The sequence below is a fragment of the Enterococcus sp. DIV0574 genome (assembly GCF_051711125.1).
Taxonomy (GTDB): Bacteria; Bacillota; Bacilli; order Lactobacillales; family Enterococcaceae; genus Enterococcus_D; species Enterococcus_D gallinarum.
In genome coordinates this window covers 2,169,216-2,226,886 of record NZ_JBIOMA010000001.1, presented here as the reverse complement: position 1 = coordinate 2,226,886, position 57,671 = coordinate 2,169,216, and the positions used below count along the sequence as shown (strand labels likewise).

52 protein-coding genes (2 of these 52 cut by a window edge) are annotated in these 57,671 nt (G+C 41.5%); 39 read left to right on the top strand and 13 right to left on the bottom strand.

Features of this window, described 5'->3' with window-relative positions; genetic code table 11:
- From IGJ45_RS10755 to IGJ45_RS10685, 15 genes are all read left to right on the top strand, one after another.
- A protein-coding gene (locus IGJ45_RS10755; protein WP_349703844.1) for a D-isomer specific 2-hydroxyacid dehydrogenase family protein crosses the window boundary here: on the top strand, nt 1-276 show its 3' portion. It extends 714 nt beyond the left edge of the window; the window shows 276 of its 990 coding nt (coding positions 715-990); its start codon lies off the left edge, out of view; it ends in the stop codon at nt 274-276.
- Nucleotides 273-674, top strand: coding sequence for a PTS sugar transporter subunit IIA (locus IGJ45_RS10750; RefSeq protein WP_349703843.1), 402 nt, complete (start codon nt 273-275; stop codon nt 672-674). Before IGJ45_RS10755 ends, IGJ45_RS10750 begins: the two co-directional genes overlap by 4 nt.
- A gap of 19 nt (nt 675-693) precedes the next feature.
- Nucleotides 694-966, top strand: coding sequence for a UxaA family hydrolase (locus tag IGJ45_RS10745; protein WP_034706817.1), 273 nt, complete (start codon nt 694-696; stop codon nt 964-966).
- Nucleotides 966-2,141 (top strand): UxaA family hydrolase, encoded by a 1,176-nt coding sequence (locus IGJ45_RS10740; protein ID WP_113849521.1) that lies wholly within the window; start codon nt 966-968, stop codon nt 2,139-2,141. Before IGJ45_RS10745 ends, IGJ45_RS10740 begins: the two co-directional genes overlap by 1 nt.
- Nucleotides 2,142-2,639: 498 nt before the next feature.
- Nucleotides 2,640-3,482, top strand: coding sequence for an acyltransferase domain-containing protein (locus tag IGJ45_RS10735; RefSeq protein WP_349703842.1), 843 nt, complete (start codon nt 2,640-2,642; stop codon nt 3,480-3,482).
- A 315-nt stretch (nt 3,483-3,797) separates the two neighbouring features.
- A complete protein-coding gene (locus tag IGJ45_RS10730) occupies nt 3,798-4,259 on the top strand; it encodes a hypothetical protein (protein ID WP_034704255.1) in 462 nt (153 codons plus the stop codon).
- Between the two features lie 4 nt (nt 4,260-4,263).
- A complete protein-coding gene (locus tag IGJ45_RS10725) occupies nt 4,264-4,980 on the top strand; it encodes a GntR family transcriptional regulator (protein WP_034704258.1) in 717 nt (238 codons plus the stop codon).
- Between the two features lie 134 nt (nt 4,981-5,114).
- Nucleotides 5,115-5,534 (top strand): PTS sugar transporter subunit IIA, encoded by a 420-nt coding sequence (locus IGJ45_RS10720; protein ID WP_349703841.1) that lies wholly within the window; start codon nt 5,115-5,117, stop codon nt 5,532-5,534.
- Between the two features lie 14 nt (nt 5,535-5,548).
- Entirely contained in the window at nt 5,549-6,019 is a 471-nt protein-coding gene (locus tag IGJ45_RS10715) for a PTS sugar transporter subunit IIB (RefSeq protein ID WP_002343746.1), read from the top strand.
- A gap of 18 nt (nt 6,020-6,037) precedes the next feature.
- Nucleotides 6,038-6,820, top strand: a complete 783-nt coding sequence (locus tag IGJ45_RS10710) for a PTS mannose/fructose/sorbose/N-acetylgalactosamine transporter subunit IIC (protein WP_034704263.1) — start codon at nt 6,038-6,040, stop codon at nt 6,818-6,820.
- Entirely contained in the window at nt 6,810-7,619 is an 810-nt protein-coding gene (locus tag IGJ45_RS10705) for a PTS system mannose/fructose/sorbose family transporter subunit IID (RefSeq protein WP_003126076.1), read from the top strand. The genes IGJ45_RS10710 and IGJ45_RS10705 overlap by 11 nt, the downstream gene beginning before the upstream one ends.
- A gap of 16 nt (nt 7,620-7,635) precedes the next feature.
- Nucleotides 7,636-8,637: an SIS domain-containing protein gene (locus IGJ45_RS10700; protein ID WP_195957065.1), complete on the top strand. Its 1,002-nt coding sequence runs from the start codon at nt 7,636-7,638 to the stop codon at nt 8,635-8,637.
- 2 nt (nt 8,638-8,639) lie between these two features.
- Nucleotides 8,640-9,368 carry a hypothetical protein gene (locus IGJ45_RS10695; protein ID WP_081132231.1) on the top strand — a complete coding sequence of 243 codons (729 nt, stop codon included), beginning with the start codon at nt 8,640-8,642 and terminating at the stop codon, nt 9,366-9,368.
- A gap of 45 nt (nt 9,369-9,413) precedes the next feature.
- Nucleotides 9,414-10,055: an HAD family hydrolase gene (locus IGJ45_RS10690; protein ID WP_257602213.1), complete on the top strand. Its 642-nt coding sequence runs from the start codon at nt 9,414-9,416 to the stop codon at nt 10,053-10,055.
- Nucleotides 10,056-10,327: 272 nt separating this feature from the next.
- Nucleotides 10,328-11,692, top strand: a complete 1,365-nt coding sequence (locus IGJ45_RS10685; RefSeq protein WP_279282138.1) for a peptidoglycan DD-metalloendopeptidase family protein — start codon at nt 10,328-10,330, stop codon at nt 11,690-11,692.
- Between the two features lie 219 nt (nt 11,693-11,911).
- Here the strand turns inward: IGJ45_RS10685 and IGJ45_RS10680 are convergent, their stop codons facing one another.
- The gene (locus IGJ45_RS10680; RefSeq protein ID WP_005471013.1) at nt 11,912-12,043 is read right to left on the bottom strand and encodes a hypothetical protein; all 132 of its coding nucleotides are present in this window, start codon (nt 12,041-12,043) and stop codon (nt 11,912-11,914) included.
- A gap of 248 nt (nt 12,044-12,291) precedes the next feature.
- Nucleotides 12,292-13,068 (bottom strand): hypothetical protein, encoded by a 777-nt coding sequence (locus tag IGJ45_RS10675; protein WP_081132229.1) that lies wholly within the window; start codon nt 13,066-13,068, stop codon nt 12,292-12,294.
- 168 nt (nt 13,069-13,236) lie between these two features.
- Between IGJ45_RS10675 and IGJ45_RS10670 the strand changes: the two genes are divergently transcribed.
- The 3 genes from IGJ45_RS10670 (at nt 13,237) to IGJ45_RS10660 (ending at nt 15,884) form a co-directional block, all read left to right on the top strand.
- Nucleotides 13,237-13,722 carry a sigma-70 family RNA polymerase sigma factor gene (locus IGJ45_RS10670; protein ID WP_021150014.1) on the top strand — a complete coding sequence of 162 codons (486 nt, stop codon included), beginning with the start codon at nt 13,237-13,239 and terminating at the stop codon, nt 13,720-13,722.
- Between the two features lie 546 nt (nt 13,723-14,268).
- Nucleotides 14,269-15,090 (top strand): ABC transporter ATP-binding protein, encoded by an 822-nt coding sequence (locus IGJ45_RS10665; protein WP_081132227.1) that lies wholly within the window; start codon nt 14,269-14,271, stop codon nt 15,088-15,090.
- On the top strand, nt 15,087-15,884 hold the full coding sequence (locus tag IGJ45_RS10660) for an ABC transporter permease subunit (protein WP_003126093.1): 798 nt from the start codon (nt 15,087-15,089) through the stop codon (nt 15,882-15,884). Before IGJ45_RS10665 ends, IGJ45_RS10660 begins: the two co-directional genes overlap by 4 nt.
- Nucleotides 15,885-15,973: 89 nt before the next feature.
- On the opposite strand, the gene add is transcribed toward IGJ45_RS10660, so the two are convergent.
- Complete coding sequence (gene add, locus IGJ45_RS10655) at nt 15,974-16,996, bottom strand: adenosine deaminase (RefSeq protein WP_423121552.1); 1,023 nt, start codon at nt 16,994-16,996, stop codon at nt 15,974-15,976.
- A 360-nt stretch (nt 16,997-17,356) separates the two neighbouring features.
- On the opposite strand from add, the gene IGJ45_RS10650 reads away from it, so the two are divergent.
- The 5 genes from IGJ45_RS10650 (at nt 17,357) to IGJ45_RS10630 (ending at nt 28,069) form a co-directional block, all read left to right on the top strand.
- Nucleotides 17,357-17,863 carry a hypothetical protein gene (locus tag IGJ45_RS10650; protein WP_103299582.1) on the top strand — a complete coding sequence of 169 codons (507 nt, stop codon included), beginning with the start codon at nt 17,357-17,359 and terminating at the stop codon, nt 17,861-17,863.
- Nucleotides 17,847-19,193 carry a PTS cellobiose transporter subunit IIC gene (gene celB, locus IGJ45_RS10645; RefSeq protein ID WP_349703839.1) on the top strand — a complete coding sequence of 449 codons (1,347 nt, stop codon included), beginning with the start codon at nt 17,847-17,849 and terminating at the stop codon, nt 19,191-19,193. The genes IGJ45_RS10650 and celB overlap by 17 nt, the downstream gene beginning before the upstream one ends.
- Nucleotides 19,194-19,343: 150 nt before the next feature.
- Nucleotides 19,344-20,075, top strand: a complete 732-nt coding sequence (locus tag IGJ45_RS10640) for a GntR family transcriptional regulator (RefSeq protein ID WP_231437812.1) — start codon at nt 19,344-19,346, stop codon at nt 20,073-20,075.
- Nucleotides 20,076-20,775: 700 nt separating this feature from the next.
- Entirely contained in the window at nt 20,776-27,024 is a 6,249-nt protein-coding gene (locus IGJ45_RS10635) for an Ig-like domain-containing protein (RefSeq protein WP_438768678.1), read from the top strand.
- 331 nt (nt 27,025-27,355) lie between these two features.
- Complete coding sequence (locus tag IGJ45_RS10630) at nt 27,356-28,069, top strand: demethylmenaquinone methyltransferase (RefSeq protein ID WP_081131681.1); 714 nt, start codon at nt 27,356-27,358, stop codon at nt 28,067-28,069.
- 174 nt (nt 28,070-28,243) lie between these two features.
- On the opposite strand, the gene IGJ45_RS10625 is transcribed toward IGJ45_RS10630, so the two are convergent.
- The 5 genes from IGJ45_RS10625 to IGJ45_RS10605 all read right to left on the bottom strand — a co-directional run bounded on the left by IGJ45_RS10625 (nt 28,244) and on the right by IGJ45_RS10605 (nt 33,078).
- On the bottom strand, nt 28,244-30,052 hold the full coding sequence (locus tag IGJ45_RS10625) for an FtsX-like permease family protein (protein WP_208774107.1): 1,809 nt from the start codon (nt 30,050-30,052) through the stop codon (nt 28,244-28,246).
- Nucleotides 30,053-30,064: 12 nt separating this feature from the next.
- Nucleotides 30,065-30,817: an ABC transporter ATP-binding protein gene (locus IGJ45_RS10620; protein ID WP_349703837.1), complete on the bottom strand. Its 753-nt coding sequence runs from the start codon at nt 30,815-30,817 to the stop codon at nt 30,065-30,067.
- A 7-nt stretch (nt 30,818-30,824) separates the two neighbouring features.
- The gene (locus tag IGJ45_RS10615) at nt 30,825-31,190 is read right to left on the bottom strand and encodes a YxeA family protein (protein ID WP_003126104.1); all 366 of its coding nucleotides are present in this window, start codon (nt 31,188-31,190) and stop codon (nt 30,825-30,827) included.
- Nucleotides 31,191-31,432: 242 nt separating this feature from the next.
- Nucleotides 31,433-31,780: a hypothetical protein gene (locus tag IGJ45_RS10610; RefSeq protein ID WP_005471043.1), complete on the bottom strand. Its 348-nt coding sequence runs from the start codon at nt 31,778-31,780 to the stop codon at nt 31,433-31,435.
- Nucleotides 31,777-33,078 (bottom strand): DUF1576 domain-containing protein, encoded by a 1,302-nt coding sequence (locus IGJ45_RS10605; RefSeq protein ID WP_349703836.1) that lies wholly within the window; start codon nt 33,076-33,078, stop codon nt 31,777-31,779. Before IGJ45_RS10605 ends, IGJ45_RS10610 begins: the two co-directional genes overlap by 4 nt.
- A 505-nt stretch (nt 33,079-33,583) precedes the next feature.
- Here IGJ45_RS10605 and IGJ45_RS10600 point away from each other — a divergent pair.
- Nucleotides 33,584-35,371: an oligopeptide ABC transporter substrate-binding protein gene (locus tag IGJ45_RS10600; protein WP_081131676.1), complete on the top strand. Its 1,788-nt coding sequence runs from the start codon at nt 33,584-33,586 to the stop codon at nt 35,369-35,371.
- 257 nt (nt 35,372-35,628) lie between these two features.
- Here the strand turns inward: IGJ45_RS10600 and IGJ45_RS10595 are convergent, their stop codons facing one another.
- Nucleotides 35,629-36,804: an AraC family transcriptional regulator gene (locus IGJ45_RS10595; RefSeq protein ID WP_103299593.1), complete on the bottom strand. Its 1,176-nt coding sequence runs from the start codon at nt 36,802-36,804 to the stop codon at nt 35,629-35,631.
- 176 nt (nt 36,805-36,980) lie between these two features.
- Here IGJ45_RS10595 and IGJ45_RS10590 point away from each other — a divergent pair, with 176 nt between their 5' ends.
- The 7 genes from IGJ45_RS10590 (at nt 36,981) to IGJ45_RS10560 (ending at nt 46,584) form a co-directional block, all read left to right on the top strand.
- Nucleotides 36,981-39,182: a glycoside hydrolase family 3 N-terminal domain-containing protein gene (locus IGJ45_RS10590; RefSeq protein WP_423121553.1), complete on the top strand. Its 2,202-nt coding sequence runs from the start codon at nt 36,981-36,983 to the stop codon at nt 39,180-39,182.
- 20 nt (nt 39,183-39,202) lie between these two features.
- Complete coding sequence (locus IGJ45_RS10585) at nt 39,203-40,549, top strand: PTS sugar transporter subunit IIC (protein ID WP_171917364.1); 1,347 nt, start codon at nt 39,203-39,205, stop codon at nt 40,547-40,549.
- 38 nt (nt 40,550-40,587) lie between these two features.
- Nucleotides 40,588-41,469 carry an ROK family protein gene (locus tag IGJ45_RS10580; protein WP_349703834.1) on the top strand — a complete coding sequence of 294 codons (882 nt, stop codon included), beginning with the start codon at nt 40,588-40,590 and terminating at the stop codon, nt 41,467-41,469.
- Between the two features lie 4 nt (nt 41,470-41,473).
- Nucleotides 41,474-42,838 carry a glycoside hydrolase family 1 protein gene (locus tag IGJ45_RS10575; RefSeq protein WP_349703833.1) on the top strand — a complete coding sequence of 455 codons (1,365 nt, stop codon included), beginning with the start codon at nt 41,474-41,476 and terminating at the stop codon, nt 42,836-42,838.
- Between the two features lie 3 nt (nt 42,839-42,841).
- Nucleotides 42,842-43,822, top strand: coding sequence for an alpha/beta hydrolase (locus tag IGJ45_RS10570; protein WP_349703832.1), 981 nt, complete (start codon nt 42,842-42,844; stop codon nt 43,820-43,822).
- Nucleotides 43,819-45,519 carry a DUF4091 domain-containing protein gene (locus IGJ45_RS10565; RefSeq protein ID WP_195452412.1) on the top strand — a complete coding sequence of 567 codons (1,701 nt, stop codon included), beginning with the start codon at nt 43,819-43,821 and terminating at the stop codon, nt 45,517-45,519. The genes IGJ45_RS10570 and IGJ45_RS10565 overlap by 4 nt, the downstream gene beginning before the upstream one ends.
- A 177-nt stretch (nt 45,520-45,696) precedes the next feature.
- Nucleotides 45,697-46,584 (top strand): SDR family oxidoreductase, encoded by an 888-nt coding sequence (locus tag IGJ45_RS10560; RefSeq protein ID WP_003126107.1) that lies wholly within the window; start codon nt 45,697-45,699, stop codon nt 46,582-46,584.
- A gap of 136 nt (nt 46,585-46,720) precedes the next feature.
- Here IGJ45_RS10560 and IGJ45_RS10555 read toward each other — a convergent pair whose 3' ends face one another.
- Nucleotides 46,721-48,241: a helix-turn-helix domain-containing protein gene (locus IGJ45_RS10555; protein WP_195452410.1), complete on the bottom strand. Its 1,521-nt coding sequence runs from the start codon at nt 48,239-48,241 to the stop codon at nt 46,721-46,723.
- Between the two features lie 216 nt (nt 48,242-48,457).
- On the opposite strand from IGJ45_RS10555, the gene IGJ45_RS10550 reads away from it, so the two are divergent.
- From IGJ45_RS10550 to IGJ45_RS10540, 3 genes are read left to right on the top strand one after another with little or no spacing between them, the layout of a single operon-like run.
- Entirely contained in the window at nt 48,458-49,033 is a 576-nt protein-coding gene (locus tag IGJ45_RS10550) for a WxL domain-containing protein (RefSeq protein WP_349703831.1), read from the top strand.
- A gap of 14 nt (nt 49,034-49,047) precedes the next feature.
- On the top strand, nt 49,048-50,070 hold the full coding sequence (locus IGJ45_RS10545) for a DUF916 and DUF3324 domain-containing protein (protein ID WP_438768677.1): 1,023 nt from the start codon (nt 49,048-49,050) through the stop codon (nt 50,068-50,070).
- 5 nt (nt 50,071-50,075) lie between these two features.
- Complete coding sequence (locus IGJ45_RS10540; protein ID WP_349703829.1) at nt 50,076-52,238, top strand: L-type lectin-domain containing protein; 2,163 nt, start codon at nt 50,076-50,078, stop codon at nt 52,236-52,238.
- A 71-nt stretch (nt 52,239-52,309) separates the two neighbouring features.
- Here the strand turns inward: IGJ45_RS10540 and IGJ45_RS10535 are convergent, their stop codons facing one another.
- A complete protein-coding gene (locus IGJ45_RS10535; RefSeq protein ID WP_005471055.1) occupies nt 52,310-52,486 on the bottom strand; it encodes a hypothetical protein in 177 nt (58 codons plus the stop codon).
- A 333-nt stretch (nt 52,487-52,819) separates the two neighbouring features.
- Between IGJ45_RS10535 and IGJ45_RS10530 the strand changes: the two genes are divergently transcribed.
- The 3 genes from IGJ45_RS10530 (at nt 52,820) to IGJ45_RS10520 (ending at nt 56,025) form a co-directional block, all read left to right on the top strand.
- Nucleotides 52,820-54,652, top strand: coding sequence for a heavy metal translocating P-type ATPase (locus IGJ45_RS10530; RefSeq protein ID WP_005471057.1), 1,833 nt, complete (start codon nt 52,820-52,822; stop codon nt 54,650-54,652).
- Between the two features lie 356 nt (nt 54,653-55,008).
- Complete coding sequence (locus tag IGJ45_RS10525; RefSeq protein ID WP_003126117.1) at nt 55,009-55,398, top strand: DUF7006 family protein; 390 nt, start codon at nt 55,009-55,011, stop codon at nt 55,396-55,398.
- 249 nt (nt 55,399-55,647) lie between these two features.
- Nucleotides 55,648-56,025, top strand: a complete 378-nt coding sequence (locus tag IGJ45_RS10520) for a hypothetical protein (RefSeq protein WP_195957077.1) — start codon at nt 55,648-55,650, stop codon at nt 56,023-56,025.
- 109 nt (nt 56,026-56,134) lie between these two features.
- Here IGJ45_RS10520 and IGJ45_RS10515 read toward each other — a convergent pair whose 3' ends face one another.
- Nucleotides 56,135-56,566 (bottom strand): MarR family winged helix-turn-helix transcriptional regulator, encoded by a 432-nt coding sequence (locus IGJ45_RS10515; RefSeq protein WP_003126119.1) that lies wholly within the window; start codon nt 56,564-56,566, stop codon nt 56,135-56,137.
- A gap of 57 nt (nt 56,567-56,623) precedes the next feature.
- Nucleotides 56,624-57,034: an organic hydroperoxide resistance protein gene (locus IGJ45_RS10510; RefSeq protein WP_349703828.1), complete on the bottom strand. Its 411-nt coding sequence runs from the start codon at nt 57,032-57,034 to the stop codon at nt 56,624-56,626.
- Nucleotides 57,035-57,268: 234 nt separating this feature from the next.
- On the opposite strand from IGJ45_RS10510, the gene IGJ45_RS10505 reads away from it, so the two are divergent.
- Nucleotides 57,269-57,481: a hypothetical protein gene (locus tag IGJ45_RS10505; protein ID WP_060814083.1), complete on the top strand. Its 213-nt coding sequence runs from the start codon at nt 57,269-57,271 to the stop codon at nt 57,479-57,481.
- Nucleotides 57,478-57,671, top strand: partial view of an SPFH domain-containing protein gene (locus tag IGJ45_RS10500; RefSeq protein WP_005471067.1) — the beginning only. The gene runs 763 nt beyond the window's last position; the window shows 194 of its 957 coding nt (coding positions 1-194); it begins with the start codon at nt 57,478-57,480; its stop codon lies beyond the right edge, outside the window. Before IGJ45_RS10505 ends, IGJ45_RS10500 begins: the two co-directional genes overlap by 4 nt.

The window sequence follows — 57,671 nt, the reverse complement described above, 5'->3', positions numbered from 1 at the left end:
ACTGCACGTGGGGAATTGGTGGATGAAGCAGCTTTGATCCGTGCGTTGGCTAGAAAAGAAATTTCCGGTTATGCTGCCGATGTCTTTTGTCAGGAACCGTTAGAGCCTACGCATCCATTACTGGCTTTTGAAAATGTCACATTGACCCCTCATATCGGTGCGTATACTTCTGAAAGCTTAGCCGGAATGGGAGATCATGTAGTGACGAATATTGAGCGCTTTTTTGCGCAACTAGAACCCTTTGATCTGGTGAATGAAAGGAGTTGGTCGGTATGATTGGTATGCAAATTATTTCTCATGGCGAACTCAGCCAAGGGATCGTTCATTCGTTACAAATGATCAATGGTGAGACACAGCAGATGGCGTTCGACACACTTGCTGAAAATGAAGAGGTCGACAGTTTCCGTCAAAAAATTTTAGATCAAAGCCGCAAGCTGGATAGGGGGCATGGGGTCTTGGTATTTGTCGATATGTTTGGAGCAACGCCTTACAACTGTGCTTATTATAATTCACAATTTTTTGACCCTAACCACTATCAGATCGTTGCCGGGTTCAATCTGCCGTTAGTGATTGAAGCAATCATGCAACGTGAACAGATGTCTTTGTCACAATTAGTCGCACATTTGCGTCAGGCAGCGATCGACACGATTGTCTTTCAAGACAAATATGAGTGAAGAGAAAGTGAGGCAGTCTATGTATACGGCATTAATGATGCGTCCCGAGGACAATGTTGCCATGGTTTTGCAACCAACGCCGGCGGAATCATCCGTGAAGATTGTTAATCAAGCGACCTTAAATGAATTCCTGATTGTCCAGTCTATTGACAGCTACCATAAATTTTCTGTAAAAGATATTGAATCTGGCGAAGAGATTATCAAATATGGCGAAGTGATAGGGATTGCTACAGCAGCGATTACCAAAGGTGAACATGTGCATACACATAATGTGAGGAGCATCAGAGTCTAATGAAACCAATAATGGGTTATAAACGATCCGATGGGCAATATGGGATCCGCAACAAAATTTTAGTCATTGCGACAGTGGGCTGTGCCAATGAAACTGCACGCCGTCTGGCTGAACGAATTGCCGGCACGGTCTTTATCCCAGCTGGAAAAGGCTGTGGCCAAATTGGAGATGCAGTAGAAATCACCAAACGAACGTTGACGGGATTTGTCTTAAATCCCAATGTCTATGGGGCAGTCTTTGTCGGGTTAGGCTGTGAGACGATTCAGCCTCACGAAATGGTGGCTCGGGTTCAGAAGGTATCAGACAAACCGGTCTACTCTTTTAGCATCCAGGAAGAAGGCGGGACAACAAAAACAATCGCGACAGTCGTTCCTTTATTAGAAAGACTGGTAGGCGCGGCTGCCCGGATTGTGAGGGAACCCGTTGAACTATCTGCTCTTACTTTAGCGACCAATTGTGGCGGCAGTGATGCAACCAGTGGGTTATCCGTCAATCCTGCTTTGGGAGTTGCGACAGAACTTTTGGTAGCTGCAGGCGGTCGATCGATCCTAGGAGAAACGACAGAATTGATCGGTACAGAGCATATCTTGATCCGTCGTGCCAAAAACCAACAAGTCAAACGGGATATTCAGACTATCATTGGCGGTCTCGAAAAACAATTTGAACGTCTCCAAGTAGATATTCGAGGAGCAAATCCTTCACCTGGTAATCAAAAAGGTGGTTTGACGACACTTGAAGAAAAATCGTTAGGCGCAATCATGAAAGCAGGACACGCCACGATCAATCAAGTCGTCAAATATGGAGAGATCGCCACTGAAAAAGGGGTGATCATCATGGACACTCCAGGATACGATATTGAATCTGTAACGGGGATGGTGGCTGGCGGCGCCCAGATCTGTGTCTTTACAACGGGGAGAGGCACGCCCATTGGAAATCCCATCGTACCAATGATCAAGATTACCGGTAATCATGAGACGTATCAACGAATGACTGAACATATGGATCTTGAGTTATCTGCGATCATTACCGGCGAAATGTCCATCAAGGAAGGTGGCGAAAGAATCCTTTCTGAGATGATCGCAGTGGCAAATGGAAAACGAACTGCAGCGGAGAAATTAGGCTTTCAGGAGCTAGCGATTTATCGCAACAATGAAGTCTGGGGCTGTGATTTATAAAACAGCCCCAACTAAATACTGCTAAACATCCTATCTAGGTGATTTAGCAGTTGCTATTAAGCCGATCGTACTTTTGAAAAACTGTCACTTTTAGCAATTGCCATTACTGTAATAAAAAAGAAATATCAAGAAAGTACAATCAAGAAAGTACAATCAAGAAAGAACTGTTATCGAAAAACGATGTAGCGCCCTCCAGAAGTTAGCTGTTTCAGCTATCCTATAGAGGGCGCTCTCTTACGAATAGATTCTTGAAGAAACGTGTGAGAGTGCTTTTTCGGATAGAGGACGGATTTCTTCGTGAAAAAATTGTCTAGAGAGGCGACCCAAATGAGTCTATCTTCTTTGAAGCAATAAATGGGTTAGGATTTTAGTATAAACCGGTATATTTTAGTATCATTTAAGCCCTAAACTTTTTATAATTGGATGAAGCGGTTACAAGGAAGCTTTGATGTCATTGATCAATAAGAAAGATTCCACGTTGATAATAGGAGGAATAACATGTTAGCTAACAGTGAGCCATTACAGCAATTGATGGATTTAATTGAAATCCCCGTTTTAATCCAAGAGAAAGTGAACGCAGCCATAGAGGAGCTGCAAGAACAAGAGATGATTACTAGTGTACATAAATTGCTCGATCCAGTAACAGCTTCAGCAGAAGCCAAGTGGTTATCCCAACTGTACAAAGAGGTGTCGATGAAGGAATTGGCGATCCATTTGTATGCAGCGACCATCAGCTGGAAACATATTTATCAACCGCTGCAAATTCCTCATGAGATTTATTTGGCTACGATGAGGGCATTTACTCGATTCTTAAAAGAAACGAAACAAGTCGGTAATCAGGATGTGTTTGATCGTGGATTTTGGACATGGCGGTATTTGTGCGGATTAGAATTTAGGATCGATCAGCTAGAATTTGAAATGATCGCCGCTGATCATAAGAGCAAAGCACCACAACTTGAAGGTCAAGCCTATCTTTCTCTTCACATCCCTTCAGATGCGAAACTGGTTCATGAGCAAGTCCAAGAAAATTATCAGTCAGCCAGAATGTTTTTTGAAACCTACTTTCCTGCATACGCTTCAGCACCAATTGTGACGGATACTTGGCTGCTTTCGCCCAAGTTGAAAGAATGGCTGCCAGCAACTTCCAACCTCGTTTTGTTTGGAAATGACTACGAATTGCTGTTGACAGAACCAGAAAAAAATGACGGCGTACTCTGGCTCTTCAATACTATTTCTAACGATGTCAGCAAGTATCCCGAAAACACCACCTTACAAAAAGCAGCGAAGGCATGGCTGTTAGCAGGGAATGCGATTGGATCGGCGGTAGGACGATTGAAATAGTTTTTTCGAAGCAGAAGGACGGCGATTATCGCTAAAGTGGATACGAGTGTTACAGAGAAACTGAGTATGATCGTGTTCGTTTGATAGTTGCAGTGAAAGAAGAGACATAACAGGAGTCTCCTGAAGAACTAAAAAAGCAAAGACCTGGAAATCAGAAAGAGATTCCAGGTCTTTTCTGCTAAGTAAAGGTATACCAGACACATTTATTCTGTGTCGGAATGGCGTCAGTAGAAGACTATCTTTTAAAAAAAATAATTATTCAGTATAATAGAACCGAAGTACGTAGCACTAATGCGTAAGGAAAAGGGAAAGTCAATGAGAATAAAGAAAAAAATCAGAGAATATCATACACCGTTCGCAAGAGTCGCCGATAAAAGACTGGAATTAACGCTATCATCAGAGACGATTGCAGAAAAGAAAAATTTTTATAATGTATTGTTTAACGACGACCGTATCGGCGACGTTATGCAGCGGGAGTTTCTTTTGCAGGAAGGCAAGAAACCTGTTGCTTTGCTGAAATCGTGGATACCAGTCGATTATTTGGTAGAAAGAAAAAATGCTGATGTAGAATTATTAGTAGACCAGTCAAAAGGGGTATCTAGTATTAGAAAAGAGATTGCCCTGTCATGGCCGAATGAAATCGAGGCACAGCAACTGCAGATCATTGGAGACAGTCAAGTGCTGATTGAAAAAACCTTTTTTTTGGATCAAGATAAAACGATCATCCGCTACGAAGAAGAAATCTCTGATCCAGATGCGTATTTGTTTGAGGAGTGAGACAATGGGAAAGTTTTTGTACTTAGAAGCCAAAAGAAAAATTGTTGAGATGATTCAAGGCGGCGACTTTGGTTCAAATGATAAGATCCTGAGTGAGCGTGAATTGGCAGATATCTTAGGGTATAGTCGGATGACAGTTAAAAAAGCCATTGGTTCCCTGGTAGAAGATGGCGTTCTTTATAAAAAGCGGGGCGCGGGAACTTTTCTGTCCAATGAGGGACATTCCAATCGTTTTGAGGTTGGAGACGAGTCGCCGCTATCTTTGACACAGGGGATTCGAATCAAAGGAATGGAGTCTAGCAGTTTTGTTGAATCCTTCAAACTGGTTTACGATGATCCGGAGTTGATGGCTGTCTTTCCAGAATACTTTGAGTTTTTTGAATTGATCCGGGTGCGGGAGGCTAATGAAGACAAAGTATCCTTGCAAATTGCCTATTTCCCTTTTCGTTTATTTAAAGATGCTCATCGCTATGATTTTGGTAGTTTTTCACTCTATGACTATATGGAATACAAAAATAAACGACCTGTCAAATTCAAGAAACAGTTTTATGCTAGCCGAGTGGAAGACGAAAAACAGTTCAGCAAAATCAATATGCGGCCTGGAGAATACGTCTTATGTATTGAATATTATGGCTATACTGATCAGAATGAGTTGGTGGAATATACAAAATCTTTTTTTAATCCAGAAAAAATAACCTTCAATGTAGAGACCGACTATTAAGTGGTTCTAAAATTGGTTGCTAAAAAAGACCTATTCAAGAAATTGGTCTTTTTTTTGTTGTTTTTCTATCGAAGGGGTTCTATTATCTAGTTGTAAGTAATTGGGAAACGATTACAGATGAAAGGAGAAGACACATGAAAATTGTTTTGGCGAGTCATTCTAATTTAGCGCAAGGCATGAAAGATACGGCTGAATTTATTATGGGGAAGCAAGAAAATCTATCTGCGATCACCGCCTATGTTGATGAGAAGGTTGACTTTTCGGCACAGCTTAGAGCGTTGATCTCAGAAATGGCAGAGGAACCAATCATATTTATCAGTGATCTGCTTGGAGGGAGCGTCAACCGTGTGATCACTGAAACAATTGCAGGAAAAGAGAACCAATTTCTAATTGCAGGGATGAATTTGCCATTGGTATTAGAAATTGTTTCAATGAGTTTTTCTGCAGAACCAGCAAAGATTAAGGAACAACTCCAGCAAGTGATTGTAACCGCTACAAGTGGTGTCAAATTGATTGAAGTAAATCCAGATCAACCAGATGAAGACGAATTTTAAGGGAGAGAGTCAACATGATCAAAATGACAAGAATTGATTACCGTTTATTACATGGACAAGTAGCATTTGCGTGGACAAAAAATTTGTCTGCCAATGCGATTTTGATTGCAAATGACAACGTAGTGAACGACTCATTTAGAAAGCAAACATTGAATTTGGCAAAACCTAATGATACGAAATTGATATTTAAAAGCATTGACGATTCAATTGCTGCGATTAAAAGCGGTGTCACAGATAAATACAATGTGTTCATTGTTGTAGAAAATGTTCATGATGCCTACCGATTGGCAAAAGGAACTCCGGAAATCAACAAAATCAATTTAGGATTATCCGCAAAGCGTGACGATAGCAAGAACATTGCGAAAGCAGTCTATGTCACAGATGAGGAAATCAAAGAACTAACGGAACTGGAAAATTCTGGCATCGAAATCTTAGTTAAACAAGCACCAAATGATGCCAATATAGAATTCAGATCGTTAGTTTAGCCGAAGGGAGTAAGGATGATGATTGTTCAAACAATTGGTATTTTTATTATTGCACTAATAGCAAATATGCAGGATTTTCTAGGTTCTTCCTTCATTGGTCGTCCCTTAGTCACAGGATTATTTGTTGGGTTATTATTTGGGGACGTGACCCAAGGCTTGATCATGGGCGCAACCTTAGAATTGGCCTTTCTAGGTTTGATGGGCGTCGGCGCCACTGTGCCGCCGGATGAAATCATCGGCGGAATCTTGGCTACCGCACTTGTTTTAAAAAATGGTTATGGTGTCGATGTGGCATTGACACTTGTCTTGCCGATCGCAGCTTTAGGATTAGCCATCAAAAACATTTTATATGTTGTGATCTTTCCGGCAATGACTCATAAAGCTGATCACTTGATTGAAGAAGGCAAGATCAAAGAAGCGGCCAATATGCATTTATGGGCATCTTTCACTCGGATTGGATTGATGACAGTCGTGACTACTGTTGCCTATGTAATCGGCAGCGGTACAGTCGATAAAATTTTGAAATTAATACCACAAGCTTTTATTGATGGGATGAATATTGCAACCAATATTCTGCCTGCTGTCGGATTTGCTATGTTGATCAATATGACTTTCTCTAAAAAAGTGGCACCCTTCTTTTTCTTAGGTTTCGTTTGTGCCGCGTACTTGAAATTAGATATGATCGCAACTGCAATGATTGGCGCTATTTTTGCAGGCATCATGTACATCATTTTTGATGCGATCCAAAAAAACAAAGGGCAAGTGATGACGGATGGGGAGGAACAATATGATGACTTCTAAAAAAATCGCAAAGAAAGATTTGATGGGCGTCTTTTGGCGATCAATGCCGATGGAAGCTTCATTCAACTATGAACGGATGATGAGTTTAGCGTTTGCCTATACGATGGGCGGCGTGATTCAAAAACTTTATCCAGACAAAGATGATCAGAAAAAAGCAATGAAAAGACACATGGAATTCTTTAACTGTACATCAGCGACTTCTCCATTCATTGCAGGTGTTGCTGCTTCAATGGAAGAAAAGAAAGCAAATGATCCTTCTTTTGATGAATCTTCTATCAATGCCATGAAAGCTGGATTAATGGGCCCTATCTCAGGTATCGGTGATTCGATCTTCTGGGGAAGTTTGCGGATCATTGCCAGCGGTATCGGGATTTCATTAGCGAAACAAGGAAGTATTCTTGGTCCGATTTTGTTTCTGCTCGTATTTAACATCCCGAATGTTCTCGTTCGTTATTTCGGTACCATGTGGGGCTATAAAGCCGGGGTTTCTTTTATTGACAAGATGTCAAGCGGATTGATGGATAATATCACTTATGCAATCAATATTCTGGGAAATACCGTAATCGGTGGGATGGTCGCTTCAATGGTGATCATCAATATCCCAGTGAAATTGACCAGCGGTAAAGATGCGCAAACGATCCAAGGATTGCTAGACTCGATGATGCCAGCCTTATTGCCGTTACTGATCACATTCCTATTCTGCCGTTTGTTGAAAAAGGATGTCAAAGTCTTCTATATCTTATTGGCAATTCTAGCTGTAAGTATTTTAGGGGCGGTATTCGGATTTTTAGCGGTATAAAAAAGGAGAGAAACTCATGCCATTTGTAAAAGAACAATTTATTAGCAACTATTCTCAAGTGATCGATCAATTAGATGCGGTGAAAGAAACAGCTGACGAAATGAAGCAGCAGAAATTTACTAAGATCTTCTTGATGGGTTGTGGGGGAACGTTCACCAAATTTGTCGGATTAAGACCACTATTGTTTGAAAAATTATCTGTGCCATTTTTGATTGTCAGCCCGGAAGAGTTGCTAAGCCTTTATTTTGATCAAATCGATGATCAAACATTGATCATTGCTGGTACAAAGACGGGTTCTACGCAAGAGATTCTTGATACACTTGGGAAAGTGCATCAAGTTTATCCTGAAACAACGATTTATGGGTTTATCGGTGATGATGACACACTTTTGGATGGAGCGGATATTCTTGATTACCGGACGAGCTCTGTTGATACAGATGTCCATTTGGTTCTGTTCGGCTGGTTCATTGAGTGCTATACTCAAATGGATCAAGACAAACTGGTTAAGATGCGAAAAGAAATTCTCCAACTTGGCACATTTGTCGGAGAAGCCATCGCTGGGGCCAAAGAGTTCGCGCAACAACTGATTGCGACTGTCGATGTGACGAAACCGCAAATGTGGGTGACATCTGGACGTTTATGGGGAGAAGTTTGTTGCTTCTGTAACTATATTTTGGAAGAAATTCAATGGATCCAAGCACAGCCGATCCATTCTTCTGAATTTTTCCATGGTCCATTCGAAATGGTGGCCGAGGATTACCAAGTCAACTTGATTATGAACGCTGATTCTAATCGTGACCAAGATCAACGGGTGGAACGCTTTATTGCTTCTCACTCTGCGCAAGCTAAAACGGTTGATTTAAATGAGTTTGGGTTGGATCGTTTTTCAAAAGAAACACAGAAATTTTTGATGCCGTGGTTTTTGAATCACTTCTTTGATCTATTATTGACTGTCTATACAGAAAAAACTGGAAAGAGTGCTAAAACACGCAGATATTATCGGAAAGTAGCGTATTAAAAATGAAACAAGAACTGTTCGAATTTCTTTGCTTGTATTTTCCTCGGATTTTTACTCAGAAGCAGAAAAAAGCTTTTCGGCAATGGCTCGGTAAGTATTTAACTGAAGCTACAAATTGTCAGCAATCAGGAGACTACTTCTTCAGAGAAAATGCTACTTACACATTGATCATTGATATCTCGACACCAGAATGGTTTCCTTGGGGGAAAGACCATCTGACAAGAGAAAGTCGGTTACGCTATATCAAAGTTTTGGGGATGATAAAAATAGCTTTGATTTTAGCCGGGGCTCTAGGTATCTTTGCGGTCACAAAAATGATTGGTGAGCAGCAGTGGTTATGGTCCAGTGCGATGGTATTGGTAGTAGGCGGAGTATTGCTTTTAGGATTTGGCCTGCCGCACCGTTACAATTTTTCTAAATTAGCGACGCTGGCAACGGTGATCAATCAATTCATTCAAGACGAGCGTTCCAATTTGTTCATTGTCGATTCAGAGATTCAGCTGTATGCTTCAGTATCATCACAAATAACGACAAAGACGATCAGTTCAGTAGATGATTTATATATTGGGGAACAATCTGGATACCATCAAGAGGCTACCGGGCAAAAACACTATTTTAGTTTTACGCAAGTAGCTGGAACGACCTTTATCCCTAACAAGCAGCGGCAAAAGTCGGATGTACCCCCCAAGACGTTCTATGAAGATTTCGCTGCGTTTCGGGAAGTAGATTGAAATGAAACCTAAGATCCAATTCTAAAAGATTCAATGGGGGAGCACATGGTAAAGGGAATTATTTTTGATTTTGATGGTACGCTTGTGGATACCGAGGAAGTTGCTTATCAAGCAGTAAAGCAATACCTTCGTGACACCTACCAGGTAACCTATACAAGGAGAGATTACCAAAAAAGTATTGGTTCAGCAGACGGGGTGTTTTATCAACACTTAGAAAAGTCTCTAGGGAAGCCCGTTGATGTAGAAGCCATTGAAGCATGTTTTACTCAAGCACAGAAAACGAAGTATCCTGAGGTGCCATTGCGGGAAGGCATTGCAGAAGTTATCCAGTATGGCAAAAAGAACCAGTTGAAGCTAGCGATCGTCTCTAATTCAAGGAAAGCAGAATTGATGCATTTCTTTGCTCATCATCAAGAGTTGATGTCTGTTTTTGATCTTATCCTCACCCGGGATGATGTGAAGGAAGGCAAGCCAGCTCCTGAGGGATATCAGAAATGTCTTGCACAGTTGGCATTGTCAGAAGAAGAAGTTATTGCACTGGAGGATAGTCCAACCGGGGTGACGGCCGCTTTAAGTGCGGGCTTGAAAGTATTGGCTTATCCCAATGCTTTTACCACCGAGATGGTTTTTCCTGAAGAAGCGATGATAGTAGCTGCAGCTGATTTGGCAGCTAGGCGATTCATCTGATTTTGTCGAACGTCAAATGAACTCCAACGAAGGTAGATGAATGTTCAATGATTGAGCATTCATCTACCTTTTTTTGCAAAAAATTCTTATCTGTTTTTTCTTCATGAAAAGAATCAAAAAGCAATTTACGATTCATGCGGGAATCTAACAAGTTGATTGCAACGAGATGTCAGAATTTTGCATCCAGATGTTTTTCCTATGATTCTACCCAAAAGCAGCAAAATATTCGGTATGCTAGTAGAAATGAAAAATAGGATTCAAAAGGAGATAGCATGAAAAAACTGGAAAAATTGATAGTTGCAAGCTCGTTGATGTTGATAGGTTTTCCATTGGTTGCAAACGCAGAAGATGTGGATCGTCAAATTCAACAACAAACCCAGCGAATCAATGAAATCAAAGGGGAATCTGCTTCAATAGAAGCGTTCAAACAAAAGACGGAAGCGGAGATCCAACAACTTGAATCTGAAATGGATTCGATTTTGGCGTCAAAGGCCAGCACAGAGCAAAAGGTCAACAAAATCGCGGTTGAAATCAAGGAATTGGAGGAAAAAATCGCCAAACGGAAAGAAACACTGGCGAATCAAGCAAGAGATATTCAAGTTTCAGAACCTTCGAATGCCATGATGACGACATTACTTGATGCTGACTCACTAGGTGAAGCAATTCAACGAGCCATTGCTTCTGTCACCATCATGAATGCCAGCAATAGTATCGTTGAGCAACAGCAAAAAGACATCGAGACAAGTATCAAGCTCGAAAAAGAACTAGAAGAAAAACTATCCGAAATTGAAACTCATGCGAGCGAGCTGCAACAAAAGCAAGGGGAGCTTGCGGATGTACGATTGAATCAGGATGTGGCATTGGCCGACTTACGATTGTCTCTGAATCAAGAAGAGAGCAAAAAGTCTGACTTGGAAGCAGAAAAAGCGGCTGCTGAAAAGAAACGGGAAGAAACACTGAAACAATTAGCAGCAGAAGAAGCGTTAGCCGCAGAAGCTAAGATACAAGCACAAGCTGAGGCAAAAAAAACTCAGGAACAAGCGAAAAAACAAGTAGCCGCTGAAGCAGCGGTCTCTCAAGAAAAAGAGTCGGCAAAAGAAACCGGCACAGAAGCAACGACATACGCTAATGCTTCTACACCAATCAATGAAGAGACCAACATTGAAGAAACAAGTAAAAAAGAAACTAATCAAGATACTGATCAAGAAACACCGGAGCTTGCTAGTGGAAATCAAACAAGCGGTTGGTCTTTACCGGTCGATTCTGTCCATATCTCGAGTCGTTTTGGATACCGTACAGATCCAACGGGCTCTTCCGGCAACCAGCACAATGGGATCGACTTTACCGGCAGCAGTGGAACACCGATTTATGCGATTCAAGGTGGGAAAGTGGTAGAAGCCGGTTATGGTCCGTCCACAGGAAATTATGTGATCATAAAGCATCCGAATGGCATCTATAGTTATTACATGCACTTCAATGCATTGCCTGCTGTTAGTAGCGGTCAAAGTGTCACAGCACGTCAATACCTTGGTGGAATGGGAACAACTGGAAATTCGACTGGTGTCCATCTACATTTGGGAATGGCGACAGGACTATGGTCAGGCTTCTTTGACCCTGCGTCTGAATTAGGCCTCTAAATAAAAAAAGCAGCGGCTGCTTGCAGTGATCCGAAAAGTTGGACCAAAAGTCAACTTTTCGGACACACTTCATTTTTGCCGCTGCTTTTTATTATGATCATTGCTTGCTGTCCTCTTTTGAGAAAAGAAAGGCATTTTAAGCATTGCATCAGCCAACTGCCAATGGGTTCAGCTGACTTGCGGTTTCGCTTGCGGATCTTGCTTCGAAGATCAGTTGCTCTACTCGGCTAAACCTTCTAACAACGCTAGCCATCGCTCAGCGAGCTGCTCACTGCTGCAAGTAACTGTAAATGATTCTTTCCCTGTCATTTCGACATAGATCTCTGTCTCTGAAATTTTAACGATACGCATACTAGTTTTCCTCCTTCGCAGCATTCCGCCACTATTTTCTTAAAGTAATTTTTTCTTAAAGCACTACTTTCTTAAAGCACTATCTTCTTAGAGCACTATTTTTTTAAACTAGTGCCTTTTTGTTTCTCAAAAATAAAATACGCTAAAAGATCAAAAAAATTTTTTCTTTTGAATTTCTTCTAAATTTTCTGTAGCTGCTCCTTTCAGAAGCAAAAGCGTTGGTAAGAGGGAAATTTGACCAAATGCACTCATTTTTGGCGCATTTTTTGTTGGCTTTCTTCTGCATAGAGATCTTGATAAATCAGACTAAAACTTCCTCGTTTGCCAGGCAGATCATGAAAATGAAGATCTTCTAGTAAGTGGTTGGTGAGGGGAGAAAAAGAAAGTTCCAAAAACTCAGTGAGGCTAGTGTTCGCCCGAGGCAGTTGATAGCTATGTTCTCGTTTGATAATGCCGTGAGCAAGGAAACTGATCAGCATGGTTTGCTTTAAGCGGCGGGACTCAACCAAACAGGGGAAAGAGAACTGATTGTGCAGTTCAATGAACAGCTGCGGTCCAGAAGCGGACAAAGTCATGATTTTTCCAGGGTTCACCCAAATCGTGTCTTTTTTGGTCGCGTTTGTTAGGGGTAGCAAGCTATATTCACTAGTCGCACAAGGAATCTTGTATTGACGTTTGATATTCGACTGGCTGAATAAATGGTACAGTGTATCTTTGAAAAGCGCGTACTCATAAAAATGGAAATGGAGAAGAATCTGTTTGATGATAGGAAATGGCGGCTGTGGAAGAAGTGAACAATAGTCTTGATAAATGATCAAAGAATGCGTGCGATCATCACGAACAAAAGGCAGAATGGCAAAAATTTCTTTCTCGAAGTCAATTGTCATGGTTGGACGGATCAAAGCAGCAAGTTCCTGGCAAGTGGCCTGATCACTAGAATTGAGGAATCGTTTACATTTTGGATCAAAGGACAGACGATAAGGATCAAGTTTATTCGAACTTATAGGGGAGTAGCATCTCTTCATAGAAAAACTCCTTCATTTTAGATACTTCAACTATAAAATTATCTGACTATTTTTGCAATAAAAAGTGCATAATTCAAATGATTTATTGATTTTTGATAAAAATAGTCACTTCCTCTTTTTGCTATGGTTAATGTACCCGCGGGAACACCAAGCAAAAGGAGGAATACAATGAAAGAATGGCACACACTGATGGCTTCTTATGAGCGCCTCTTTTACAAAGTGCTGATTCGGGCGGGCATCTTCCCCAGTCATCCAGATTTTGAAGATTATTTGCAAGAGTTGCGACTCATGCTCTTTGAGCGCGCACGAAGGTATCCTGATGAAGGGATCTTTCGCAACGAAAATGAAGTGAATTATCTATTTGGCTTTTTGCTATGGCGAGTGATTGATTTACAACGAAAAAGTAATCGTCAAAAACAACTGATCCAAGCAATCGCATCAGAGCAGGAAGAAACGATTGATCTGAAAGAAGACATCGACAATCATCTATTGCTGATGCAATTCTGGGCATTTCTGAAACCGAAAGAACGACAAATGTGGCTTGATTGGGTCAATCAAGAGGGATCAAAACAGTCTCGCTATTATTATCGTCAGAAGTTGAGAGCCCGCTGGCAGCAATTTATTCACGAGGAGACGACAAGCAGCAAAAAATAGGTGTTCTATTTAGTCAGAATAAAAGTGAAGGACCCAGACAGGAGCTTTCTTACTCGTTCCTCTTGTATCGTGCAGCTTCTTTTTGTAAACTGAAATCAAGGAACAAAAGGCACCTTTTGTCTAAACTGTTTTCGCATTATCGACAGATAATGACAGTTTTTCTTGGTACTTGATAAACTCCTTTTATGTTGACCATGATTTGGTGCCTTAAGTTCTAATTGAATGAGAAGCGTCTTTTTTTCAAATCATATTAACAGCAATCGTCGAATAAAGCGGTCTTCGAATGGAAGAGGCCGCTTTTTTTCGTCAATTCGCGACTTAAAAAGGCGCTTTTTTTGGTCAGGCTATTTCTAGAATACGGTGGATATTTTGGTAGTCAAAAACAGCAACATAGGCTATACTTTGGCTATCATCATACAATATTGTATGGCAAAGACCGATGGCCTTGACTGATCACTTGCAAAGCGGGAGTATCAAAAAGCAAGTGGGGCAAACCAGCAAACGATTTGCTAGTGAATAGACGTTGGTCAATAGGAGGAATGAATGATGGGGAAAATTGATATTTCCAATCTGACACGAGATTATGGCAATGGCAAAGGAATTTTTGACCTGTCATTTTCTGTGGAAGCAGGAGCGTTTGGTTTTCTGGGTCCTAATGGCGCTGGGAAGACCACAACGATCCGTCATCTAATGGGGTTCATCAAACCTCAAAGCGGCAACTGTTTGATCAATGGGATGAATTGCTGGCAGCAACGAGAACAAATCCAAAGAAATTTAGGCTACATTCCTGGCGAAATGACTTTTTTTGATGATATGACCGGAAGCGAATTTATTAAATTTATCGCAAAGTATCGGGGAAATACTGAAAATGGACGGGCCAAAGAATTACTTGATCGATTTGAGTTAGATCCGAACGGCAAGATCAAAAAAATGAGTAAAGGGATGAAACAAAAAATTGGCATCGTTGTGGCTTTCATGCACGATCCAGAGATCTTGATTTTGGATGAGCCTACTAGTGGCTTAGATCCCTTGATGCAGTCACGTTTTATTGATTTAATCACTGAAGAAAAAAAGCGCGGCAAAACCATCCTCATGTCTAGCCACATGTTTGAAGAAGTTGAGCGGACCTGTGATCGAATTGGCATCATTCGTGCCGGAAAATTAGTTGCGTTGGATTCCACCGACACATTAAGAGAAAAACATCTGCGTCGTTATACCGTCACTTTGCCAAATGAACAACTGGCGGCAGCCTTTGCAGCAGATTTCAATGGAGAAATCGATCCGGCACAACCTAGTCAAGTCCAAGTCAGTACGAGTCAAACATTGGAACAGATCTTTATGGATTATTATGGAGGTGAAGAGAAATGATCAATTTCACCCTTTACAAACGCGAATTGCGCCGCAGCATCCTGACACTTGTGATTTTTGGTGCCGTCATGACCCTCTACATCTCAATCATTGTCAGTATGTACAATCCAGAAATGATGCAGTCTCTTGAAGAAATGCGCAAGATGCTTCCGGAGTTGATGTCGGCAGTCGGCATGAAAGCCGGCGCTAACTCATTATTGGGTTTCATGTCTTCTTATCTTTACGGATTTATTTTGATCATTTTTCCAATGGTATTCTCGATTCTTCGAGGGAATGCATTGATTGCCAAATATGTGGACAGTAATGCGATGGTGGCCCTTCTGGCAGCACCCATCAAACGGAGAACGATTGTCATGACGCAGATGTCGGTTCTTTTAACGGGTATTTTCTTTTTGATCATCTATGGCACTGCATTAGAGATCCTTTGCGGATTACAATTTAAAGGAGAACTCGAGATTCCCAAACTGTTGCTGCTGAATGGTGGGTTGCTTTGTTTGCAGTTGTTTATCGCAGGAATCTCTTTCTTAGCTTCTTGTGTTTTTAATGATTCAAAATACAGTATTGCTGTCGGCGGTGGGATACCAGCATTAATGTACGTCTTACAGATGCTTGCCAACACCGGCGGAAATGCAGAAAAAGTAAAGTATTTTACTTTCTTTACATTGTTTGATCCAGATGCTTTGATCGCAGGAGATCGTAGTGGTCTCATCGGAATCTTTGTCCTATTGATTGGAGCGTGTATCCTGTTCGTGGCATCGGGCATGGTCTTTTGTAAGAAAGATCTTCATATTTAGTGAACAAGCAAAAAACAATCACTCCAATCCTGTATTTGGAGTGATTGTTTGTTTTACCCTTGTACAGCTTTGCCTGTATAAGAATAAAATTAATTGTTTTTCTCCGCGACAAAAGCATCGACTTCCGCTAGATACAACTTCTTCTCTTCTTCTGGTAACCAAGCAATCTCAAAGGCATTTCTGACCAATTGAATGATTTGGTCCTCTGTTAACTGATAATTTTTGCTCAATGCATAAAGGTCGTCAGAAATATAGCTTTGGAAATAAGCTGGGTCATCTGAATTGATCGTCACTTTGACGCCTTTTGCCAATAACTCGATGATTTCTTTTCCCTTCATATCATCCACGACGAAACTGTTGGAGACAGGGCAACACGTCAATCCGATTTGGTGCGTCCGCACATAATCGACTAACTGTTCATCTTCTACGATATTTGTTCCATGATCGATTCGTTCCACTTGGATTTCTTCAATGACTTGGCGAATGTGTTCGATCGAATCTTCCTGATCAATGTCGCAGTGCATCGTCAAATGAAATCCAGCGGCTTTTGCTTTTTCAAAAACTTTTTTGAACTTCAGTGGTGGATTGCCTTTTTCATCTGAATCAAGCCCGATCCCCAAAATCTTATCTTTAAAAGGTAGTGCTTGTTCTAAGGTTTCTGCTGCTGATTCAGCAGAAAAATCCCGTAAGAAGCACATAATTAGGGCACTTCGTACACCAATTTGTTCACTTTCTTGTGTCGCTCGATAATAGCCGTTGATGACGGTTTCAAAAGAAATACCGCGAGAGGTATGGGCTTGCGGATCAAAAAAAACTTCAGCATAAGTGACGTGATGTTCGGCAGCTTTCTTGAAGTAAGCCATTGCCAATTCATAAAAATCTTCTTCTGTTTGGAGGACATTCATCGCTGGATAATAAATGTTCAAAAAAGAAGGCAAGGAGTCGAACTGATAACTTGCTTCCACCTCTTCGATTGTTGATTGACCAATATCAATTTGATTTTTTTGTGCCAATCGTAATTTCAAATCAGGCTCCAATGTTCCTTCTAAATGCAGATGGAGTTCAGCTTTGGGAATTTTTTTGATAAATTCGTAGGTTACTTCTTTTGCCATAATTTTCGTCTTTCTCCTTTTAAAGTAAGTATTTTGCACCAAAAACCTTTTTTTATAACTTGAAAAGCGAACATCTTGTTGAATCAACATTCCTTTTATTCATTTTTAACATAAAATCCCCGTTTTCACAAGAGCAAAAATTTGCTGGAAGATACCTGAATAGTCCTTAAAAAGTTGTGCGAATATAGGCGATTTTCTTCATGCGAATATAGACGATTTTCTTCAGGAGTTTATTTTTTACAACCAAACATCAAAAAGTAATCGCTTGCATGATTTTTGATTTATGCTAAAATTAACTTGTTCGAACAAGTTTGGTTATTATTCGCGATAAAAATGATGAGAGAGGAGTGGATCATAACTATGAGAGGACAAAATCAGTCGTCCGGTGCCAATGCGTACGCACAAAAAAATATGCGATTTAACCGCTATCTGATTTTTCGCTATATGACAGCAATTTTTTTCTTTATCAATCTTTATTGGGCGTTGCTTAGTCTGGCAAATTGGACAGTGATGGGTCTGGTACCGGTGTTCTTGCTTTTGGTCGATGGCGCCATCATCTTTGAGCAGACACAAAAATATTGGCAGACATCAAATCGATTGCACTTGACTAAAGTTGGTTATTGGATTCAAACAGGGGTCAACACTACTGGTATCCTTTTTATCCTGTTAGGGTGGCAAGACGGATTTTTCCCATTTTTGAATCTTGCGGCCAGACCGATTTTACTGGTTAGTCTGACTCTGGGATTGATTTGTTGTTTATATATGGAACGAAAAGCATGGTTGATCGAAAAAGATCGGGATAGTTACTTGAACTATCTGCGGACATTTGAGAATAAAGGAGGAAAAATAGATGAACACAGAAAATAGTAAAATGTTTACCTTTCTGGATAAGTACTTAATGGGACCAATGGGGCGAATCTCGCAATTTCGAATCGTCCGTGGAGTGATGGCGGCCGGGATGGCTTCGATTCCGTTTACGATCGTTGGTTCAATGTTCCTGATTATTAGTGTCTTACCTCAAAGTTTCCCAGCTTTAGCATCGATTTGGGCGGCTTCTTTTGATAAGATCCAAAGTTTATATATGCTAGGAAATACTGCAACAATGGGGATCTTGGCCTTATATTTCTGTATTGTTTTTGGTTATGAATATACCAAGATCCAAGCGCAGGAAGAAAAAATTTCGTTAAGTCCTATAAACGGGGCTTTGTTGTCAATGATGGCATTCTTCATGTGTCTACCTCAATTAGTATTTGAAGGCGGAGTAGCGACTCTTGTGACCCTTATTTCCGATGATCAAAAAATCATTGATGGTTGGGAAATGGCGGGTGGTGTGACACGTTTAGGAACGACTGGTATTTTTACTGCAATTATTATGGCTATTATTGCAGTGAAAATTTACGCGTTTTGTGTCAAGAGAAATATCTACATCAAAATGCCTGATACTGTACCAACTGGTGTTTCAAGTTCATTTACTGCATTGATTCCGACTGCGTTGATTGCTTTAGTCGTGATCGTGATCAACGGTGCTTTAGTAGCTTTAGGGACCGATATCTTCAAAGTCATTGCGATTCCCTTTAGTTTTGTTTCGCAATTGACGAGTACGTGGGTTGGGTTGTTAGTCATCTATTTCTTGATGCATGCATTGTGGATCGTCGGAATCCACGGAGCAACGATCGTGACCTCATTCTTGACGCCCATCGTTCTTTCCAACATGGTTGAAAACCAAAGCGGTGCAAATATTGCTTTTGCCGGTGAATTCAATAATAGTTTCGTGACCATTGGCGGTTCAGGAGCGACACTGGGCATGGTGATCTTCATCGCCTTCTTTGCTAAATCGGCACAACTAAGTGCATTAGGTAAAGCCGCGATCGTCCCATCATTCTTCAACATTAATGAACCAATTTTGTTTGGGATGCCAGTTGTTTATAACCCATATACGGCAATTCCTTTCTTTTTGGCACCAATGGCCTCTATGTCGGTGGCATATTTTGCAATCAATTTAGGGTTTGTCAATCCACCGATTGCCCAAGTCGCTTGGCCAACCCCAATTGGTCTTTCAGGGTTTATTGGTTCAGGTGGTGATTGGCGTGCCTTTGTACTGGCATTAATTTGCGCTTTGGTCGCCTTTCTAATTTGGTTCCCATTCATCAAAATGTATGATGGCAAACTTTTTGCACAAGAACAAGAAAAAGCTTGACCGAAAGTGCAAGTTTGAATGAACAGACCCCAGCTAAGGCATGTTTAGCTGGGTTTTCTTTTGTCATCATGAGATGAAAGAAAGATTTCCACTAAGGCAGTGGCTTTTGCGGTAAAATAGGAATAGTACAACATTTGGGGGAGAAGTGGAATGACAAAACAATGGACGATCGATTTATTAGCGGCAGATTTAATTGCCCGAATCGAAAAAAAGAGTTTAGCTGATCGCAACGGAAAGTTACCTAGTGAGAAGGAAATGATGGAACACTATCAGGTCTCTCGGTATTCCTTAAGGCAAGCACTAAGCAGATTGAGTAAACGCGGCTATATTTATCAAGTTCAAGGGAGAGGCTCCTATGTCCACGATCAATTGACGCAAGAGCAAAAAGCAGTCCAAAGTGATCTTGGGTTTACCGAAGATCTTGCTAGAGAAGGAAAACTGATTCAAACCGTTCAAGCAACGCAGCGTTTGGTCTCGTACGCTGAGATCGATTTTTCACCAAGCCATCAACGATTTTCTGATAATCAGCTTTTTATTGAAGTTGAACGATTTCGCACACTGGATGATCAGCCGTATTTGATTGAGAAATCCTATTATCTGGCAGATATCGTTGGTCAGATCCCAGAATCTGCTATGTACGGTTCCATGTTTGAATATTTTGCACAAGAAAAGGGAGTGACTGTCAGTTTCATCGATAAATTTATCCGCTGTGAATTACTGACTGCTAAACAAGCTGCTTTTTTTGGCATGAACGCGGGGAGCCCTAGTTTGGTTGTTCGAGACGACAGTTACTTGCGAGAAGGTGATTTGATGGCCTTCTCAAAAATCTTCTATGACTATCGAGAAACAACGTTGTTTATGCATAAGAAATTACAAGATTGATCCTTTAGAAGTAGCTCATAAAATGGTCTAAGCCACCAGAAATCATTCACGATTTCTGGTGGCTTATTTGTTTGAAAATTGTTTTAAAAAGGAGAAAGCGGTGAAAATCGCCTTTTTTAAGGAATTTTTTTCTGTTTTTTTAAAAAGATTTAAAAAAAACAGAATACTGTTCAGAAAATAATTCTTATTTCACTTTTTTACAAAATAAATATTAGAAGAAAAGATGGAAGCGTATTCTGAGAACATTAAAAAGTTTCTAATTTTTGTTAATAAAAAGGAGTAAAATCAAAAAAATCTCTTTTTAATGATTTTTTTGCGAAAAGAGGAGCACAAGTAATAAATAATTAACGATGGCGATAAAAATAAAATGTTTCTGTTATTTTATTTCCAATAAAATGTTTTTTTAATTATTCATGGTGTTAATAATTTGTTGTATAAAAATAAAAATGCTAGAATTTGCTTAAATAACTGAATATTTTAGTTATTTAATCACAAAAAAGCACGGAAATCGTTCTGGTATGTTGAAAAATGTAATTGAGATTTTTTCGAGTATTTGAATGGGTGTTTTTTTATTTTGCAAACGTTTTTTGTTTGTGATCTCTTTCTCCGGATATGTGATCATAGGGAACATCAAAAGACGAATGCCAAAGTTGGTTGGTCACTTTTGTTGGTTGTATTTATTTGAATAGGAGGAGTAAGAATGAAGGGCAATGACTATAAAAAAATAATGAATTCAAGGAGAAAAAGACGCGCAATAAACAAAAAATCGCTACTAGCGAATTTAACGGTCAGCGGGATGTTACTGACGAGTTCTGTGGTTGTTCCCACTACATTGTTGTGGGCACCAAAGACCGCAGAAGCATCATTGGTTTCTGCTGAGATTTTTAGTAATGTCCAAGCATCAAATGATTCTGGAACAAGTGCTGCAGCGCCATATTCAAATCCTGGAGATACCAACCCAGTCAACTTTACCATCAGCGGATCGAATGCGGTGACGCTTGACGTCTTAAACGGTGATAAAGTCGCAATCGTTGGTGTGCCAAAAGGGCTGACTGGCTTTGTACAACCAAATGGCAATGCCCGGGTATCAACAAATATCACTCTGCAACTTGAAGATATTGCCGCTATCCAAACACTGATTGGAACGCTTACGCCTGCTGTTGACACATTGGTAGGAACGGTGGATGCTCTTGTGAATCAGAACTTAGCGGATGCATTAGGGATTCCAGAAACGATTAATGGCTTTCCAAATTTATTGTATCAAGCAGCTTCCATCGTTGATATCAGTCAAGTAGTATCCGTCAATCTAGATGACATCTATGAACAATTGGATTTATTGAATCAGTTAGGACAATTTGGACAAGCCGATTTTGAAGTGCCTGCTGGATTGACAGATAATGAACGTGCCTTGATTGCCAATGTGGATGACGGCTTATTTATTGTGGTCAACCAACGCATCCAATCCATTTTGGAGAACTTGAAACAGGCGCAAATCCAAGTGAGCATCTTGGGAGGAGCAAGTAACATTCCTGGGATTGGCTCATTGATCGATGGCGTCAATACACTTGTCCAAGAAACAGTCAACACAGCTAAAGCTACTCTGAATGTTACCGTCGATGCTACACAAGCTGTGTTGAATGGAACGACAGATCTTGCTGATCAAATCGCATCGGCATCTGTTTTAGGTCAAACGACAGTTGTGATGCCAACGACCGTGACGACACCAACGACTTCAGAGCTGATTGCAAATGGTGTGACGAATCCGTCGAATCCATACGAAGCTCGATTTGCAGGTACTTTTTCTCAATCTAATCTACTCACACTTGATTTATTTACAGATGAGGATGGCAATAATTCCATCTGGTTAGCAGCAGAACCTGCAGCAGAACAAACGGAAACACCAACCATCGATCCTGTTGCGGCTGGTGATACCGCTATCAGCGGAACAGCAGAACCAGATTCAACAGTAACAGTGACTATCGGAAATGAACAGCCAGTCACAGCAGTAGCGGATGCCCAAGGCAACTGGACAGCCGAGGTACCAGAAGTCTCTCAAGGGGAAACAGTGACCGTTGTGGCAGAAGCAGATGGCAAAGATCCGAGCGAGCCAGTGACAGTGAGCGTCGCAGGTTTGACCGTTGCAGCACCTACAGCCTCCATTAGTGGCAATGAAACAGATGGCTATCCAGTCATTGGGAAAGCAACACCGAATGCAGCGATTGAGATCACGAACGCTCAAGGAGACGTTGTCGGCAGTGGAACGACTGACAGCGATGGCAACTATCGCATCGTAATTGCCCCCGATCGAGTCGCCCCAGAAGAAAACTTGAATGTCAAAGCAATCGTGACGGCTGGTGGTCAAGACTACAGTAGTCCAGAAACAGCAATTACTGTTCCAATTGATGATACAGCGGAACAAACAACAGCGCCGGCGATTGACCCAGTGACGGCTGGCGATACTACGATCAATGGCACAACGGAACCTGGAGCAGCAGTCTCAGTCACAGTCGGCGAAGAAGACCCAGTGACAGCAGTGGCAGATGACCAAGGAAATTGGACAGTTGAAGTGTCAGAAGTGACGGAAGGTGACACGGTCACTGTAGTAGCCACAGCTGACGGAAAAACACCAAGTTCGCCAGTCAGTGTGAGCGTTAGCGGTTTGACGGTTGAGGCACCGACGGCAACGATTAGCGGTAATGAGACAGATGGCTATCCAGTAATTGGACAAACGGTTGCTGATGCTGCCATCGAGATCACGAACGCTCAGGGAGTTGTTGTCGGCAGCGGAACCGCAGATGGGGAGGGCAACTATCGGATTGTGGTTGCGCCAGATCAAGTTGCCCCTGAAGAAAACTTGAATGTTACAGCAATTGTGACTGCCGGAGGGCAAGACTATCGTAGTGGAGCAACACCGGTTGTTGTGCCAGCCGATACTCAAGAAAACCAAACTGAAACGCCGTCGATCGATCCGGTGAACGCCGGGGATCAAACGATCAGCGGTACAGCTGAACCGAACGCCAATGTAGTGGTAACTGTCAGCGGAGAAGAGCCAGTGACGGTCGTTGCGAATGACCAAGGTGATTGGACTGCGAATGTACCGGAAGTTTCTGAAGGCGAAACAGTGACTGTGGTAGCTACTGTTGGTGACAAAGAGCCAAGTACACCCGTCAGTGTCATCGTCAGCGGAATAAGTGTTTCTGCACCAACTGCATCAATTACTGGTAACCAGAGAGATGGTTATCCTGTAGCTGGTCGAACAACTGCGAATGCAGACATTGAAATCACCAATGCCCAAGGAGAAGTCGTAGGTAGTGGTACTGCCGACGGTGATGGCAATTACCGGATCGTGATTGCTCCAGATCAAGTGACACCTGAAGAAAACTTGAATGTGGCAGCAATCGTGACTGCTGGAGGTCAAGAGTATCGGAGTGCCAATACACCAGTGACGGTTCCAGCAGCCAGTCAAACAGAAATCCCAACCATTGATACGATAGCAGCAGGAGATACAGCAATCAACGGTACAGCAGAACCAGGGGCAAGCGTCACAGTGGCTGTGGATGGAGAAGAGCCAGTAACAGTCGTTGCGAATGACCAAGGTGATTGGACTGCGAATGTACCGGAAGTTTCTGAAGGTGAAACAGTGACTGTAGTAGCTGCTGCTGACGGAAAAGAACCAAGTATACCTGTGAGCGTCACGGTCAATGGATTGACCGTCAATGCACCAACAGCCTCTATTAGCGGCAACACGTTGGACGGTTATCCGGTTACGGGTAAATCTGTGGCTGACGCTGCGATCGAGATTACCAATGCGCAAGGAGAAATCGTAGGTAGTGGCACTGCTGATGGGAATGGCAACTATCGCATCGTGATTGCACCGGATCGTGTGTCACCAGAAGAGGATCTGAATGTGGCAGCAGTCGTGACTGCCGGAGGCAAAGACTACCGCAGCGGCAATACACCAATCATTGTTCCAGCAACGGTTCTTACAGAAACACCGACTGTCGATCCAGTTAAAGCAGGAGATACAGTGGTCAGCGGGACAGCAGAACCTGGAGCAACAGTCACGGTCAATGTGAGTGGCGAAGGGCCAGTGACTGTCAATGCCAATGAAGAAGGCAATTGGACAGCAAACGTACCGGAATTGTCAGAGGGAGATACAGTGACCGTCGTAGCTACAGCTGACGACAAAGACCCAAGCGCACCAGTGACAGTAAGTGTTAGTGGTTTGACGGTCGCAACACCGACTGCAGCAATTAGTGGGAACGAAACCGATGGGTACCCAGTAGTTGGTAAAGCAGTAGCTAATGCAGCGATCGAAATCACCAATGCCCAAGGAGAAATCGTGGGTAGCGGCACTGCAGATGACGATGGCAATTACCGTATTGAGATCGCGCCAGATCAAGTCACACCAGAAGAGAACTTGAATGTCACAGCAGTCGTCTCTGCTGGCGGGAAAGATTACCGTAGCGGAGCAACCACAGTAGTTGTGCCAGCCGATAATCGTGAAAATCAAACAGCAACACCAACGATTGATCCTGTTAGTGCTGGTGATACGACAGTCAGCGGAACGGCAGAACCGGGTTCAACAGTAACTATTACAGTCACCGGAGAAAACCCAATCACTGTCGAAGCAGATGATCAAGGCAATTGGACGACGGATGTGCCAGAGGTTTCCGAAGGTGATACTGTAACCGTTGTGGCAGAAACGGATGGGAAAGATCCAAGCGCACCGATCAGTGTCACTGTTGGAGGAATCACTGTTGCTTCACCAACCGCGTCAATTAGCGGCAATGAGATCGATGGTTACCCAGTGACTGGTAAAGCAGCAGCGAATACAACCATTGAAATCACCAATGCGCAAGGAGATGTGGTAGCTACTGGCACCACTGATGGTGATGGCAATTACCGGATCGTAATCGCTCCAGATCAAGTAGCTCCAGAAGAAAGTTTGAATGTGACGGCAGTCGTAACCGCTGGCGGGAAAGACTATCGCAGTGGAGCAACACCAATTACCGTGCCTTTAGCAAACCAAACGACCACGCCAACGATTGATCCCGTCACAGCCGGTGATGAGACAATCAGCGGAACGGCAGAACCAGGTTCAACCGTCACCATCACCAATGGCGACAAAGATCCCGTCGTCGTTGAAGCAGATGATCAAGGCAATTGGACTGCTGAACTACCTGAAGTTTCCGAAGGGGATACCATAACTGTCGTGGCAGAAACCGATGGGAAAGATCCAAGTGCACCAACCACAGTTACGGTGGATGGACTGACGGTTACCGCACCAACCGCATCAATCAGCGGCAACGAGATTGACGGTTATCCAGTTGTTGGTAAAGCAGCACCTGATGCCACAGTTGAAATTACTAACGCGCAAGGGGATGTGGTAGGGACTGGCACTACTGATGGCGACGGCAATTACCGAATCGTGATCGCTCCAGATCAAGTAGCTCCAGAAGAAAACTTGAACGTCGCAGCGATCGTAACAGCTGGTGGGAAAGACTACCGCAGCGCCAACACGCCGATCACTGTACCAGAAGACAACCAAACAGGAATCCCAACGATTGATCCCGTCACAGCCGGAGACGATACAATTAGCGGAACAGCAGAACCAGGTTCCACTGTCACCATCACCAATGGCGACAAAGATCCCGTCGTCGTTGAAGCAGATGAGGAAGGTAACTGGACCGCTGAAGTACCAGAAGTTTCGGAAGGCGACACTATAACTGTCGTGGCAGAAACCGATGGCAAGGATCCAAGTGCCCCAATCACAGTAACAGTGGATGGCTTGACAGTTGATGCACCAACCGCATCAATCAGCGGCAATCAGACCGATGGCTATCCCGTTGTTGGGGAAACAGTGGCTAATGCAGTGATTGAAATCACCAATGCTCAAGGCGAAGTTGTGGGTACCGGCACAGCCGATGAAGAAGGCAATTACCGAATCGTGATTGCGCCAGAGCAAGTGGACCCAGAAGAAAACTTGAATGTCGCAGCAATTGTGACCGCTGGTGGCAAAGACTACCGCAGTGGTAATACACCAATCACAGTACCTATGGAAAAAACGGCTACGCCACTCATTGATCCAGCGATTGCCGGGGATGAAACAGTCAGCGGAACCGCAGAGCCAGGTTCTTCAGTCATTCTGACCATCAATGAAGCAGCACCAGTGATGGCGCGAATTCTGGGTGGGTTGAACACCACCCGTGCCTTTGCCGCACCACTTGAATTAAGAGCGGATGAAGCTGGCAATTGGCGTATCAATGTAGCCGAGCTATCGGAAGGAGATGTGTTGACGGCTACTGCACAAACTGATGGGAAATATGTCAGTGATCCGATGAGTATCGTCGTTAGTCCCGTGACGGTTGCCGCACCTACTGCAACAATCAGCGGCAATGAATCATCTGGGTATCCGGTTACGGGGAAAGCTGATCCAAATGTAACCATTGAAATCTCTAATGCTCAAGGAGAAGTGGTGGGCACTGGTACGACAGACAGTGAAGGCAATTACCGGATCGTAGTAGCAGCCAATCGCGTCGAACCAAAAGATAATTTATATGTTGTTGCGAGTGTCGTTGCTGGTGGCAAAGAATACCGCAGTGCAGCTGCTACAGTCACAGTCCCGGTTGCTGGAGTTGACGACGGTAACACTGGCGGCGGCAATACTGGCGGTGGCAATACTGGCGGTGGCAATACTGGCGGTGGTAACACTGGTGGCGGCAATACCGGAGGAAATAATATCGGTAATGGCAATAACGGTGGAATCAATATCATCGGCAATGGGAACATCAGCGGTGGCAACAACATCAATAGTAATAATAGTGGAGGCAAATACTTGCCGCAAACTGGCAGTGAAAGTACTTGGTTTGCATCAATGATCGGTGCTGCACTGGTTGCGATCGGTAGTCTTGGTTTCTTCAAATCAAGAAAGAAAAAAAATCAGTAACTGCTGAAACTGGACCAAAGCAAATAATTGCTGATCTATAAGAGAAAGCTCTTGCGATGTGTCCATGTCGCAGGAGCCTTTTTTTAGAAATGTTCCTGAATCTATATAGCCTTTCTGCTGCGTTACCACCAATTCTACTAATGGTTTGAAGAGTTACGAAAACTGAGAGCGAAAAGAATAGAGACGTTAATAGAAAATATGCAGATTTAAACAGGAATTTTTTCTTTTTTGACTATCCATGCTACACTAAATTTTGTAGTAAATGGAAAAAGCTTTCAATCGTTTGGTTACGCAGGTTGCGTGATTGGAAGGCAAAAGGATGGTGTAGAGGTTGATAGGCGACAAAGGCAAGGAAGCACGTGTCCATCACGTTTTTGAGCGTGTTGCGGAGAACTATGACCAGATGAATACCGTGATTTCTTTTCAACAACATAAACGCTGGCGAAAAGATACGATGAAACGGATGCAAGTCCAAGCAGGTAATGATATCCTTGATGTCTGCTGCGGAACAGGAGATTGGACATTGGCACTGGCAGAAGCAACAGGATCTACTGGGAACGTGATCGGCATTGATTTTAGTGAGAATATGTTGGCTGTGGCAAAGAAAAAAGCAGCGGAGCAAAAGACAAAGATCGAATGGATGCAAGGAAATGCAATGGCACTTCCTTTTGCAGACAATACGTTTGATGTTGTGACGATCGGGTTTGGTCTGAGAAATGTTCCTGATCTTGTAACCGTTCTAAAAGAAATGCAGCGGGTTGTAAAACCTGGCGGAAAAGTGGTTTGTCTGGAAACATCACAGCCCACTTTAATTGGTTGGCGGCAGCTGTATTATGCGTATTTCCGATTCATTATGCCGCTGTTAGGAAAACTGTTTGCTAAAAGTTACCAAGAATATTCTTGGTTGCAAGAATCAGCTAGAGATTTTCCTGGCAAAGAAGAATTGTCTCACTACTTTCAATCAGCAGGACTGACTAATATAGTTGTCAAAAGCTATAGTGGAGGTACTGTAGCCATGCATCTCGGATATAAACCAACCAATTGAATCCAATAAAAAGCATGTGTTGACATAGAAGCTGTTAAAGGGATGTTGCTGAGAAAATCAGCTCATTTTCGAAAACAAAGACGAGTGCTTCAGATCAAAATAAAAACCAACGTCAGTTCACACTGGACGTTGGTTTTTTTGCTGTCTATTTCACTGTGTTCATTTTGCGGGTGCTTATTGTTTTCCGGTATTTTTTAAAACGATATTGGTGTAGAGCCATACCGTTAAAAGATAATAAACGGCATAAAGGGCAACAAAGATCGCAAATGGTAACCAGATCTGATCATAGGGATCACTCAATAGCATTTTAAACATTTGCAGTCCGAATAGTACGTGAACGATTCCTAATAATCCTGGGACTAAGAAAAGCACGCCGATCTCTTTGCGGATCGATTTTTTCAGAAGCCCATTGCGAGCACCGATTTTTCTAAGCATGGTGTAGCGCATAATATCACTGTTAGCCCCTGAAAGGATTTTGAACATCAAGCAACTAGCTAACATTGTTAGAAAGGCAATTCCTAAGAAGAAGCCCATGAATTCAAATCCTGAGAAAATGCCGTTGAATGTGTCATAAGCATCCGCTCGTTGCATAAGATTACTTTCTCCAGCGAGTGAGGGGTTGTTCTTTTGATTCAACTTAGCAAGTGCTGTTAATTTTGGTAAGATCGCTTGAAAATCTTTGACTTGAATCATTTGCAAAGTGGTTTCAGGTGCATTTACTTGGGCAAAGGCTGCAGCAGACAACAGTTTGATTTCTTTTGTCCGCTGTTCTGGTAATTCGAAGCTACGCAATTCATCCTGTTTCGCCACATCAGCGGCAATGGCTTGCCCATCCAATGTACGATAACCAGCCCTCTGACTAAGATCTCCCTGTTCTGTAACGATCAAAGGATCTTTGTCAAATTCTTCTTGAATGTAATAAACGGCTGTGTCATCCTCTTTTTGGCGATAGCTGACATTCAATGTTGGGTGTAAATCCGCAATTTTTTGTTGGTCGACAGTTTGGGCATTATTCAGAACCAAGTCATAAGAGGTCATCGCTTTGGCCATTTTAGGGATTTCATTTCTGAAACCAAGACCAACGGTTAATGCGCCCAGTGCTAGTGCGAACAGCATGGATACTAACGAAAGCATCTGCGTATAGTCACGGATACGGAAGTTTAACTGAGACAAAGTGAAATTATTCAATTTTTTCAGTGCGATGGCATCTGATTTCTTTAATAATGTCAAAATCAATACGATCACAGAGCGGAAAACTAGATAGGTTCCCAAAACGATCGTGACTAGGGCAATCGCAATACCCATAATTTGAAATTTCATTAGATCGCTCATAACATAATAACCGATTCCAAGAAAGATGATCCCCAAAAGGGTTTGAACCAATAAGAATGGGAATTTTTGCTTGATTTGTGCAGGTGTACTAGTTTCTCTCAACAAATCCAAGATGGCTTTTTTGGCAATGGCTGAAGCATTGACGATTGCTGCAATCAGGAAGAGAATGGCAAAAAAGACCAGTGTGATCACAAGTGCTTTTACATTGAATGGCGAAAAATGAGTAATCTTTATATTTAACTGTTGTACTAAAAGATCATTGACAATTTTCGTCAATCCGATACCTGCTAAAGCACCAGCAATGGTTGCAATAATCCCTACAAAAAATGTTTCGATGAAGATCATTTGGGCGATTTTTCGTCCTTTTGCTCCTAACATCATAAACATGGCATAATCCTTCTGCCGCATCGACATTAAGAAAGAATTGGCATAGAGAATGTAGGCAAATGTGATGATTCCTAGTAAGACCGTTCCAAAGTGAAAGATAATGACAACGACACCAATCGTCGAATTGTTTTTCAAGAATTCTTCATTACTAGCCATTGATTGAAACATATAAAAGATGGCAGAAGCCATAACCAGACCAGAAAACAAGACGATGTAGTCTTTTAAGCGGCCTTTGATACCAGTAAGTGATAATTTCCAAAGCATACCATTATCCTCCTACTGTTCCAGATTTCCTAAGATGACTAAGATCTGACGATAAAAGTCTTCTTGGGTTTGATTATTTCGTTTGATTTCTTGATGGATCTTACCATCTTTGATAAATAAGATTCGCTTGCAATAACTTGCCGAAAGCGGATCATGTGTTACGAGTAAGATCGATACTTGGTCATTTTTGTTTAAATCATCCATCATGTCTAATAAATCCTTGGCACTTTTTGAATCCAAGGCACCCGTTGGCTCATCCCCAAACAAGATCGTTGGTTCGGTGATTAATGCTCGCGCAGCGGCTACCCGTTGCTTTTGACCACCAGAGATCTCGGAAGGATATTTATCCAAAATTTGGCTGATGGATAAGCGATTCGCGACTTGTTGAATGAGCTGTTTGATCTTTTTCGGCCGTATGCCTTGTAAAGAGAGAGGCACAGCAATGTTTTCAGAAGCCGTGAGATTTTCTAGTAGATTGAAATCTTGGAAGATAAAGCCGATTTCTCTACTGCGAAAATCTGCCAATGCATCACCGCGTAATTTTGTGATATCTTTTTCGTTGATGCGGATGTTTCCGGAAGATGGATGGTCCAATGTGGATAAAATATTCAACAACGTTGATTTACCAGAACCGGAAGCACCCATAATACCAATAAACTCGCCTTTATCAATCGCAAAGCTGATCCCTTTTAGGGCTTCGGTTTTTTTCTCATTATTTTTGCCGTAAACTTTCGTTAATTCGTTTGCTTCAATAATTTTTGCCATTTGTTTATCACCGTTCACTTTCTAATTGTTTCAACGCTTTTTCAGGAATAGCATTCTTTTGCACTTCTTCATAGGAAGTCACGCCTTTGTTTTGATTCCAGGTAATTTTTAAGTAAGCGTCTTTTTTCAAAGGACGATCTTTCATCCCTAAGAATTCCAGATTTTTCTTCTTTGCGTCTTTGTCGTAACCAGGTAGTTCATATTTATATTCGATCACTTGATTGCCTCGATCGTCTTCGGTTTCGATCTTTTCGCCATCGGTCGTGATCTGAACATAGTAACTTTGGCCGCCCATGATGACTTTCTCAGCAATTTGTAACCCGGCAAACAAAACGATTATTAGGATACCCAGGCCGATCCAAAATTTCTTCATCTATTCTCACTTCCTTTAATTTGTAAAGTCTAAAGAGAATTATAGCGGGCGTAAAAACAATTGTAGTGTGAAAAACCTATCAATAAACTTTCATTTTTGTCATGAAAACAATTTCATGATGCCCTCCTTTGTATTGGGAGCTGTTAACCAAAGGTTCACCTTTTCAACGCATTCCGTGTATCAAGAGACCGTTGTAAACGAAAAACCATGGGACCTCCTTCATCAAAGAGATCCCATGGCCTTCAATATTTTTTTCGAAACAATGTAATGATCAAGCGATCCTTTTCGTAACTGATTGTTGCTTCATCGATCAACAATCCTAATAAATAAAAGTCTTTTTCTTCATGAATCGACTGGTGCCCGCCTAAAAGTTCAATATAATAACTTTCTAGCGCAATGTCTCGTGGGGTATTCAACATTTCCGCAAATACGGCTAAATCACTGGGCTCTTCTGGACAGGTCCCAGCAATAATGGCTCGAAATCCTGTTTTTTCGAAAGACATCTCAGTAGTGATATGAGGGCAGTCGTGGGAAAGAAAGTAGGTGACCACTTCATCCACGATCCGCCGTGCTTGTTCCTTTTCTATCATTGGTTCATCCGCCTTTTGATTTGGTTGATCTCATCTAACAAAGGTACCATAGCTGCCGCCACAAAGCCACTGGAAAAACCATTATTATAAAGATTCAACCCGCCATGTAAGTAGGTAATATTGCTTACTAACGCCGCATGGGCAATACTGGCAAAGATTCCTGCAATTGGTCCATAGTAGCCGCTGATTGGTGCTAAACTTGTTCCAAAAATCGCAGTCAACAGCAATTGAAAGGTCGAAGTCTCAGTGGTAAAGCCTAAACGTGTGGCAAGAACGACCCCAATCAAAATCGGCAGACTATTTTTCCAGTGATTTCCGAAAGCACTAAAGCCAACCACTGTCAGAACAGCACCAAGTAATGGGCCTGATAGCTGGCCCCCAAGCAAGTAGATGAATACAAGCAGCAGCATCCCCATGATCGCCATGTTCATCAGTGTGACCCCTAATGCAAAAATCGTGACGAAGTCTGTCACCAGTTTACCGGAAACATCGAATAGATGAGCCAATCCTTGGAAAGAACGGTGATTCAATAAATAACCGGTTAAAAAGAGCAACCCGCATAAGCCGCACAAAAAGAAGAGTAAAAAGGAACTGTACTCAGTCGTCAAATACGTTTGTTCGGTAATGTCACGTCCAAATAGACGCGTGAAACTTGTAAAGAACATGGTCACGATTCCGGTGGCAAAGCCAATGTTATACAAAGAGAAGCCTTGATGAAAGTGTAAGAATTGTGCGGCCAGAGGCGGCAATAAAATGCCTAAGATAATTCCAATAGTATAGCCTAATAGAACGCCAGTCATTAATGGGAAACCCATCCCAAAAGCCAAATAACTGATGACAGGTGAAGCTGCACTCCCGAATAGACCAACAAGCGAGTACTGTCCAAAGGGCTTTTTTTGAATCCGTGCATAAAGATAAACGCCTAACGGGATTGGAATCGAATTGAATAAATTTTTCCCGAAAAAAGAAAATCCGGAAATGGTGAAAAAGGCAGCAATCATTGGTCCAGTGATACTGTTTCCTTTTGTTTTGGTGGTTAGGATACTTACCAAGGTCAACACGCCGCTATTTAAAAAGGCACTGCCTAAGTTGCCGATGGCAAAGTAATCCGAAACGAGATTACTAGGAGAAGTCAAAATCCGTAGTGAACCGAACCATAGATCACTTATCGGTGTACTCAGGACACCAATAGCAATCAAAAGGATGCTGTAAGCAATCAATAATCGTTGTGTCAACAATTGCGAAATCGGTGCAAAAGACTTATTCGTTGTTTGATAAAAGATTTTTTTATTTGCCATAAATCCTCCTTTTTTTTATGTTAGCATAGATCGACTGGATTCGGGATACTTTCAGTCATTCAAAAAAGTTTTTTTGTTGTTTTTTGAGATTGGTTAGTGAATACGCTAAAAAGCGCTGTACATTTTTTATTTCTGAGAAAAGATAGGATAGACCTGGCACGGATTTGCATAAAGATGAGCTGCTCAATTTCGAAAGCTTATAGTGTTATTGAATGATTGGCAGAGCTAATTATGACTGAAAAAAAGCGCATCTTTCAATCAAATATTTCAGTGATCGATGAAAATAATGACATATAAAAAATGAGGAAACTTGCTATAATCAACACTAATCTCTCTTTATTTTTTAATTTGTGCGCATCTAGAGAGCAAACTTATTGGTCGACGGGGAAAGTCGCCTTCTTTCACAGGTTAACTGTTTTATCAGTATATGAATAAATAGAGATTAGTCTGAGAGAAGGAAAAACGAATAAGTGGACGATTATCGGGTAAGATTAAGGAGGAAGCTATGAAAAAATATCGGTTTGGCTTAATTACACTTATGTCAGTCTTTGTTCTGGGCGCCTGTAGCCAAGGAAATAACAAAACGGACTCGACAGGGGCACAGGGAACAGAGGATACAACAGCAAACAATGTAGAAAATATGCCACTAGAGGTCAAAAATGATGGTGATCCTATCGAAGGAGAAACCCTGGATGTGGCAGTTGTGATGGATACACAGTTTCAGGGCTTATTTCAATGGGAATTCTATCAAGATACCTATGATCGTCACTTTATGTCTCCAAGTCATGAATACTTATTTTTAAATGACGATGACTTTAAGATTGTGGACGGTGGCCCTGCGGATTTAGAATTGGATCAAGAAAACAAAATTGCCACCATTACACTAAGAGACAACTTGAAATGGTCAGATGGAGAAGAAGTAACTGCAGAAGATGTGATCTTTGCTTACGAAGTGATCGGCCACGCAGATTACACAGGGATTCGTTATGACAATGATTTCACGAACGTGATCGGTATGGAAGAATATCATGCTGGTGAATCAGACACAATTTCTGGAATTACTGCTGTCAATGATAAAGTTGTTCAAATCGAATACAAAGAAGTTCACCCGGGTATGATGCAATCAGGCGGAGGCGTCTGGATGTCTGCATTAGCAAAGCATACCTTTGAAGGAATTGAAATCAAAGACATGGAATCAAGCGATCCGGTTAGGAAAAATCCTATTGGTTTTGGGCCGTATGTGATGAGCAATATCGTGGCCGGAGAAACAGTAGAATATGTTCCCAACGAATATTATTATGGGGAAAAACCAACTTTAGATAAGATCGTTCTCCGAGGTGTACCGTCTGCTTCCATCAATGAGGCACTGAATGCCAAGCAATATGATATAGCACTGTCGATGCCAACTGATACTTTTGATGCTTACAAAAATACTGATGGGTACCAAATGCTTGGTCGTTTACAGCAGTCTTACACTTACCTTGGCTTTAAACTGGGAACATGGGATGCTGAAAACAAAACGGTTGCTTATGATCCTAATTCTAAAATGGCGAACAAAGCATTGCGTCAAGCAATGGGTTATGCAGTAGACAACGATGCAATCGGTGAACGTTTCTATCATGGATTGCGCACCAACGCAACCACATTGATCCCGCCAGTTTTCGGTTCTTTGCATAACGAAGAAATCAAAGGGTATACGTTAGATTTAGATAAAGCCAATCAGCTACTCGATGATGCTGGCTATATCGATACCGATGGCGATGGGTTCCGTGAAGATCCAGACGGTAATAAACTAACGATCAATTTTGCTTCTATGTCTGGCGGAGAAACTGCTCAACCATTAGCCGATTACTATGTACAACAGTGGAACGAGATCGGTTTGGATGTTCAGTTTTCGACTGGACGCTTGATTGATTTCCAAGCATTTTATGACAAATTGGAAAATGATGATCCAGACATTGATGTTTTCATGGGTGCTTGGAACACCGGATCTGACCCTTCGCCAACAGGATTGTGGGGACCAAATTCGCCGTTCAATTATACGCGCTATCAGTCAGATAAAAATACCGAGTTGCTAGCTGCCATCGACTCGAATGCTTCGTTTGACGAGGACAAACGGAAAGAAGCTTTTGATGCATGGCAAGAATATGCCTTTGAAGAAGCATTTGCGATTCCAACATTGTTCCGAAGCGAGATCCTGCCGATCTCTGACCGCGTGACGAATTTTTCATGGGCTTACGATGTCGATCATAATCCATGGGCTGCGATTGGTGTGACGGATAGTTCTCGGTAAAGTAGAGATAGAATAAATAGAAGGAAGTAAAAAGCAAAAAAGTAAAAAGGATTTCGCTATAAATGAATACCCGGAGGACTAAGTAGCCGTGTTCTGGCAATGCCAGAGCATCGTGGCGCAGACTGTACGTTTGCGCTACTGCTACTAAGTCTTTCGGGTATGTTTGTTCATTATTCTGTTTAACGCTGAGAGAAGGTTTTCAATGGTTGAATGACAGGAAAGATCCTATCGATCTAGCTGATGTGATTTGAGCGAAGTCAGCTTAGGGCATGAGCGTAATGAATATTTTTAAATTCTTTTGGGGTTGTCCCAGTGATTTTCTTGAAACTTTGAATAAAGTGGCTTTGACTGGAGAAAGCCAATAATGTGCTGATTTTTTCATAAGAATGATCCGTAAATAAGAGTAAGTGTTTGGCTTCAGCAATTTTCTTTTCTTGGATATAGTTATGGATTGTTTTGTCCATTTCTTTTTTGAATTGACTGCAAAGATGGGTCTTATGCTTTTGAGTAATATCCGCTAAGTCATCGATGGTGATTTTTTCATAGAGGTGGCCATCGATATAGTTGACGATCGTTTTGACCAGCAACGATTTTTGGGCGAAAGGATAGCTGTGCAACAGCTCCATAAAACGATAGGTCGCTTCTTTGATATACCGCAGGCATTCATCCGCCGTGTGAATGTAGATCAATCCTTGGATCAATGAATCCGATAATCCGAATGCTTGATTGACTGGGACGCCTTCATCGATACTCATGCGGGTGACTACAGCCACAAAAGCAGAAAATTTTAATTTCAAGCCTTCCAATTCAAAAGGGGACAAAGAGACACTATAAGTTTCCTTCATCTTTTTGAAGACCCAAGCAACTTTTTCTGGTTCATTCCGCTTGATATAATCAAGATAGCGTAACTCAAAATGATAAGAGTCAAAAGTTGATTCATGGACACGCCGGTCGTACAGATTGGCTTCTAAATTGAAGTCTGTCTGGATCGATCGATTACCTGGCTCTGTTTGGTAATGCCAGCGCAATTGTTCTTGAGTTAAAGGCTGATTCGCAAACAAGGTATGCACTAATTGAATGTATTCTTCAAATGAATATTTGTCTTCTTTAGAGTAGTGAATATTGTAATGGTATTCGTGTCCTAGAAAAACACAGGAGTTTTCCGGTGTCCCGATCACGCCGCAAGGACCAACCATTAAGTAAAAACGCTGGCCTTCCAATTGAAATTGAAAACAACCTAGCATATATTTTCCAAAATGATAAAGCGTTACGGATTGTTCATCAGTTGCTTCTAAATAGTGGCTGATGGGCTTTTTTGTCTGCCATGAACTTTCTGGATGCAACCAAGTACCATTTTCATCTAATAAGATCATAGGAATAAGATATTTCCGGTATAAAAGATCCATCGCAAGTTTAATGCTTTCTATATTCATGTGTTGACCACCTTATCTATTCGTTCTACATAATAGTTCTATCTCTACTCAAAGTATAATCAAAATTTTTTAGCATGCAACGAATATTTTGCTATGAACGCTATTTTTTTAGTATAAAATCTGTTGACTTCTTTTTATAATACATTATGTTAAAACGCTTACAGAAAGGAAACATAATGGACACAAGAGAATTAAGAAAGTTATTTATGCAATTATCACCTGAAGAAAAAGTTGCCCAGACAGTCCAGCTTAACGGAAGTTTGGTCGTGGAAAACGATGTAATGAATACAGGTCCGATGCAAGATTTGGGTTTACCAGAAGAGTTGAACTTTTACGAGGTTGGTTCGATTTATAATGTAAATGATTTTGCAAAATTAAAACGATTGCAAGAAGAAACACTGAAGAACAGTAAGCATAAAATCCCCTTACTATTCATGTCAGATGTGATCTACGGATTTCGGACGATCTTTCCGATTCCTTTAGCACAAGCTGGATCATATGATTTTGATTTGATTCAACAAGCCGCTGAAATGACAGCGAAAGAGAGTTATCTGAATGGATTGCACGTGATTTTCTCACCAATGTTGGACTTATCTCGGGATCCGCGATGGGGTCGAGTGATGGAATCGCCAGGAGAAGATGTGTATACCGCGAAACAATTTGCCAAGAGTGTTGTGACTGGCTACCAAGGAGATTGTAGCAAGGGTGTCCCTGAGAATCATGTCGCAGCTTGTATCAAACATTTTGCAGCTTACGGTGCTCCAGAAGGTGGTCGAGAATACAACACTGTCGATATGTCCAACCAGCGTCTATTCAATGAATACATGCAGCCGTATCAAGCGGCGATCGAAGCGCAAACGATGTTAGTCATGACGGCTTTCAATGTGTTGAACGGCGAACCGTCAACTGGCAGTAAGTGGTTAAATCGAGAAATTTTGCGGGAACGTTTTGACTTTGATGGTGTTCTTGTCTCAGATCACGCGGCAATCAAAGAACTAGTTCCACACGGCTATGCTGCGGATGACAGAGAAGCAGCCAAAAAAGGATTGGAAGCAGGCGTCGATTTTGATATGATGACTTCGGTCTACGCCACACATCTACCGGAATTAATTAAAGAGCCTGCCTTCGCAGAATTATTGGATGAAGCAGTTTGGCGTATTTTGGAATTAAAAAATAAATTGGGACTTTTTGAAGATCCTTACCGAGGCTTGCAGAGTGAGCAAACTGGTGAAATCTTAACAGAAGAAGCCAAAGCTTTAGCAGTCAAGCTCGTTGAAAAAAGCAGCGTACTGCTGAAAAACAATGGCAGTCTTCCTTTACAAAAAGACCAAAAAATCGCTGTGATCGGACCTTATGGAGAAAGCCGATTGACTTTAGGCTTCTGGGCATCCGTCAGTGGAAAACCGCAAGATGCTGTTCCGTTAAAAGAAGGATTATTGAAGAACTTATCCACCGAGCAAGTTCAATTTGCTCGTGGCTACAATTTGTTTGACTCTTATGACGGGTTTGGTCCCCTCAAAGCTGGGATTGAGATGCTGAATGGTCCGATCGAGCCAGCTGATCAATTGTTGACAGAAGCCGTGACAGCCGCAGAAGCAGCCGATGTGCTCATCTTGACGTTTGGCGAACAGTTTTTAGAAAGCGGGGAAGGCGCTTCTCGGGCGAATCTGCACCTGCCGGAAAAACAAGTTCGCTTGATCAAAGCGCTGAAGGAAACGGGCAAACCCATCGTTGGTGTACTATACACAGGGCGCCCGCTGGTCTTGACAAATGTGGAACCACTATTCGATAGTTTGTTACTCGTTTGGTATCCCGGAATCATGGGGGGCATCGGTATCGCAAATCTATTGACAGGAAAAGCGAATCCCTCTGCACGGTTGACAATGACTTTCCCAAGAAGTGAGGGCCAGATCCCTATTTATGGGGCCCAGCTTCCGACAGGACGTCCTTTTAAAGCGGCTAATCCAGCAGATCGCTTTATCTCTAAATATCGGGATGAGTCAAATGACCCATTGTTTGCGTTTGGTGAAGGGCTTAGCTATAGCTCGTTCCAAGGAAAATGGCTGGGCAGTGAGGTCAATGAGCAAACGATCAACTTACAATGTCACATCAAGAATGATTCTGATCGCACGGCTGACACAGTTGTTCACGTTTATTTAAATCAACGACCAGCAACGATCGTACGTCCCATAAAACAATTGGTGGCTAGTGAATTTGTTTCGTTGGGACCACTGGAAGAACGTTCCTTAAATATCGAACTATCGCTGACAGATCTTGTCTTTTATGATAATCAAGGACAAAAACATTTTACTAAAGGAAACTATCAGCTCGTTTTAGCGATTGATGGAAAAGAAGAGTCACTAACTGTGACAGTATAAGAGAAGGAGTGTAAAAAAACATGGAAAAATTAGAAGCAATTTTAAGTAGCAAATTATTGCCAATGTCTCAAAAGCTACAACGAAATAAAGTGTTAGCTGCATTGATGGAAGGATTTATTCGTACCAGTCCGATTACGTTGGGGATCGCCTTCATTACGATCGTCGGGAACTTCCCAATTCCTGGTTGGACAGACTACTTAACGAAAATCGGTATTTTTCAACATGTCGAAGCCATCACTAATGGTGCTACTGGCGTCTTTGCATTGTATGTTGTCTATAGCTTAGCGTATTCATATGCCAAACAGTTAGGTTCAAATGAACGGAACTCAGCAATTATTTCATTAGCCAGCTTTATCATGCTGATGCCTCAAACGATCGCTACAACTGTGATGCAAGATGGTCAAGCCGTAGAACAAACGATTGGCGCATTGAAATTGGACTTCTTAGGAGGCCAAGGACTCTTTATTGGTATGTTGACGGCATTATTGGTTACTCGTTTCTATGCCTTTCTTTCTAAGAAAAACATCATGATCAAATTGCCAGACAGTGTACCGCCAATGGTGACACAATCTTTGGCTCCAGTCTTTGTCGTTACGATCATCTTTGTTCTCGTCTTTATCATTCGCGTATTATTTGGCTTAACGGCGTCTGGATCAATCTTCCAATTCTTTATTGATGTGGTGAATGCGCCGTTGAATTCATTGGTCGCTAGTCCACTGTCCATCATCATTATTATGGAAGTTTTGGCGGTGCTTTGGTTCTTCGGTATCCACAATGCTGTGTTACAAGGACCTCTTGGGGCAATCAGTATGACAATGGTCGTTTCAAATATTGCGGCATACCAACAAGGACAAGAACTTCCTTATCTCGTTCCATCAGTTATCTACATGGGCATGTATGCGGCTGGGTTCATGGGCTTTGTCACATTCTTCATGATACGCAGCAAATCAGCAAAAATGAAACAATTAGGTAAATTATCCTTTATCCCATCGATTTTCAATATTACGGAACCAATCATGTTTGGAATGCCGATTATTTTGAATCCGATATTCTTTATTCCACAAGTATTTACTCAACTGATCGCTGGTTTTGTGACATGGGGACTAACTACAACGATTTTGCCGATCAATTTGAATCCAACAATGAGCTTATTGCCATGGACGACACCAACATTTATTAAAATGCCATTCTCAGGTGGCGTCAACTACACGATCTTGATGGTGATCTGTATGTTGATTGGTATCGTTATGTGGTATCCTTTCCTGAAAATTGCGGACAAGAAAGAATACGAATTAGAACTTGAATCAGAAAAGATGAAAGCACAAGAAACAGAAGCAGAAATGACTGCAGAAGAAATTCAAGCATAGTCAAGTTTGCTCAAGCGTAATATAAGGAAGTGGGAAGAATGAGTTATTTAAGTATCGATATTGGCGGCACAAAAATCAAATCAGGATTGGTCCAGCAAAATATCGTCATAGAAAAGAACAATTTCCCAACACCTCAGTCTCTCGAAGAATTTTCTGAATTGCTGGAAACGATCATCAACAGCTATTCAGAGAGCCACTCATTTAAAAAAATCGCTTTTTCAGTACCAGGTTCGGTCAACGAATCCGGTACTGTCTTCTTTGGTGGCGCATTGCCTTATCTAAATGAAGTCAACTTAGGTCAGCTAATTGGAAACTTCGATCTTACGGAAGATTACCAAGTATCCGTCGAGAATGATGCCAAGGCAGCCACATTAGGAGAAATGACTTGGGGGCATTTACAAAATGTATCCAATGGAGCAGCGATTATTTTAGGGACCGGCGTGGGTGTTGGACTGTGTATCAATGGTCAGCTTTACAAAGGGAGTCACTATCAAGCAGGAGAAGTCAGCTTTATGATCCGAGACCGGCGCATTACAGGTCCAGATTCATTTGTTGGCGTTGGATTGTCGGCGGTAGCGCTGATCCAAAAATTATCTGAAACCTTGCAAGTAGCTAACGACGGACCAATCGTGTTTCAGACACTGACAGATTCTGATAACCAAATGGCACAGGATCTCTTTCTTGATTATTGCCATGAGGTCGCCGTTCTCTGTTTTGACATCCAATGCCTATTGGATATCGATAAAATCGTGATTGGCGGCGGGATCAGCCAACAGCCAACACTAATTGAAACCATCCAAAGCTGCTATCAGCGGCTACTAAAAGCAGCACCAATCATTGAACAAACATTACGACCAATCAACATCGAAGCGGCCAAGTTTCAGGCAGATGCAAATTTGATTGGCGCGGTAAAGGGGTAAATGTATGAGTAAATTTCCAAATGATTTTTTATGGGGGGCATCAACCAGTGCCTATCAAATAGAAGGGGCTTGGGATACTGATGGAAAAGGTCCTTCTGTCCAAGATGTCAAAGAGATTCCTGCTGGAACCACAGATTTTAAAGTGGCTTCGGATCATTACCATCGCTATGAAGAAGATGTCAAATTGTTCAAAAAACTAGGCATGAAAGCCTATCGTTTTTCTATTTCATGGAGTCGTGTCATGCCAAATGGCGTCGTTAATCCAGAAGGTTTGGCATTCTATCAGAAATTGATCGATTTATTGCTTGAAAACGAGATTCAGCCGGTCGTTACTGTCTTCCATTTTGATTTACCGGTTTATATCGCAGAACAAGGTGGCTGGGAAAATCGGGAAACGATTCAGTCTTTTGCAGACTACTGCCAAGTGCTGTTTGAACACTTTGGTGACAAAGTACCATTATGGCAAACCATCAATGAACAAAATGTGATGGCATTAGCTGGTTCTGTCATCGGTACAAGCCAAAAGAGTATGAAAGAAAAATTCCAAGAAAACCATCATATGCTGGTGGCACAAGCGTTAGTCACGAAGCATTTCCATGCCGGCGATCACATTGGAAAGATTGGTCCAGCGCCAAACATCGCCAGTGTATATCCAGCTTCGGATAAGCCTGAAGATCAGATGGCCGCTTTATACATGAGTGCCTTGAGAAATTGGTTGTTCCTTGATGTGGCCGTTTTTGGGAAATACAATCACAATGCTTGGCACTTATTGGAAACCATTGGTGCCGCACCAGAAGTTACGGCAGAAGATCGTCAAATCCTTCTTGACGGCACTTGTGACTATATTGCATTGAATTACTACAACACGATGACCGTCAGCAGTTATTATCAGAAAGAAAATAAAATCGATCAGCAATCAGGCTTTGGAATTCCAGGGTTCTTCCAAGCAGTTGAAAATAAAAATCTGCCAATGACTGAATTTGGCTGGCCCATTGACCCAGAAGGGTTCCGTTTTACATTGAATGAAGTTTATTCTCGCTATCGGTTGCCGATTTTGATCACCGAAAACGGTATCGGAGCCAAAGACGTTTTAACAGAAGATGGACAGGTGCACGATCAATACCGCATTGATTATCTGCAGCAGCATATTGCTCAAATGGAATTAGCCGTCAAAGATGGCGTCGAAGTGATTGGGTATTGTCCTTGGAGTGCGATCGATTTGATCAGTACCCATGAAGGCATCACGAAACGTTATGGCTTCATTTATGTCAATCGCACAGAAGATGATTTGTTGGATTTAGCCCGAGTGAAAAAAGATAGTTTTTACTGGTACCAACAAGTGATTGCACAAAATGGATTAGGAGAGTAAGTTATGTACATGCAAGAATACTCTCTCGATGAAGCAGCAGGGGCAGGATTAACCGTCTACCTTCATGAAGAAAAGCCTGAGTTTGCCCGCGTCGGCAAACGACCATTCATTTTAGTGATTCCCGGAGGAGGCTATTCCTTTTGTAGCGAACGGGAAGCGGAACCCATTGCATTGAATTTTCTTGCTCAAGGATACCATGCGGGGGTGCTTCGTTATCATGTCGGGGAGTTTCGCAGTTTTGACGCTTCCTTACAAGATGCGCAAGAAGCACTAGCTAAAATCACCGAAATGAGTGCTGGAGCATGGCCTTCGATCGATGCAGAGAAAATCGCCGTGATTGGTTTTTCTGCCGGTGGTCATCTGGCAGCTGCATTATCAACGCTTTCTGAGAGAAAACCGAGTCTTTGTATTTTAGGTTATCCTGCGATCTTACAATCTTTTGCAAAAGTCATGCAGATCAAGGCCCCGTCATTAGAAACTTGTGTGACGCCAGAAACGCCGCCTACTTTTGTCTTTTCGACGTTTGAAGACAATGTGGTACCAATTGAGAATTCACTTTTATATCTGCGGGCGTTGGAAGAAAATGATGTGCCTTTCGAAACGCATCTTTTTCAAAAAGGCAAACACGGTCTTTCATTGGCAACGGAGCGTTTCGGTAACCGAGAAGAAATGGTCGATCCCCGTTTTGGACGCTGGTTTAACGAGTGCGTGGAATGGATGGAGATCAACTGGGCGGAATCATCGACAGGTGAAATGCCAGCTGCGCTTGTTGAATGGTCCATTGCAGCCTTGATCAAAGAACCGAAAAATCGCGCCTTATTAGTCAACAGTTTTCCTAGTTGGCAAGAGAAGAGTACCTTCAAAATCGTAAAAAACTTCAGTTTGCAACAGTTGACTGCCATCATTCCGGAACGCTTCCCACAAGCACAATGTGATCAGTTAGTTGCCCAGCTGGTGGATCCAAGGAGAGGAGAAATAGAATGAAAGCCTGGCTCGTTCATGAAAGTTATAAAGCAGCCACGACACCTTTTGCTGAGGTGCCAGCTGAACTATCAACGGTGAAAGGGTGCAAAAATAGTTTTGCCGCTTGTCAACTGTTACTGCATGATGGCAAGCGAAACCACTTTGTTTTAGGACGTGAATTTGCGATCCCTGACGAAATCGAGATCCCTATGTACCGGATCGAAATTACTAGCGAATTGCCGGTTACGAGTCAATTTGTCGGCTATTATACTGGACAGCAGGAAATCGATTTTGCAGATAAATTGCTGGATCAAACAGCCAAAACCTATCCAGGAGATCGGATGGCTACAGTTTATTTAGAATTCCCATTGGATCAGTCCATTGCAGCAGGCAGCTATCCAGTGGAGATCACTATTTACCGCGCCCAATTGGCCGGCGCTGATTCACTTGTTTTAAGCAAAAAAATCACGGTGGAAGTTTCCGCATTTGAATTTCCGGCAGATTACCGCGATGGCTTTAACTTAGATGTTTGGCAACAGCCATCGATTCTTGCGCGAACTTATGATGTACCGCTATGGAGTGAACAACACTTCTGTCTGTTAGAGGAAATGGCAGCAAGTTTGGCCAAAATCGGTCAAAAGGCGATTACTGTGATTGCCGGTGAAATTCCTTGGAAAGGTTGGTTTAATTATATCGTCAAAGACTATCCTGCGAATCTCTATGAGTATTCAATGATCAACGTCAATAAGACAGAATCAGGGGCTATCACCTGTGATTTTTCTGTCTTGGATCGGTATTTGAATTGTTTCTTTCAAGCAGGGATTGATCAAGAGATCGATGTTTTTGGTCTGTTAGGTGTTTGGCAGCCGCCTTTCTTCCCGGTAGTGCCTATTGATTATCCGGAGGCATTAGTGGTTCGTTACTTAGATGAAGCGACTGGCAAAATGATGTTTATTCAGCAGAAAGCAGATTTGCAAAACTACATTGGACAAGTTTTTGCCCACTTTAAAGAGCTGGGTGTCTGGAAAAAAGTCCGGATCGTTTCCGATGAACCAAAAAAACATCAGATCAACCTGTTCAAAGAGTCGCTTGCTGAATTAAAAGCAATCGATGAGACGCTGCAAGTCAAAGTCGCTTTTGACAAAGAGGATGTCTTGACGGAACTTTTGCCATTGGTTGATTATCCAGTGACTTCTTATTACTGTACCTGCAATCATTACCAAGAGTTGAGTCAAAGTCATTCAGGAAAAACCCAGTATTATGTCTGCAATTACCCAGACAAGCCGAATACATTCCTCCATAGTCCATTACTTGAAACTCGCGTTCAAGGGATCTTGGCCCACCATTTTAAAACCGATGGGCTTTTACGCTGGGCTTTTAATTGTTGGCCGGAAAACGCGCGGGAAGATATTCGCTACAATACGAGTTCGCTGCCGATCGGCGATATGTGCTTGATCTATCCAGCTTACTCCGGACATTTGGCACTGTCGCTACGCTACAAACAGTTACAGCGGGGAATCGAAGATTTCTATCTAGTCAAACAAGCTGAAAGACAGCAGCCAGAACAGACAGCAGACTTACTGGATACTTTTTTGACAAATCCCAATAGTCAAGAATGGATGGTAGATAGTCACCAAAGTCAGCCAGATCTGTTCCTACAAACAGCATCTGATTATGAGGCTCTCCGTGACGCGCTATTAACAATAATCGCAAAATAAATCAAAGGACCACGAATCCTTAAGGATTCGTGGTCCTTTTTTTCAAAAATTGCAAGAAAAACGCATTTTTCCATGAAGTGAGCGTTTCGTTTTTCATTTCATGAACATTCCTCTACACTTTTAAGTAAGGTCATGGTTCTACATGACGAGCATGAAAAAAATAAGGAGGAAATGAACATGTCAAAAAAAATCAATGATCCATTAACGAAGTACTATAACGGCACATTTGAAAAGCAGGAACAGGAAGCACCAGCGGTCCAAGGAAAAATGCAGCCAGTACCAGATTGTGGTGAAACTAGCTACAATGGTTCAGGACGATTAGCAGGCCGCAAAGCATTAGTCACAGGCGGGGATTCAGGCATCGGTCGTGCAGCAGCCATTGCTTTTGCTAAAGAAGGCGCGGATGTGGCTATCAACTACTTGCCTTTTGAAGAAGAAGATGCCCAAGAAGTGAAGACTATCATCGAAGAAGCAGGTCAAAAAGCTGTATTGATTCCTGGCGATTTGAAAGACGAATCTTTTGCGCGTCAGTTGGTTCATGATGCAGCGAAAGCGTTGGATGGTTTAGATATTTTGGTCTTGAATGCAGGTATGCAACAAGCGGTCAAAGATATTAAAGATTTGACCACCCAACAAATCACGGACACATTTACAACGAATATCATCTCCATGTATTGGACAGTTCAAGAAGCCCTGGATTATTTACCGGCTGGCGGCAGTATCATTACCACTACTTCCATCCAAAGTGCAGAACCTAGTGCTCATCTGTTAGACTATGCAGCAACCAAAGGAGCGATCACTTCATTTAGTAAAGGATTGGCAGCACAATTGAGTTCAAAAGGTATTCGCGTGAATACTGTAGCACCAGGACCAATCTGGACACCACTACAAATTTCAGGAGGACAACCACAATCAGCGATCCCTGAGTTTGGACAAAAAGAATTATTAAAACGGGCTGGCCAACCCGTTGAATTAGCGCCAGTTTATGTTTTCTTAGCGTCAGATGAAGCCAGCTATGTCACAGGACAAGTCTATAGTGTAACAGGCGGAAGCTTCTTTGCTTAAAACCCGTTGTTAAAAAACGCTTACGACAATAAAAAATGCGAAGTAAGAAATACAGAGGCCTTGCATTGCTTTAGCAAGGAACCCATCTGATATTTCAGCTTCGCTTTTTTTATGGAATCATGATAAAAAATTTGTTTCAACAAGAGGATTTGCAAGTGAGGGCAAACATTTTTTTGGTAATTACTTGATTGATTTTTGCAAACAAAGATTCCCATTCATACATATTAAGTATATCTGAGAGTAGCAGAAGCTTTTCCGTTATCGCTACTTCTTCGTAATTGTCGGTAATAATCAAGTCCGCCCCTTCGATATCTTTAGTGAATGAGACCGACTTCTCTGAGTAGATGGATCGGATACGGGCTTCTATCAGCATTTTGGTTCGATATTGAATCGTTGTTCGAATGTAAATCCGAATAGTTGGACTTTCATGCATGGTGGTTTCCAGATAGAGTAGTTGGGCAAGATAGCGCAATTGTTTACGGTGAAAGAATTCTTTGTCTAAATCATTGTTTGGAAAGGTATTGACATGTTCTGTTAACAAGTGAGCAATTGCTACATAAGTTTGACTATTGTTGTCAATCGAACTTTCATCGGGCAAGTTATAGTCTAAATTCCAAACTTTCAGCAAATCAACATCGATAAAAATCGATAGATTAAAAAATAAGAGACAACTGTTTAGAAGTTGGTCAAATGAATCTTGCTTCATAGTCGGCACAAATTTTTGTCGCCAATCTTCGATCATATCAATAAAAAAATGAACGAGAGGCTTTTTTGATTGGTAAACCAGCGCAATACTCTCTTGAATCTTTTGGCGATCAACAACTGCAGGAAGGAAAATATGCAAAAAGAAATTTAAATACAAGTATTCGGCTTGAGCGATCCGTTTATCTAAATTAGTTTTGGAGAAAAAGAACGAATCGAGAACTTCCATCGGCAAAAAGGAGTAAAAGTTCAAGAGTGCTTGAGCTTTTTTCTCGATTTCAGGCAAATATTTCTTTTGAGAAAGTCGGATGGTAATTGTTTTCCAAAAGGCAAACAATTTATTTTTAGTCAACTGATCTAAGAGAGTAGCATCAAAAAAGCTGTTGAATTGCTCGAATTCTGTTATATATTGATCAGATAAAAGCTGAAACTCGGTTGGTGCACTTTGCGTAAGAAAACTATAAATAAAGATGCGGATATCCAACTCTCTTCCAGCAAGTTCGACAATATTTTCTTCATTGGAATAGATTGAGAGGTGAAATTTCTTTAATATTAGACTGACTTTTTTTATCAGACGATACATGTGAGATTGGCTAACGTGAAGATCCGAACATAACTGGGACATTGAAGAATCTGTATGCCCAATAAGGTACTGAACCAGTTGATATTGTGGAGAACTGAGCAAGTAATGATAGACCAGCTGTGAATAAGAAGGTTCGGCACTATCTCCATTTCTTTCGATACAATATTGGTTGTAGGAATTTTTGGCGAGACAAAGGTTGACGGACAGATATTTCAAGTCTTCATTCAAAAAGTAGATATGTTTTTGCAAGCTTTTGATGGGGATTTTCAATACTCTTGATAATTTTAATAAGCTGATTCCATTGGTGTTACATACTGCTTTGAATATATCAAGCTTTTTTTCCTCTGCGGGAGAAATGAACTCTCGGTACATCAGTATTCTCCTTTTTTGCTCCATTTTTACGCAAAATATGAAGCCTATTTGTAAGGTTTTGTGATCTGTTTTTTTGGTACTTTTGATTATACTAAGTACAAATGAGAAGTCAATGTGAGGCGATGAAGAAACAATCATTTTTTTGTGGTTGAAAAAATGAAAGTATTGCCAGAAAATTGGCATCTTGTTTAATAAACAAAAAAGAAGGAATGACTTATGAAAAAAATGGTGTTGGCATTAGGTATTTTAGGAGTAAGTAGTTTAGGGGTCCCAGTGACTGGTTTAGCTGCGGAAGCAAATCCATCTACTTCAATGACCAGTGAAGCATCTCTAACCATCAATCCAGGGATTTTGTCCCTTGATAGTGTTTCAAATTTTGATTTTGGTACTGGGAATATCGCAGATTTCGCTCAACAAGAGAAAGTGATCACCACGGTATCAAATGAAACGTCATCTGTTTCTGATTTTCGTGGTCCAAACACAGTTGGTTGGCAATTAACAGCAAAATTATCAAAAATCTCGAATGCCGATCAAAAAGAATTAGCAAATGCAAAGATTACACTAAAAGGTACCGAAACAGCAGGAGATGCAGCTTTATCAGCAAATGCTGAATTGGTTGCTGGAGCTACCGATCCTACTTCAGTAGCAACCGCAGATGGCGCAACTGGGTTAGCAATCAATACCTTTGATTTTTCGACCACAACGTTGACCGTTCCCCAACAAAATGTTTATGGTGGTGACTATACAGGAACGATTACGTGGACATTATCTAATTCTTATCAAGCACAGTAATAGGATGGATGACAATGAAAAGACTTCTTCAGAATGCAGTATGGATCTTTTTATTTATCAGCTTTGTTTATTTTCCTGTGACTCGTGGTTATGCTGAGACCACCAGATTTACTGTTATACCAGAACTTCCCCAAAATCAAGCAAGTGAAGCAACTTATTTCGATTTGCTGGTAAATAAAGAGACTGTTCAGGAATTGATTATCGCCGTACACAATACGAGTTCCGAAGAGATAACGATCACCGCTGATGCACTGAATAGTTATTCTGCTTCCACTGGAATCATCAGTTATCAACGAAAGAAAACGGCCGAAGACTATGGAGGTAAGTCTTTTACTAGCTTTGTTTCAAACCCCATTCAAGAAGTACGCCTAAAATCTGGTGAGGAACGAAAGGTGATTTTTACACTTGATTTAAAGGAAACAGTGTTTGACGGAGAAATCTTAGGGGCTTTTTTGTTCGAAGAAGTCAAACCTCAGGAAACTGCTCACGAAGCTGATACAAGTTTGGAATCAAACTATCAGTTGCAGTTAGGGGTACGAATGCGTCAAAGTCTACAAGAGCTGCCAAAGCCAGATTTAAAACTAGTTGAAACTAAAGCAGTCGAAAAAAATGGCAAGCCAACTTTAAAAAGCAGTATCAGTAATATTCGTCCCGTCGCATTTGGGAATATTTCCGTGAATACGACGATACGTAATAAGAATCAAGCTATCGTCGGTGGCTTTAAGTCAGAAAATTTTCAATTCGCACAAAACTCTGTCTTAGATCTCTATAGTGAATTTGAACAAGAAGAACTCAAACCGGGCACTTATACGATTCGCATCGAATTATCCTCTCAGCGAGGCACATGGGTTTTTGATGATAAGGTCGTTATCGATCGTCAAGCAGCAAAAGCTGTCAACCGAACTACGATATATGCAGCGGATATCGCTCAAAGAAATTTTCTGTTCTATCTATTGATTGCTATAATCATTCTATTGATTGCAATCATCCTTTTCTTGTTAGTGAAGCGGCGTAAAAACTCCGATGAAAGTGAGTGAGAAGAATGAAAAAAATGCTAAAATCTTTTTGTTTATCGCTTCTTTTTATAGGAACTTTTTGGCTGTTGCAAGGACAGCAAACAGTCTTTGCGGCGGTCACTGCGCCGGACTTTGCTACTTTACCAATTAATCAAGTAATGATCTCTACTGCAGGTAAAGCAGGTTCATTGCAAGGTGTAGAAGGGCATAACTACGTTCAAATCAATGACACAACCATAAATTCTAGCGGGGCAGTTTGGTTCAACAATCCGATTTCTTTCACACGAGATTTCCATTTGGAAATGGCTTTCTATATTGAGAATACGGCTAATGATAGCGATGGACTGGCTTTTGTGATGCAAAGTAGCGGGCCTCAAGCACTAGCTTCAGAAGCTGGATCAACAATTGGAGTTTGGTCGAATATTTCTGGAACAGACCCACTTAGTCAAGGTGCAATCGCAAATAGTATCGCAATTGAATTTGATACATATTACAACAATAATGGCGGTATCCTTGCTACTGATCGGATGATGGATCGTGATGTGACAACAAAGGGACACCATATTGCTTGGTCTTACCCTGGTTCCGATGCTTCTTATACGACAGACGGCTGGCTGATGGTGGATAAAGTCTTAAATCACTATAACACGGTTGGCGTTACGGACATTTCCGATGGAAATTGGCATACCTTTATCGTGGATTACAATGAATCTACGCAACAGTTTCATTATGCTGTTCCAGATTTTAATGTAGATGTATCGATTCCTGTCGATGATACTTTTAAAAGCAATCTTAATTTAACAAATTCGGCGCCAGTTTATTTTGGTTTTACCGGTGCCAATGGCGGATTTGCCCAAAACAAAGCAGTCGCTTTCGTCGATGTTCAAGGTCTAGTCGAAATTGATATGCGAACGGGCGTCTTCCAAAGAGAGCCAGATCAGTTTATGCTGGACACAGGAACAGTAATGGATAAACCAATTGAAGTGGATGCAAGTAAAGAGATTACTTATGCAACCTATATTGATTTTAAACAAACAAGCGATCTATCAAGTTTGAATCCAGGGATTAAACTCAAACTCACACTTCCAGATAATGTATCTGTGAAAGATACTGTCTATTTTGGTAAACCAGAAGATACCATGATCAACGGTTTTCCTGATGGGGGGTCCCCAATCGAATATATAAGAGAGACAGGACAAATAAGTGTAGTATTGCCGAAATTGGAAAAAGGGAATGCCTATATTGTTCATTTTAGGGTCAAGTATAGTGGGACCCCTGTAGATGCGAATATTGATGAAGTAATACCAGTTGAGACTACCTTTAGTGGAAATGCTTTTATATCCAGTTTTACTTCAGGAGGAGCCGCTACCCATTTTTATACGGTAAAAGGCAAACTCCCACCAACATTGACCAGCGGACAAGCCACAATGTCAGAAGCGCAGAAAACTGCGCCGATCCTTCGACAAAATCGAAATGCCTATACTGACATCTCTGTGGAAGATAGTAATTCTACGCAGGCGCAATTATTTATAAGTGATTTATTTTCACAAGAGAAGGAATTACAGGAAGAAGACTTTACTCTAAAAACAGTTCTTGAACGAACAGATTTGTCAGATCCCTTTCACTACACTTTAGAGTCAGAGACGAGTGATCTTTCCCCAGGGACTACCTATTATTTTGCAACATATGTCGTTGACACAGAAGGCAATTCATCAGCAATCCATTACTTTGCCATTGATTTTCGAGGAATCGTCGAATTAAAATCAGTCCCAGAATCTTTCAAAGGAACAACAGTCACAATCAACGAGTTGGCTCGAGCAATGGATTCTAATGGCTTGGTATCAATAAAAGTTCCAATTGCAACAACCAGCAAGCCTCTCGCAATCAGCAATACGAGTGAAGGTACATGGAAATTATCGGGACAAACCACCCCATTTATGAATAGTGGCGCCTCATTGGCTGATGAAGTCCAACTAGTTCTATACGATTCTACTGATAATTCATTGTTTTGCACCATTACTTCAGATAAAAAAGTACTTTTTGAGCAGACGCCTAGCGATAAAGATCTCTCTCTCGATTTAAGTCAGTATAATTGTTATTTACGGTTTGCCCCTAAGATAGAGACCCTTTCCCCAGGAACCTATCAAGGAAAAGTCAATTGGCAGTTAGACAGCACGATCACAGACTAATGCACGTTGGTCAGAAAGACAGACAAAAAAACGCCATTTCGGCGTTTTTTTGTCTGTCTAAGGATAAGAACTCAGCTTTCCCGATCTTTGACTACTTTTAGTACTAAAGAAAGGGCAGCCAAGGCAAAACTGCCATACTTGACAAATTTCTCAAGTGACTCGATTTTTTGTTTTTTGCTTTGTTTGCAAGCAGCACATTTCGTTTCAGCGCCATCTAGTTTTTTTCCGCACCTACAGTGTTTTTTCATTTGATCCGTCTCCTTTACAATTTTATCGATGTTTCATCAATCTCTTACTATCAATTATACATGGACAACGGGTTTATGTCCGAGATAACGCTGTTCTCCTCTCAAAGCAATCAGTGACCGCGGATAGGCTATTTTCTTGGGCATGAATGATTCGGGAGATTTGACGTGCTACCTTAAAACACCAGCAGTAGGTTTATCTACAATGAGGCGGATGAACTTTGAAAACGGCTTGAAAGCCTGCTACGTTAACGATTCTCTTTCTCATTTAACGGTTTTTTGTTTCATTTCGTTCCTGCAAGTGGTACGCTTTTGGTGAAAGGTGAGGTGGATAAAATGAATCGTTTAAGTAAATTTTTGATTGCCATCGGCGTAGGAGCTGCGGCGTTGATCGCTGAATTTGGCTTTGATCGACCTCCCATTGCTTTTGGTTTGATCGCGATCATCGGCGGATTGACAGCGTTGACGATGTTGATCGACATGATCCAAACATTGCGTTCAGGAAAATATGGCGTGGATCTGTTAGCGATCACAGCCATTGTTGCTACACTTGCTGTTGGCGAATATTGGGCCAGTTTGATGGTTTTGATCATGCTGACAGGCGGCGATAGTTTGGAAGAATACGCCAGCAAACAAGCCAGCCGAGAACTTCGGCAACTGTTGCAACGTTCTCCACAGACCGCCCATCGGCTAAATGATAAAAAAGATGTTCCGGTTGAAGAACTAGCTATTGGTGATCTGGTCATCGTCCGCCCGGGAGAAATCGTTCCCGTAGACGGCTGTGTCACTGAAGGAAATACCCTTGTCGATGAATCATCCTTGACTGGTGAGTCACGACCTGTAGAGAAAAATCCTGGTGATGAATTGATGTCTGGCTCAGTCAATGGGGAAACTGCGATTACTTTTGAAGTGACGAAAAAAGCAGCAGATAGCCAATATCAAATTCTTGTTCGTTTAGTCAAAGAATCTGAAGCAAAACCTGCGCGCTTTGTTCGTTTAGCGGATCAGTATGCCGTACCATTTACGTTGGCAGCCTATGTGATTGCGGGGATTGCTTGGTTTGTATCAAAAGATCCTGTTCGCTTTGCGGAAGTCCTAGTAGTGGCGTCACCTTGTCCATTAATCTTGGCAGCACCAGTGGCTTTAGTAGCAGGCATGAGTCGCTCAAGCCGCAATGGGATTGTCATGAAAAACGGCACCACGATCGAAAAATTAGCCAAAGCAAAAACGATCGCTTTTGACAAAACAGGCACATTGACAGAGGGAAAGTTGCACGTTGAAAAAATAACTGTGACTGCTGATCAACTATCGGTCGAAGAGCTTTTGCGCATTGCGGCTAGTGCTGAGCAGGATTCCACTCATATTCTCGCCCGTTCTCTGGTTGCTTCTGCTATGGAACGAAAGCTGACTTTGCTGCCAGTCACCAACTTGAAAGAAGTGGTAGGGCAAGGGATCGAAGCAACAGTTGCTGGACACAAGATCAAAATCGGTAAACCTGAATTTGTTGGAGCAGTTGGTGTAGATGAAGCTAAAACCAATGTTTGTGTTGGGAAAGATGACCAATGGATAGGAACGATCTTTTTTGAAGATACATTACGCAAGGAAGCCAAACAAACGGTTGAGCAGTTGCGTCATCAAGGATTGAAAAAGACGATCATGTTGACAGGTGACCAAGCATTCGTTGCTCGGAAGATCGCAGCTGAAGCAGGGATCGAAACCGTTCTAGCAGACTGCTTGCCGGCAAAAAAAATTGCCGTTATAAAAGAAACAGAACCAGCTGAACGCCCGATCATCATGGTGGGGGATGGGGTCAATGATGCCCCAGCTTTAGCAGCAGCTGATATAGGCATTGCTATGGGAGCCCATGGTACTAGTGCTGCAACGGAAGCAGCAGATGCGGTAATACTACAAGATGATCTCAGCAAGGTCTCTCAAGCCGTACAGATTTCTCAAGACACGATGAGAATCGCCCGCCAATCCGTGTTGCTAGGAATCTTCATTTGTATCGTTTTAATGTTGATTGCCAGCACAGGTGTGATCCCAGCGTTGTTTGGCGCTTTGTTACAAGAAGTGATCGATACAGTATCCATTCTATCTGCACTTCGTGCTAAGAATGATCATTCTACTAGCACAGCATCATCTCTTTCAGTCAATCATCAGGCACATTAATAGGTGCAGGTCCGTGACTAAGAGCAAACAAACCCGATAACTGTGATTTTTGTGATAGCAGATGCAAGACACTTAGATTATCTGGCTATGTTTGCCTTATAAGTTACGGGCCTTTTTGATTCTTAAAGCAGGTCCGTAAAAATCCTCCTTTTTTTTAATAATACTACCGTTATATATAACAAATTTTTCTTGGCTAAAATCATTGTTTTGTTGAGTATAACTCAGCTTCACTCATACTTTGTGATGTTATTCTCATTTTTTTCTTCGTTATTCCCTCAAAATGAGAATAATTTTAGTCGATTTTATGATATATATATACGTAGGAAGTTTCAGTAGATTGACTGTGAACTGTCCGCATGAAAGGATTGATAATTCGCGTGATTGATTTAATGCTCTATAAAGAAACAGCCGACTATTTGGAGAAAGTAATCGATAAAGAGGTGCTTGACCTTGTGGAAGTAGAGTACCCTAAGGTATATACTTACATCCATCAATTGATTGATTCTTTCAAATGTGCTGTCCAACAAATAGATGGTTCAAATTTTTGGGAACTTTTTCCAGAAATACTTGGGTATGATTCACGGTTTGTTTTATTGAACTCATTGATTCTAGTAAGAGATGAATTCTTGACAGAAGAAGAAATCATCCAAATGATCGAAACCGATTATACTCATTTAAATAAAGAATCTTGCGGTTATTCTTTGAAAGATCAGGAACATGAAAGCCTTATCTTCAATATCAAATAAATGATTTCCTAAAATCGCAAGGAGCAGCCGACCAGCATCAGTGGTCGGCTGTTTATTTGTTTAAATTTACGCTTTGTTTATTCAATAATCTTAAAAATATTTTGAAAAAATGGTAAATATAGATTATTATTGATATATGAATGAAGAATAACTGAAAAGTCTTTTCAATTCAGCGTTACAGTTAGACTGGATTCAGGAAATTAGCTATATAACATTGTTCATGGAATGAGCAAAGAGAAAGGGGCATATATGGATTATTTGAATTTTTCAAAAAAAGAGTGGGAGATTCTGATTTGTTTTTGGAAAGCTCAGGAACCACTGTGTTGCAGTGATTTTAGTGAGCGTTTTAACTTGAATCGCAACACTTCGTTATCAGTCATCAGAAAATTAGTCAATAAAGGCATACTGGAAGTTGCGAGCATCAAAATGAGCGGTTCGGTTTTAGCACGTCGTTTTCAACCCAAAGTGACTGAATTAGAAGTACTGCAGTCGATTCTTAACCAAGATCAGATTTTTGCTATGCTTCAGGTGGCGATTGGTCGTCTCGAAGAAAAGCAGTTAGCGATGTTAATGGACAAAATTACTGCCAAAAAACAAGAGCTTTCAATGCCAAAAGACCATCAGTGATCTTGCTTGTCCAAAGAGAGCCAACAAAAAAAGATCTGACTTATGGACTGCGCTTAAGAAGTTAGTTTTTCGGCTAACGTTTCGAGCAATCCTGTAAGTCGGATCTTTTTTAGCTAGTTTTCTGAAACTGATGCAGCATTTTTGTCGTCAAGCGATGCAAATCAGCTAGTTCTGTAGGAGACAATGGCAGGAAATCTTTGACTTTACTGGGAATATTCACCGCAGAATCATGGAGCAGCTGCCCTTTTCCTGTCAAGGACACATTTAAAGAACGTTCGTCCTCTTGATTGCGAGTTCTTGAAAGATAGCCTTTCATTTCGAGTTTCTTTAAAACCGGAGTCAAAGTTCCAGAGTCCAGACACAGAGAATCGCCCAATTCTTTTACTGTCAATGTTCCTTGCTCCCATAAGACGAGCATCACGAGATATTGCGTATAGGTCAAGTCCAGAGGGTCCAGTAATCCTTTATAATGCTTGATAATTTCTTTCGAAGCGGCGTATAGAGGAAAACATAGTTGGTTTTCAAGTGCTAAGTCATTCATGTCCTCACTCCTTTTTATACTGACGCTTCTTATCATAGCTTTTTTGTATCGGAAAGTCTACTCACTAACGGCTTTGACGGTTACTTCAATATTGCCGGCTGTTGCTTTTGAATAAGGACATACGGTATGAGCAATTTCTAGTAATTCTTGTGTTTCATCTAATGAAAGACCTTCTATAAATCCTTCAATCTCTACTCCTAAAACAAAACTACTTTCATTTTCGGCATAAAGTGAAACTTGTGCACTTACAGTTGATGCGCCATCAATTCCTTTCCTTTGCTTTACAAGTTCAAGAGCACTGTTGAAACAAGCACTAAAACCAGCGGCAAAAAGTTGTTCTGGGTTAGTGGCATTTTCGACCCGTTTACCAGGTGCTGCGATGGATAATTCGAAGGAATGATCAGGACTATGAACTTCTCCTGAACGACCACCTGTGTTGATCATCTTTGTAGAATACATTTTTTTCATCTAACTTCACTCCTGTTTTTTTGATTTTGTACAATTAGATTGTACGCAATTTAATTGTGGAAAGCAATTAAGTTGCTTGCAAAAGCAGGTTTTTTTATTTTTACTTGTTTTTACATTAAATTGAAAGTAAAAGTTTAAATAATTACTGTGTAGCAAGGCAAAACATGATATGATGATAGCACAGAATCTAAGGATAGTTGGTTAGTGAAGAGGGTGACTAAAATCGTAGAATATATGGAAAACCGCGCAGTCGGGAAATATTTTCGTTCCGCGACAGATCATTATGCCGGATTCATTCGAATCTTTGGTACGTATACTGAATATCGGGTTGTTGCCGGTATTCCAGCAGAGAATGTGATGCTGGAGATCATCGGCGTTGAAAATGGGATCTTGCTGACACAAGTGAACAATACATTATTTGAAAATGGAAGAGGGTATATTCAATGATCATCGTACAAATTATCTTAATCGTTCTTGTCATAGCGATCGCGATTTGGCTGTTGGCAAGCACTGCTGTTATCGTTCGACAAGGTGAAGTAAAAGTAGTTGAGAGTTTTGGGAAGTATGTTAAGACACTTGAACCAGGTCTACACTTTTTAGTCCCTATTTTATATACAGTCAGAGAACGAGTATCACT

Excerpts from the sequence above, each read along its gene's own strand:
- IGJ45_RS10505 (WP_060814083.1), top strand. The coding sequence starts at position 57,269 with ATGGAAAACCGCGCAGTCGGGAAATATTTTCGTTCCGCGACAGATCAT.
- IGJ45_RS10685 (WP_279282138.1), top strand. The coding sequence starts at position 10,328 with ATGAAAAAACTGGAAAAATTGATAGTTGCAAGCTCGTTGATGTTGATA.
- IGJ45_RS10530 (WP_005471057.1), top strand. The coding sequence starts at position 52,820 with ATGAATCGTTTAAGTAAATTTTTGATTGCCATCGGCGTAGGAGCTGCG.
- IGJ45_RS10555 (WP_195452410.1), bottom strand. The coding sequence starts at position 48,241 with ATGTACCGAGAGTTCATTTCTCCCGCAGAGGAAAAAAAGCTTGATATA.
- IGJ45_RS10720 (WP_349703841.1), top strand. The coding sequence starts at position 5,115 with ATGAAAATTGTTTTGGCGAGTCATTCTAATTTAGCGCAAGGCATGAAA.
- IGJ45_RS10580 (WP_349703834.1), top strand. The coding sequence starts at position 40,588 with ATGAGTTATTTAAGTATCGATATTGGCGGCACAAAAATCAAATCAGGA.
- IGJ45_RS10660 (WP_003126093.1), top strand. The coding sequence starts at position 15,087 with ATGATCAATTTCACCCTTTACAAACGCGAATTGCGCCGCAGCATCCTG.
- IGJ45_RS10565 (WP_195452412.1), top strand. The coding sequence starts at position 43,819 with ATGAAAGCCTGGCTCGTTCATGAAAGTTATAAAGCAGCCACGACACCT.
- IGJ45_RS10625 (WP_208774107.1), bottom strand. The coding sequence starts at position 30,052 with ATGCTTTGGAAATTATCACTTACTGGTATCAAAGGCCGCTTAAAAGAC.
- IGJ45_RS10540 (WP_349703829.1), top strand. The coding sequence starts at position 50,076 with ATGAAAAAAATGCTAAAATCTTTTTGTTTATCGCTTCTTTTTATAGGA.
- IGJ45_RS10575 (WP_349703833.1), top strand. The coding sequence starts at position 41,474 with ATGAGTAAATTTCCAAATGATTTTTTATGGGGGGCATCAACCAGTGCC.
- IGJ45_RS10705 (WP_003126076.1), top strand. The coding sequence starts at position 6,810 with ATGACTTCTAAAAAAATCGCAAAGAAAGATTTGATGGGCGTCTTTTGG.
- IGJ45_RS10635 (WP_438768678.1), top strand. The coding sequence starts at position 20,776 with ATGAAGGGCAATGACTATAAAAAAATAATGAATTCAAGGAGAAAAAGA.
- IGJ45_RS10545 (WP_438768677.1), top strand. The coding sequence starts at position 49,048 with ATGAAAAGACTTCTTCAGAATGCAGTATGGATCTTTTTATTTATCAGC.
- IGJ45_RS10610 (WP_005471043.1), bottom strand. The coding sequence starts at position 31,780 with ATGATAGAAAAGGAACAAGCACGGCGGATCGTGGATGAAGTGGTCACC.
- IGJ45_RS10560 (WP_003126107.1), top strand. The coding sequence starts at position 45,697 with ATGTCAAAAAAAATCAATGATCCATTAACGAAGTACTATAACGGCACA.
- IGJ45_RS10680 (WP_005471013.1), bottom strand. The coding sequence starts at position 12,043 with ATGCGTATCGTTAAAATTTCAGAGACAGAGATCTATGTCGAAATGACA.
- IGJ45_RS10735 (WP_349703842.1), top strand. The coding sequence starts at position 2,640 with ATGTTAGCTAACAGTGAGCCATTACAGCAATTGATGGATTTAATTGAA.
- IGJ45_RS10730 (WP_034704255.1), top strand. The coding sequence starts at position 3,798 with ATGAGAATAAAGAAAAAAATCAGAGAATATCATACACCGTTCGCAAGA.
- IGJ45_RS10690 (WP_257602213.1), top strand. The coding sequence starts at position 9,414 with ATGGTAAAGGGAATTATTTTTGATTTTGATGGTACGCTTGTGGATACC.
- IGJ45_RS10650 (WP_103299582.1), top strand. The coding sequence starts at position 17,357 with ATGAGAGGACAAAATCAGTCGTCCGGTGCCAATGCGTACGCACAAAAA.
- IGJ45_RS10550 (WP_349703831.1), top strand. The coding sequence starts at position 48,458 with ATGAAAAAAATGGTGTTGGCATTAGGTATTTTAGGAGTAAGTAGTTTA.
- IGJ45_RS10570 (WP_349703832.1), top strand. The coding sequence starts at position 42,842 with ATGTACATGCAAGAATACTCTCTCGATGAAGCAGCAGGGGCAGGATTA.
- IGJ45_RS10620 (WP_349703837.1), bottom strand. The coding sequence starts at position 30,817 with ATGGCAAAAATTATTGAAGCAAACGAATTAACGAAAGTTTACGGCAAA.
- IGJ45_RS10640 (WP_231437812.1), top strand. The coding sequence starts at position 19,344 with ATGACAAAACAATGGACGATCGATTTATTAGCGGCAGATTTAATTGCC.
- IGJ45_RS10615 (WP_003126104.1), bottom strand. The coding sequence starts at position 31,190 with ATGAAGAAATTTTGGATCGGCCTGGGTATCCTAATAATCGTTTTGTTT.
- IGJ45_RS10670 (WP_021150014.1), top strand. The coding sequence starts at position 13,237 with ATGAAAGAATGGCACACACTGATGGCTTCTTATGAGCGCCTCTTTTAC.
- IGJ45_RS10605 (WP_349703836.1), bottom strand. The coding sequence starts at position 33,078 with ATGGCAAATAAAAAAATCTTTTATCAAACAACGAATAAGTCTTTTGCA.
- IGJ45_RS10695 (WP_081132231.1), top strand. The coding sequence starts at position 8,640 with ATGAAACAAGAACTGTTCGAATTTCTTTGCTTGTATTTTCCTCGGATT.
- IGJ45_RS10520 (WP_195957077.1), top strand. The coding sequence starts at position 55,648 with ATGGATTATTTGAATTTTTCAAAAAAAGAGTGGGAGATTCTGATTTGT.
- IGJ45_RS10515 (WP_003126119.1), bottom strand. The coding sequence starts at position 56,566 with ATGAATGACTTAGCACTTGAAAACCAACTATGTTTTCCTCTATACGCC.
- IGJ45_RS10585 (WP_171917364.1), top strand. The coding sequence starts at position 39,203 with ATGGAAAAATTAGAAGCAATTTTAAGTAGCAAATTATTGCCAATGTCT.
- IGJ45_RS10750 (WP_349703843.1), top strand. The coding sequence starts at position 273 with ATGATTGGTATGCAAATTATTTCTCATGGCGAACTCAGCCAAGGGATC.
- IGJ45_RS10590 (WP_423121553.1), top strand. The coding sequence starts at position 36,981 with ATGGACACAAGAGAATTAAGAAAGTTATTTATGCAATTATCACCTGAA.
- celB (WP_349703839.1), top strand. The coding sequence starts at position 17,847 with ATGAACACAGAAAATAGTAAAATGTTTACCTTTCTGGATAAGTACTTA.
- IGJ45_RS10740 (WP_113849521.1), top strand. The coding sequence starts at position 966 with ATGAAACCAATAATGGGTTATAAACGATCCGATGGGCAATATGGGATC.
- IGJ45_RS10675 (WP_081132229.1), bottom strand. The coding sequence starts at position 13,068 with ATGAAGAGATGCTACTCCCCTATAAGTTCGAATAAACTTGATCCTTAT.
- IGJ45_RS10745 (WP_034706817.1), top strand. The coding sequence starts at position 694 with ATGTATACGGCATTAATGATGCGTCCCGAGGACAATGTTGCCATGGTT.
- IGJ45_RS10710 (WP_034704263.1), top strand. The coding sequence starts at position 6,038 with ATGATTGTTCAAACAATTGGTATTTTTATTATTGCACTAATAGCAAAT.
- IGJ45_RS10510 (WP_349703828.1), bottom strand. The coding sequence starts at position 57,034 with ATGAAAAAAATGTATTCTACAAAGATGATCAACACAGGTGGTCGTTCA.
- IGJ45_RS10600 (WP_081131676.1), top strand. The coding sequence starts at position 33,584 with ATGAAAAAATATCGGTTTGGCTTAATTACACTTATGTCAGTCTTTGTT.
- IGJ45_RS10700 (WP_195957065.1), top strand. The coding sequence starts at position 7,636 with ATGCCATTTGTAAAAGAACAATTTATTAGCAACTATTCTCAAGTGATC.
- IGJ45_RS10715 (WP_002343746.1), top strand. The coding sequence starts at position 5,549 with ATGATCAAAATGACAAGAATTGATTACCGTTTATTACATGGACAAGTA.
- IGJ45_RS10525 (WP_003126117.1), top strand. The coding sequence starts at position 55,009 with ATGAAAGGATTGATAATTCGCGTGATTGATTTAATGCTCTATAAAGAA.
- add (WP_423121552.1), bottom strand. The coding sequence starts at position 16,996 with ATGGCAAAAGAAGTAACCTACGAATTTATCAAAAAAATTCCCAAAGCT.
- IGJ45_RS10665 (WP_081132227.1), top strand. The coding sequence starts at position 14,269 with ATGGGGAAAATTGATATTTCCAATCTGACACGAGATTATGGCAATGGC.
- IGJ45_RS10595 (WP_103299593.1), bottom strand. The coding sequence starts at position 36,804 with ATGAATATAGAAAGCATTAAACTTGCGATGGATCTTTTATACCGGAAA.
- IGJ45_RS10725 (WP_034704258.1), top strand. The coding sequence starts at position 4,264 with ATGGGAAAGTTTTTGTACTTAGAAGCCAAAAGAAAAATTGTTGAGATG.
- IGJ45_RS10535 (WP_005471055.1), bottom strand. The coding sequence starts at position 52,486 with ATGAAAAAACACTGTAGGTGCGGAAAAAAACTAGATGGCGCTGAAACG.